Below are 57,671 nucleotides of genomic sequence, written 5' to 3'. Positions count from 1 at the left end.
ACGGCAACACGCTCGACCTGAACCTGACCAGGAAGTAAGCACCGCGGAAACCCGTCCGGCCGCGTTACGGGGCCGGACGGGTTTCCGTGCTTTCCACTCCTTTCCCACCCCTGCGACCGAGCGGCGGCGAAATTCCATGACTGTTGACCAGGCCCACCAGCAAGGCGGCGACGTGCGGGCCGCCGTCGCCGCGTTGTTCGACCGTTCTTCGGAAAACTACGACGCGGTCGGCGTCGACTTCTTCCCGGTGTTCGCCAAGCAGCTCCTCGCCGACGTCGGGATCGAAAGCGGTGACCGCGTGCTCGACGCGGGATGCGGCCGCGGCGCGGCCCTGTTCGCCGCGGCGGAGCGGGTCGGCGACGAGGGCTCGGTGACCGGGATCGACCTCTCACCCCGCATGATCGAGCTGACCGAACAGGAAATCGACCGGCGCGGTCTCACGAACGCCGTAGCGGCGGTGATGGACGCGCAGGAACCCGCGCTGCCCGCCGCTTCGTACGACGTGGTGCTGGCCGCCGCCGTCGTGTTCTTCCTGCCGGACCCCGCGGCCGGACTGCGCGCGTGGCACGCGCTGCTCGCACCGGGCGGGCGGCTCGGCGTGACCTGCTTCGGTGCCAACGATCCGAGGTGGGGACGCGTCGAAGAGATCTTCCGGCCGTTCGTGCCGCCGTCGATGATCTGGGCGATGCTCAACCCGTCGAGCCCGTTCGCCTCCACCGAAAACTTCGCCCGCGCCGCGGTGGAAGCCGGCTTCGATGAGGTCTCCTCGACGACGCGGACGCACGACGTGACCTTCCGCGACCCCGAGCAGTGGGTGCGGTGGTCGTGGTCGCACGGCCAGCGGGTGTTCTGGGAGCTCGTGCCCGGCGAGCACCGCGACGAGGTGCGCCGTCGCGTGCTCGCCGAGCTCGACCGGCTCCGCGAGCCGGGCGGGACGATCGTGATGCGCCAGCAGGTCCGCTACGCGGTCGCGCGGCGGGCGGCGAGCTGATCACCGGGTGCCTCGGCGAACTGCTGCGCGCGCAGCGTGACTTCGAGCGCGAAGCGCTGCGCCGGATCGTCGAGGCTCTTCCCGAACAGCTCTTCGAGCTGACGGATCCGGTAGCGCGCGGTCTGCGGGTGCACACCGAGCTGGGCGGCGACGTCGGGTGCGCCGCCCCTCGCCTTGAGCCAGGCGAGCAGGGTCGCGCTCATCCTCGAACGCTGCTTCGGCGTCAGCCCGTCGAGCGGCGCCAGGTTGCGCGCCGCCATCGCGGAGAGCAGGAACTGGTCCGAATGCAGCCACATCGTCGCGAGGTGGTCGTCCCAGCGCTGCACCGCGGTCCCGGGCAGGACGCCGCGGCCCATCAGGTCGAGCGTGCGCCTGGCCCACCGCAGGGAGGTCGCGGCGTCGGCGAGCGGCACCTTCGGCCCCACCGCGGCACGAGTTTCGGGCAGCGCCGGGTCCGGCACCGGGACGTCACCGGGCAGCAGCAGGTACGGCTGCGGGCCGTCGAGGTCCATCAGGATGTCGGCGTCGGCCGAAACCAGACACAATGGACCGTCTACTTCGGACAGCGCGACCATGGTCACCTCGGACGGCAGCGGCCAGCCGGCCGACTGGGCCAGTTCGGCCATCGCGCGCGGCGACCGGGCGGCACCGGACAGGATCCGCTCCAGCAGCACGCGCCGGTGCCTGCTCCTGCTGCCCTCCGCTTCGGCCTGCGCGGCCGCGTATCCGGCGCCGGAGAGGGTGCAGATCTCGTCGACGTAGGCGAAGACCGCCTCGGCGCAGACGCAGATCACCTCGCTGGAGACGCCGTGGCGCTGGGCGAAGGCGGACAGGTGCCGCCACGCGACGCGCCCGCCGACGCGGTAGGCGGTCTGCAGGCAGTCGAGGTTGCCGCGCTCGGCGAACTCGACCCTGCCGAGGTGGTGGAACATCCGGATCCAGTCGCCGCGGCTGCCCTGCCGGGGAATGCCGCTGAAATCGCTGAAGGCGCACAGGACGGCCTGGCGCACGCCCTGCCTGATGTCCTCGCCGACCGGGCCGTCGAGCGGCCGCGCGTACTCCGGCACCGCGCGCCGGATCTCGTGCACCATCGCCGAGGCCATGGCCGTCGCGTGCGGCCGGAAGCGCTCGACGAGGTCGGGTGGGATCAGCGACCACAGCCGCCGCGATCCGGCGAAATCGCCCGCTCCGTGGGCAAGGACAGGGCTGACAGTGCTGACAGTGTCGTCGATGACGGTCATGGTCCTCCTCCGTACCCACGGAACCCACGTTGGCTGCCGTGACGGCTCTTCAGAGTGCCCATTCCGTCGCGGGGGGTCATCGGGAAGAGTACGTATCCGGCATACGTACGCGACGACTCCGCCGAGCGACGGAACGGGTGATGCGCCACTATGATCTTCCCGAGCGCAACTGGTGGTGAGGAGACGGTGCCTACCGTGGCCGAGGGACGTCAGCCGAGGAGTTCTCCGCACGTCGAGGTAACCACCTACGTCGGCAGGCAACTGGAGACCGTGGAGGCGAAACACCTGCTCGGGGCGGCTTCGCTGGTCACGCTGACCGGGCCGGGCGGGGTCGGCAAGACACGGCTGGCGTCCAGGGTGGCCGAGGCGGTGAAGCCCGCTTTCGGCGGTGCCGCCGTGTTCGTCGCGCTCGGCGATCTGCGCGATCCCGAACTGCTGGTCAGCACGGTCGCGAGCAGCCTCGGCCTCGGCGACCGGTCGGCGCGGTCCGCGGTGGACGTCGTGGTCGACAACCTGCGCGCCCGCAAGCTCCTGCTGGTGCTCGACAACTGCGAACACCTCGTCGACGCGTGCGCCTGGTTCGCCGACGCGCTGATCAAGGCGTGCCCGGACCTGGTCATCCTGGCGACCAGCCGCCAGTCACTCGGTGTGGTCGGCGAGCGGGTCATGCCGGTGCCGCCACTGGCGGTTCCCGGTGACGAGGACACCGCGCTGCCCGCCGACCAGCTCGCCAGGCTCGACGCGGTGCGGCTCTTCGCCGACCGTGCGACCGCGGTGGTGCCGTCGTTCGCGCTGACCGACGACAACATCGCCGACGTGGCAAGGCTGTGCCGTGCGCTCGACGGGCTCCCGCTGGCCATCGAACTCGCCGCGGTGCGGCTGCGCTCGCTGTCCGTCCGCCAGCTCGCCGACCGGCTCGACAGACGGTTCACCCTGCTCACGCGCGGCTATCGGCAGGGGCCGTCACGCCACGAGACGCTGCGCGCGCTGACCGACTGGAGCCACGAGCTGTGCACGCTGCCGGAACGGCTGCTGTGGGCGCGCGCCTCGGTGTTCCCCGGCAGCTTCGACCTGGACGCCGCGGAAGCCGTCTGCGCGGGAGAAGGGCTTCCCGCCTCCGCCGTGCTCGACCTGCTCGACGGGCTGATCGACAAGTCCATCCTGGTCCGCGAGGAAGAGGACCAGGGCACCGCGCGGTACCGCATGCTCGAAACGATCCGGCAGTACGGCGAGGAGAAGCTGCGCGCCGACGGGACGCTGACCGAGCTGAAGCGGCGGCACCGCGACTGGTACTACGAGCTGGCGAGGAGCTTCGAAGCGGACTGGTTCGGCCCCGACCAGGTGAGCTGGATCGGCAGGCTGATCCGCGAGCACGCCAACCTGCGCGGCGCGCTGGACTTCTGCGCGAGCAGCCCGGAAGAAGCCGTGGTCGGGCTCGAAATGGTCCGCGTGGTCAAGGAGTACTGGCTCATCAGGGGGTTCAACACCGAGGGCCGGATCTGGCTCGGCAGGCTGATGGACGTCGCGCCGCCGGAGGCGCCCGGCCGGGCGGCCGCCCTGTGGATGTACGGCTTCCTCGCCCTCGTGCAGGGTGACGAACACGGTTACGACACGGCGTTGACGATCGCCGACGAGATCGCCGAGCGGACCGGTGACGACGTCACGCGCGCGTACGTCCGGCACGTGCGGGGATACGCCGCGCTGATGGGAAACGACGGTGAGCGGTCGGCCGAGCTGTTCCGCACCGCGGCGGAAAGCCTGAAGCGCCACCACGATCTGGCCGGCGAGCTGTGGTCGACCTTCAACTACGGGCTCGCGCTGAGCCTCGCAGGCGAGCTGGATCGCGGGCGGCAGGTGCTGCGCGACTGCGTCGACCGCTACGTCGCGCAGGGCGACGTGTTCTGGCGCTCGTGGGCGCTGTGGTCGAGCAGCGCCGCCGAATACCTCTTCGGCGATCTCGAAGCAGCCGTGCGGGCCGGACACGATCTGCTGCACCTGCAGCACGGCATCGGCGACCGCGCGGTCACCGCGTTTTCCCTGACCGTGGAAGCGGGCTGCGCCGCACATCTCGGCGAACCGGTGCGCGCGGCGACGCTGCTCGGCGCCGCGACCACCGTGTGGCAGACCCTCGGCGCCTCGCCCGCCAACTACACCGCGTTCATCAAGCCGATGGAACGCGACATCGAGCTGGTGACCGGGGCGCTCGGCACGGAAAAGGCCGCCGAGGAGTTCCTCACCGGCACCGCGTTGTCGTTCGAGGACGCGGTCCGGTACGCGCTCCGCGAGGACACGCGGCCCGCCACCGACCAGGTGGTGCCGGTGAATCCGCTGACCAGGCGGGAGAACGAGATCGCCGAACTGGTCGCGACCGGGATGACGAACCGCGAGATCGCGGATCGGCTGGTGATCGCCAGGCGCACCGCGGAAACGCACGTCGACCACATTCTGGGAAAGCTCGGGTTCACCAACCGCACGCAGATCGCCGCGTGGGTGCAGCGGGCACGGCAGAACTGAGCCCGAATTCCACAACGCCCTTTCCGAACGGATGCCGCCGCGCGGGACACGCCGGCCGTCCGCCGATGGAAACATTTTCCTTACACCGCCCCCGTTCACGGTGCGGTAGGTTGGCCCCGTCCCGTTCAGCCAGCGGCGAATCCGAATATATTTCGGATTCGCTGGGAAAACCTGATTCCGGAGGTACGCCACCGTGACCGGGCGAAGAAGCGGTGACCTGCTGGCCTCGCTTCCGCGCGAGCTGGCCCGTGTGCTGCACCCGCACGCGGAGACCATTTCGCGGGCCATCGTGGACGAGGTGCGGCGGACCGTACCCGCCTACGCCCGCTCCGCGAACAGCGTGACGACGGGCAACGTGGTCGAGACGGTCGGGCTGGCGGTGCGCCACTGCATCGACCGCATCGGCGATCCCCGCCACGCCGACCGGGACTGGTTCGCCCTGTTCCGCCAGCGCGGCAGGCTCGAATTCGGCGAAGGCCGCACCCTCGACGCGTTGCAGACGGCGGCCATGATCGGCGGCAGGGTCGCCTGGCGGTACATTTCGGCGGCGCTCAACCGAGGCGGTTTCGGGCTCGCCGATGCCGCGACCACCGCGGAGGCGATTTTCGCCTACGTGGACGAACTCTCGGCCTCCGCGCTGGAGGGGTACCACGAGGCGCGCACCCAGGGCGTGGACGTCGCGGCGCAACGCCGCCACCAGCTCCTCGAACTCATCGTGTCCGCGCCGGACACGTCGAAGCTGACGATCGCGGGCCTCGCGGAGGCGGCGGCGTGGCCGGTGCCCGAGCAGTTCGCCGTGATCGCGTTGCGGCGCAGTGCGGACGCCCGCCTCCCCGCCGACCGGCTACCGCCGTCCGCACTGGCCACTGTGGACAGTGCGGAACCGTGCCTGCTCAGCACCGATCCGGTCGCGGACCTGAGCGCCTTCGACGGGCAGTGGGAAAACTGGCGCGCCGCGGTGTCCCCGCCGGTCGCGCTCGACGAGGCGCCTGCCGCGCTGCGGACCGCGCGCCGCGCGCTGGCGTTGCTCGGCGACGGGCCGGTGATCTGGTGCCAGGACCACCTGGCCACCCTGTGGCTGCTCTCCGAAGGGTTCCTCGCCGACGAACTGGCCAAGCGCAGCCTCGACCCGTTCGACACGCTGACCGGGAAACAACGCGAGCGCCTCAGCGAAACGCTGCTCGCCTGGCTGGAAACCCGTGGCGGCGCACCGGAAGTCGCGAAACGGCTCGACGTGCACCCGCAGACCGTCCGCGCGCGGCTGCACCAGCTCGAAGGGCTGTTCGGCGATCGCCTGCGCAACCCGGATTCGCGGCTCGACATGCAGCTCGCCCTGCGCGCGAAACAACTCTCGGACCAGCTCACCCATCCGAACTGACGCGGGCCGCAAACCGACCACGCCAACCACCGAGTTGACGGACCCGGTGGCGCGGGTCGGGGCACCGCGCCACCGGGGCCTGGCTCAGGTGGTGACCGGAACGGTCGCGAGCGAGGGGTCCTGACCGGCGTCGAAACCGCAGGCCAGGTCGAAGGTGCCGGGACCGTTGAGGGTGACGCCGAGTTCGATGTCGTTGACCTTCACGTCGACGTCGGTCGCCGCGCTGCCTTCGACGGTGGCGGCGGCGACCAGCGCGAGCACACGGGCGGAACGTCTACCGGAAGACATGATCGCTCTCCTCGAAAATCGATCGGCACTGACCGAAATCGAATAACCGAACCGATCCCGGAACCGTGCGGCGGCATTTGGTCCAGCGCACTCCACCACGTATTTTTCCGGGTAAGGGCGCAAGGTTTTCGGGTGACCGCCGGATCGGTACATTACTGGGCAGGCACCGAGCGCGGCAAGCGGTCCAGCGGACAAAGCACGAGGTCAGGCCGCCATTCCAGGATTGTTGTCATCCGGCTACGAACCGGCTCGCCTTTTCCGCGAACCCGGATCAGCGATTTCCGGCTGGCGCGCACATCCGCACCTCGATGCGCTAACGTCAGCCGGGCGACAACGGAAGGGGAAAGCATTGAGTCTCGTCACCCGTGACGTGATCCTGCACGGTCACGCGGTCCGATTCTGGGAGTACCTCCCCGAGACGCCGCCCGATCCCGAAGACGACGTGCTCGTACTGGTGCACGGCATCGCGGGCAGCGGGAAGACCTGGCGGCCGCTGCTCGACGAGCTCGCCGCGCGGCAGTTCCCCTTCCGGATCATCGTCCCCGACCTGCTTGGCCACGGGGAAACCGCGAAGCCGCGCGGCGACTACGGGCTCGGCGCCTTCGCCAGCGGACTGCGGGACCTCCTGCTCGCCGAGGGGCACGATCACGTGACCGTGGCCGGGCACTCGCTCGGCGGCGGCGTCGCGCTCCAGTTCGCCTACCAGTTCCCGCAGCTGTGCGGACGGCTCGTGCTGGTCGACAGCGGCGGGCTCGGCCAGGAGGTGAGCGTGGTGCTGCGCGCGACCGCGCTGCCCGGCACCAGGATCGCGCTCGCCGCGGCGGCGAACCCGATCACCTCGGCGATCGGACGCGCGCTCTCGGCGGCCGGGCGCGCACTCGGCGGCCGCCTTCCCGCGGAGGCGCGGGAACTGGCGGCGCACTGGTGGTCGCTGGCCGACCGCGAACGCAGGATCGCGTTCGTCACCACCGCGCGCGGCGTGATCGACCTGCGTGGCCAGCGCGCCAGCGCCACCGATCGCCTGTACCTGTCCAGCGAAATGCCGTCCCTCATCATCTGGGGCGGCAAGGACCCGATCATCCCGGCAAAGCACGGAATGGAGGCCCAGAAAGCAATGCCGGGAAGCTGGTTCGAACTGTTCGAAAACGCGAAACATTTTCCGCACGCCGCCGATCCGGCACGTTTCGCGGACGTCCTCGAAAGCTTCCTGGCGAAAACCACGCCGGCCAGGCTGTCGACGGAAGACATCCGGTCGCTGATCGTCACCAAACTGGCCGAATTCAGCTACCGGCAGTAGCTACCAGATTTTGTCACCGGGTTGAGCGCGCACCACGGGGAAACAGTCACCTCTTTGCTTGCCCGTCACTCCAAAGAGTGTATTGCTTCGGCACGGAGCGCTCTGCCATCCGGGTGCAGGTTGACAGTCATCCGGGTGAAAATTATGTTACGGGAGCGACAAAATCTGGTCGGGTTTCGCCGGATGGCGGGACCGTTTTTGTTCCCTAGTCGAGGTACCCAACATGCCTGGTTCGAGTGATTTGGCCCTGCACGGAAAGTCACCAGGGGAACAGGTGTCCGACGCCGCCCCGCGTCAGCCCCGCGATCGCACGCCAGCACCGCCCCACCCCCGCATGCCGACCTCGGAAAGCGGCCGCGTCACCGGACGCGCCCGCCAGCTATGGGGCCGCCTGCCCGGCGGGCTCGCCGAGGAGTTCCGCCCGCACGCGGACCGGCTGGCGAGGGACATCATCGCGGCGATCCAGGAGGCCGTGCCGGTGTACGCCCAGCCCTTGCGCGGCGCCTTCGGCGAGGTGTTCACCCAGGGCATCGAGCAGAGCATCCTGCAGTGCCTCGACAACCTCGGCCGCGGCGACGCGCCGATGGGCCACTGGATCTCGCTCTACCGGCACCTGGGGAAGGTCGAGTTCACCGAAGGCCGCAGCCTCGACAGCCTGCAGACCGCGTACCGCGTCGGCGGCAGGGTCGCCTGGCGCCACGTCGCCGCGCTCGGCCAGGACCTCGGGCTGGACAGCGACATCTTCTGCACCGCGGCCGAGGCCATCTTCGCCTACGTCGACGAGATCTCCGCGCTGTCGATCGAGGGCTACACGATCGCGCAGGCACGTGCCGCCGGCGCGGTGGCACGACGGCGGAGGAGGCTGCTCGAACTGCTGCTCGCCGACCCGCCCGCGTCACCGCAGACGATCGCGAAGCTCGCCGGCGAGGCGAACTGGAAGCTCCCGGACACGGTCACCCCGGTCGCGCTGGCACCGCGCGCGGACCAGCACCGCGCCAAGGTCCCCGAACTCGACGCGGACGTGCTGGTCGACCTCGAAGGCGGCGAACCGTGCCTGCTCTTCCCCGGCACGCTCCCGGACGACGTCGATCTCGAAGCGCTCCTTCCCGGCTGGCGCGTGGTCGTCGGCCTGCCCATCCCGCTGAGCGAAGCCGCGACGTCGTTGCGGTGGGCCAGGCGCGCGCTGCGGCTCGTCGAGGACGGTGTGCTGCCGGAGCAGCCGGTGACGCAGTGCGGCGACCACCTTTCGACGCTGTGGCTGCTGACCGACGAGTTCCTGATGCGCAGGCTCAGCGAGCGCTGCCTCGCCCCGCTGGACGGGCTGACCGTGAAACAGCGCGCACGGCTCGGCGAAACACTGCTCGCCTGGTTGCAGTCGCGCGGTGGCGCACCGGAGATCGCCGAAATGCTCAAGGTGCACCCCCAGACGGTGCGCTACCGGTTGCACCAGCTCGACTCGCTGTTCGGCGCCCGTCTGCACAATGTGGACGATCGGCTGCACCTGGAAATCGCGCTGCGCGCGCAGAAACTGGCCGCGCGCGCCTGACCGCCGAACCAGAGCTCCCCGCCCGGTACGGGCGGGGAGCTTTTCGCCGGGCACCGCCGTTCGTCATGGCGGTGCACACCGGAACGGCCGCGAATATCACCCTGACGACAAGTTCCCGCCTTTTCCGAATTCACTCTCAAAATGCTTCCGGCGAGCTTGTATCGTGAATCGCGAGCCGCCGGGCAAAAGATCGTTCTCGACGGTGGCGCAATCCGAATACCCGTGCCCGCGCGGAATTCCGCGTGCGGCGGACAGGAAGGACGCCTCGCGTGAGCCCTGCGCCCGACCACCGGGAGGAGTCGGCGCCGACACCGGACGCCACCTTCGACCCGATGCTGGCGCCGCCGAGGGCGCCCGGCGACAGCACCCGCGTCGTGCAGCTGTGGGCACTGCTGCCGAACGAGCTGTCGGCCGTGTTCCGGCCGAGGGTCAGCGACGTGGCAGGCGAGATCCTCACCGAGATCCAGCAGGCGGTGCCGGAGTACGCGCGCCCGGTGGAGGGCGCGTTCGGCAAGCTCATCACGGCCGGGGTGCAGGAAGCCATCCTGACCTTTCTCGACCGGCTCGGCGACCCCTCCGCCGTGCCGCCGAGCCGCGGCAGGGTCTTCCAACTCCTCGGCAGGCACGAACTGAACCAGGGGCGCAATCTCGACGTGCTGCAGACCGCCTACCGCGTCGGCGCGCGCGTCGCCTGGCGGCGGATGGCCGAGGTCGGTGCCGGCGCCGGCGTGCCGATCCCGACGCTGTGCCTGCTCGCCGAAGCGATCTTCGCCTACCTCGACGAGATGTCGGCGTTGTCGATCGAAGGCCACGCGGCCGCTCAGGCCCGCGAAGCGGGCGCGCTGCACCGCCGCCGCCGTCGCCTGATGGACATGCTCATGGCCGAGCCGCCGGTTTCCGCGCAGGCGCTCACCGATCTCGCCGGCGCCGCCGAGTGGGAACTGCCCGAGCAGGTGATCGTGGTGGCCCTCGAACCGACCGGCGAACCCGCGTCCGCGCTGCCCGACGACGTGCTGGTGGACCTCGAATCCGACACGCCGAGCCTCGTGGTCCCCTCCCCCACCGAGGTCCACGACCTCGAGACGATCCTCCCCGGCTGCCGGATGGCGATCGGGCCGCGCGTGCGGCTTTCCGAGGCCGCGAAGTCGTACCGCTGGGCGCGCCGTGCGCTGGACCTCGTCACCGCGGGCTCGCTGCCGGACGCGAAGGTCACCTGGTGCGACGACCACCTTTCCGATCTGTGGCTGCTGAACGAGTCGTTCCTGATCGACCAGCTCGCGAACCAGGTGCTCGCCCCGCTGGCGGAGCTGAAGGGCGCGCACCGCGACCGGTTGTCGCACACCCTGCTGACCTGGCTGGAGACCCGCGGCAACGTCAAGGAGATCGCGAGCACCCTGTCCATCCATCCGCAGACCGTCCGCGCGCGCCTGCACGAACTGGAGTCGCTGTTCGGCAGCGTGCTTCGCGACCCGCAGTACCGCTTCGAGCTGATGCTGGCACTGCGCTCCTCGATGCGGCTCGGCGCCCAGCCCTGACCCCGTGGCTGCCGCTCCGGGTCGCGTGCCACGAATGGGGGTGGGGCAGGCTGCCATCGGGAAGGCGTGGCCAGCACCGCCGCACTGTCGCTTTCGGACGGATAGCGTCGGGGAATGGGAAAGAAGCAGACCTCGATGCGAGTCCTCGCGGCGATTTCGGCCGTGGCAGTGCTGGTGGGATGCGCGGCCTCGGCGTCCGCGCGGACGGGCGGCCTTCAGCGCGACCTCGATGCGGTGCGAGACTTCGGTGTCACCGGCGTTCAAGCGGAAATCGTGCGCGGTGAGCACCGCGAGACCGCCCGCAGCGGTGTCGCGGACATCGCGACCGCACAACCGGTTCCGCTGGACGGGTACTTCCGCGCCGGGAGCGTGACGAAGACGTTCATCGCGACCGTCGTGCTGCAGCTCGTGTCCGAGGGCAGGATCGGGCTCGACGACACCGTCGGACGGTGGCTCCCCGATTTGGTGGCGGGCAAGGGAAACGACGGTCACCGCGTGACGGTGCGAGACCTGCTGCAGCACACCAGCGGCCTGCACTCCTACACCGACGACCTGGTGATGGACACCCCCGACGGGTATCCGGCCAGCCGGTTCCGCCACTACACGGCGCCGGAACTGGTCGGGATGGCGATGCGGAAGGCACCCGAGTTCCGTCCCGCGGACCGCAGGTGGTCCTATTCGAACACCAACTACGTCCTGGCCGGCATGCTGATCCAGCGCGTGACCGGGCGCGACTGGACCGCCGAGGTCGGCGACCGGATCCTGCGGCCGCTGGGGCTGAACCACACCTTCGCACCAGGGGACGTGCCGTTCCTGCCGGACCCGCACGCGAAGGGGTACAGCCGGTTCCCGAACACGACCGAGCTGGTCGACACGACCGTCGACAACATGTCGTGGGCGAGCTCGGCGGGCGAGCTGGTCTCGACCACCCGTGATCTCGGCACCTTCTTCCGCGCGCTGCAGCAGGGAAAGCTCCTTCGTGGCGCGGAGTTCGCCGAAATGCACCGGACGGTTCCCGCCGACGCCTGGCAGGAGATCGACCCCGGCTCGCGATACGGACTCGGGCTCGGCTGGTACCCGCTGCCGTGCGGGGGCGGATTCTGGGCGCACGGCGGCGACACGCTCGGCTACATGACCCGCGCCGCGGTCACCGACGACGGCACCCGCAGCGTGGTCCTCTCCCTCTCGAGCGAGCTAGAAGGAGAACCCCAGAAGACGCAGAACACCTTGGCGCGCACGGTGGTCGAGCACGCCCTGTGCTGACCTTTCGCGCGCGGATGCCGCATGACGGGGCCGGTGGGGGCCCTTCGGGGAAGGAGCGCGTCAGCGTTCTACGGTTTCGGAGGTTACGAAGCGGTGGCCGGAGCGCCAGACCACTTCGTCGTCTTCGAAGGCCGCGCGCAGTTCGGCGGCCAGTACGCCCATGCCGGACTCCTGGTCGACGTCGACGAGGCTGAGCCTGGTGTGCGGGTGTTCGGCGGCCAGCGCCCGCACGAGGCCCCGCAGCGCCGCGCCGTTGCCGGCTTCGTCCGTGGTCGCGTCCCCGCGGACGGCGAGGTAGAGCCGGAGCCAGCCGAGGCGACGGAGCACAGTGGCGGCCATGGTGTGCACGCGGTCGTGGCGGTCGGGGTTCGCGAGGAGCAGCACGACGCCCGCGAATCGGGTCGCGCTGCCGACCAGGGAGGGGAACTCATCGATCTGTTCGATCGGCAGGGCGAGCGCTTCGTCGCCGGAGGCGGTCAGCTTCGCGGCGAGGCGCACCGAACGCGCGAGGCTCGCGGGTTCGTCGTCGGTGACCAGGACCCAGCTCCGCATGCCCACGCCGTCGATCTCGGGCAGCGGCCGTTCCTCCCAGCGCTGTTCCTCCGCAAGCGCCGGAACGGCGGGGTGCGGCGAAGAACGGGGCGCCAGTGCGGCGGGCGGGCGGAGCAGGTCGAGCGCGGGTGAGCCGGGGTAGCGGTGGCCGAGCACCGACGGGTGCCCCGCCGCGTGCAGCGCGGCCACGCTGTGCAGGAAATCGTCGTGACCGCCGCGCGAGAGTGTCGGCAGCGCGTGCACGCCGGGGTGCCCGGTGGTGCCCGCGATCCTGGTGATGACGTCGCCCGTGATGGGATGCGGCGCGATCTCCACGAACGTGCGGTGCCCGTCGGCGAGCGCGGCGGCCACCGCCTGGGGGAACCGCACCGGGCGGCGGAGGTTCGCGACCCAGTAGTCCTCGTCGAACACCTTCCCGCCGCGCGGATCGTCGAGCACGCTCGAATAGAAGGTCGTCAGCGGCAGGCCGGGCGTCAGCGCGCCGAGGCCGTAGCGGAGTTCGCGGAGCACCGCGTCGACCTCGGGCAGGCTCCCCGGTTCGACGCGCCCCAGCATGCGCGCCAGCCGCCCCATCCCGTCGAGATAGGTGACGAGCGCGGTCACCGCGGCGATGTCGCCGCTGACGGTGCACTGCTCGGACGAGCTGAACACGGCGACCGAGACCTCGGGGAACCGGCTCTCCAGCTCCCGGAGCTCCACTTCGGACAGATCGACGACGGCCATCGCGCCGGATCCGCCGTCCCGCATCGCCGCGAGCAGGCGCGCGCGGGTGAGCACGAGCCACAGCCCGTCCTCGACCGCCATCGCACCGGTGACCACGGCCGCGGCGATCTCCCCCGTGCCGTGCCCCAGCACCGCGGCGGGCTCCACGCCGTGCGCGCGCCACAGTCCGGCCAGCGCCAGCTGCATGCCGAACAGCGCCGGGTGCGCGGTCACCGCGTCCATGCCACCGTGGTCGCCCCGCAGCAGCGCGCGCAGCGAAAACCCGGCCTGCGCGAGGAAAACCGACTCCATGCTCTCGACGGCGGCGCGGAACCCCGGCTCGCTCGCCAGCAGGCGCCCGCCCATCGCACGCCACTGCGAACCGTACCCGGGGAACACGAACGCCGGTGCCTTCGTGCCCGTCACCTCGGTGTGCACGAGGCCGTCCGCGACCGCGCGCAGGCTGTCGAGCATCCCCTGGCGTTCGGATGCGACGAAGGTGGCGCGGTGGTCGTCGTGTTCGCGGCACGCGAGCGTCGCCGCCAGGTCCGCCGGCGGGACCGCCCTGCCCTTCGGCGACTCCAGCCAATCGACCAGCTCGTCCGCGCGGTGGCGCAGCACCGACGGCGTCGGGCCGGACAGCGCGAACACGTGCGCGCGGGCGCGATGCCCCGCCGGAAGCCATTCCTGCACGACCACATGGGCGTCCGCGGCGCCGACACCGGCGACCGCACGGGGCCCGGCGTAGCGCGGCCACTCGCCGACGTCCGGCAACGGGACCCGGCCGGCGTAGAGCGCGAGCGCGGTGGTGATGAGCGCGGCGATCCCGGCGTCCTCACCGCGGGAAGCGCCGATCAGCAAGGGCTGCTCGGGGACGTGGCAGGTGCCGAAGTCCTCGACCGGCCCGTGCGCGCAGGCGATGTAATCCACTGTGGACGGATCGGTACCGCCGACGGCGTGCGCCTCCTCGAGCGCCGCCTCGGCGCCTGATCGCACCGCGGTGCCCCTGATCACCGCGTAGACCCGATCGCCTTCGGCGTCGGCGAGCCGCTTGAGCAGCACCACCCCGCAGCCGGCACCGGAACCGGCGACGAGCGCCAGTTCCGTTTCCCCGCACCGAAGATCGCGGACCGCGCGGTGCAGCGCCACGAGCGAAGCCGCACCGCCGGTGTCCACTGTGACCGTCGGCCCGCGTAGTTCGAGCCACCCGGAAAGCTGTTCCGCGGCGGGTCCGCTTCCCGACCGTCCGAGGTAGACACCGGTGCGACTGTCCCGGAGGGATCCCGCCGCGAGGCCGGCGCACGAAAGCGCGGCCCTGGTGGCGTCGAGCAGCGCGCGGTGCCGCCCGGAGCCGAGTGCCGCCGCACCATCGGCACCGTTCCGCGCCGTCTCGGCGAACGCGCGGCCCACTCCGGTGACCGCGACCGGTTCGGTGCCGGCAAAGGACTCGACGAGCGTGGCCACGGTCGGCTGCCGCCACAGCAGCCCGACGGGCAGGTCCCTGCCGATCAGCTCGCCGAGCTCGGTGATCAGTTCGACGGTGTCCCGCGAGGACACTCCCAGTTCGTGCATCGGCCGTTCGCTGTCCTCCGGCGCGGGCCGGATCCCGGTGAGCAGTGCGATCCGGTCGAGAAGCCAGCGTCGTACTTCCTCCTCCCCCCGAGGCCGTTCCTTCACCGTGCCCCCACTGGCGAGAAGGTGCCCGCGAGGTACCGCGCCCGGCAGCCGGCGCGCGTCACCTTGCCGCTCGTCGTCCTCGGCAACCCGTCGGGCGGCAGCACCACCACCTCGTACGGCGCCACCCCGTGCTCGCGGGCGACGGCGACCCGGACGTTTCCGGTCAGCTCCCCCGGGTCGAGCCATTCGTCGTCGACCCAGCGCGCGTGCTCGACCGCCACCACCATCCGTTCCCCGTCGGGGCCGGGCACCCCGAACGCGGCCAGCGCGTGCGGCCGGATCGCCGGGTGCGCCCGCTCGGCGGTCGCCTCGACGTCCTGCGGGTAGTGGTTGCGGCCGTCGACGATGACCAGGTCCTTGATGCGGCCGGTCAGGTACAGCTCGCCGTCGAACCGCACGCCGAGGTCGCCGGTGCGCAGCCAGCGCAGCGACTTGGGCCCGCCGCCGAGCAGCGCGCCGAAGGTGTGGCACGACCGCACCGGCTGCCGCCAGTAGCACTGGCCGACGTTGGGACCGCTCACCCACAGCTCGCCGACCTTGCCCGGCGGCACCTCGGTGCGCCGCACCGGGTCCACGACGACGACCTCCTGCCCCGCCGGCCGGCCGATCGACACCAGCATCGACGCGCGCGGATCGTCGGCGTCCGCGAGCACCGCTTCGCCCGCGCCGAGCCGCGCGCGGTCGAATCGCACGCGCCGCGGTGGCGCGCCGGGAGCGGTGACCGACACCAGCACGGTCGCTTCCGCGAGCCCGTAGGAAGACCGGTGCGTCTCGGGCTTCAGCCCGCATTCGGCGAACACGTCGTGGAACCGGTCCATCACCTCGGCGCGCACGGGTTCGCTGCCGTTGATCAGTGCGCGGACGCCGCCGAGATCGAGGCTCGCCTTGTCGGCGGGGCTGATCCTCGACGCGGTGTACCCGTAGGCGAAGCTGGGCGCGGCGCTGATCGCGCCGGGGCTGGCGGCCAGGGCGTGCAACCAGCGCACCGGTTTCTCCAGGAACGCCATCGGATCCATCAGCACCGCGGCCATCCCGGCGTACACCGGCGCCGCCACCGCCAGCACGAGCCCCATGTCGTGGAAGAGCGGAAGCCAGCTCACCGCCATCGCCCTGTCCGGCTCCGCGCCGTACGCGCGCGCCGCCTGCGCCGCGCTCGCCATCACGTTGCCGTGGGTCAGCACCACCCCGCTCGGCGACTGCGTCGACCCGGACGTGTACTGCAGATACGCGGGATCGTCACGGCCGGGCAGCACCGGGACGCCGTGGCGCACCGGCGCGCCCGCGAGCCCGTCGACCGCGATCACCTGCCGGGGCCCGCGCCCGTCGCGGTCGAGGAAGGTGCGCACCGCGCGGAACCGGTCGCGGGTGGTCAGCACCAGGCTCGGCCGCGCGTCCGCGAGCACCGAGCCCAGCCTGGCGGCCATCGTCGGCTCGAACAGCGGCACCGCGACGAGACCAGCGCGCAGGCAGGCCAGGAACGCGACGACGTACTCGATCCCCTGTGCCATCAGGATCGCCGCGCGGTCCCCCGGCGAGCTCATGCCGTACAGCACGGAGGCGACCGTGGTCACCCGCTCGTCCAGCTCGCGCCAGGTCAGGGTGGCCGCCGCGCCGAGCGGGGTCACGCGGTGGTCGAGGTAGGTGAGCGCGGTGCGGTCGCCGCGCCGCCGCGCCCAGCAGGCCAGTGCCTCCGGCAGGGTGTCCGCCGGGGACGGGGTGGGATCGGAACTCGTCAACATCGTTTTCCTCGCGGGGCGCACGGGATCGGCCGGTGAAGGGTCCGCACGGGGACGGCGCATCCCCGTGCGGACCGGTCCCGGCGGGCGCGGGGGGCTACCACCAGCCGGGAGAACGGAAGGGCTATCCGACTTCTCGATTCATTTCGCTCCCCTCGACGGTGCACAGCGGTGCCCGGGAATCGCAAATATTAAATGCAGAGACACCGTTTCCCGTTAATCTTTCGGGACAGTTCTCTTTACTTGCCCGCAATGAGCGTAGCCGCGTGATGTCCGGCCAGACAATACGAATCGAAGAACTTCCACCAGAAGAAGACAACCGGGGGTTAAAACTGTCACCCAGATTATCGCCTGCCGCCGAGACCTGTCGTGCGCGTGCGAAAAATCACTGCGACTTCAGGTCGGTGACGATCCAGCGCCCGTGCTGCCGTTCGGCCGTCACGGTGAGCTGGGCGGCGCTCGTGCCGTCCGTGCCCGCGTCGCCCCTGGTCGCGCTCTGGTCGAGGAACACCAGCACCGTGGCGTGGTCGCCGTCGAGCACCTTGACCCCGGACACCACCGCCTGGCTGCGCACCACCAGCTTCTGCGCCGGCGCCTGCGCGCGGACCTGCGCGAAAAGCTGCTGGTACTGCGTCTTCGCGGCACCTCCGAGCACCTGCGCCGCGGCCTCGTCGGTCGGCCCCGGGTTGTCGTAGGCGTAGGAGAAGACCTTCACCAGCGCGTCGCCGACCTGGCCGAGCACCTCGCTGGTCGTGGTGGTGTCGGCGTACGCGGCGTTGGCCGCGGCGCCGCCGCGAACCTGGTTGGTCTCGACCGCGAACCAGCAGGCGAGGCCGCCGAACACGACGACGAGCCCGGCAACCAGCATCGCGCGCCAGCTCTTCTTGGCTCCGGCCGGTTCCGCGTCTTCGATCCCTTCCCGCTTTTCACCGTCATCGGTCTTTTCGACCGGCTCGGCCGCGTCGCGCTCTTCCGCTTCCACCACGGTGTGCTGTTCAGCCATCGTTCGCTTTCCTTCCTCACGCGCCGCCGACCGGGACCTGGCCGAGACCGTCCAGCTTCCACCCGTCACCGGTCCGGACCAGCGCGGCCTGGAACCGGTTCCGCTTCGTCGCCGGGCTGCCGCCCTCAGGGGTCACCACGATCTCCACCGCGGCGATCACCTTCGCGGTACCCGCGGTGTCGTCGAGATCGGTCACGGCCGCATCGAGGATCTTCGCCTCGGACACGGTCTTCCCGTCGCTGATGCGCTTCTTGCTCGCGTCGGCGTCCTTGACCAGTTCGTCGTGCAGTTCGCCGGTGGACAGCCCGACCCAGCGGTCGTAACCCGCCGCGGCCTGCCGGAAGTCGAGGGTGTTGAACCCCGCGATGCCCTGCTGGCCGGCCCGCAGCGCCTGGTCTCTCGCCACCGCGCGGTGGACGCCGCCGTCGTGCGCCGCGTCCCACCACGTGTAGCCGAACCAGCCCGCGGCGCCCACCGCCACCACGATCGCGGCGGAGGTCAGCGCGGTACGCGTGTTGACCATCATCGGCTCCTTTCTCTCAGCGCCCGCTCGGCGAAGGCGCGTGCTGCGAACCGCGCACGCCGGTCGGGTTGCCGTAGGGCAGGGTGCAGCGCGCGCCGGTGTTGAGCGGCTGCCCCGGCGACGTGTCGAGCCCGCCGCGCGCCTGCGTGCCGCCGTAGCCCGCGGTGCACGGCGGCGGGTCGAAGAAGGTGAGCGCGAGCCCGAGGCGCGCGCCCTCCGGCCCGATCACCGACGCCCCGGCCGCGACCGCCTGCGGCGCGGTGACCAGCAGCTGCTTCATCCCCTTCTGCCGCACCTCCAGCACGTCGAACGTGGTGAGCAGGTTCGCCATGGTGAGCCCGAGCCCCGCCCCCGACTCGTGCAGCAGCTCGCTGACCTGGTTCATCGCCGCGGGCACCGCGGGCAGCAGGCCGCGGAGGTCGCCGTCGGACTTCTTGAGCGTCTCGGCGAGCAGCTTCGCGTTGCCGCCGAAGGACTTGATCTCGTCGGACAGGCGCAGCTGGGTGTCCAGCACGGTCTGCGAGCTGGTGACGAGGCTGGTGGACTGCGGGATGTGGTCGGTGGCGGTCTTGATGAACTCGATCCCCTTGTCCACCAGGGTCTGCAGGTTCGGGCCCGCACCGGAGGTGGCGTCGTACAGCTCGTCCACGACGGTGCGCAGCGCCTCCTTCGGTACCGAGTCGGCGAGCGAGGACAGGCTGGAGAGCACCACGTCCACCGGTAGCGGGATCGACGTGTCGTGCTGCGTGATCACCGAGCCCTCCTGGAGGGACGGGCCGCGGTCGGTGCGCGGCCGCAGGTCGACGTACTGCTCGCCGACCACGGACCGGTCGGCCACCACTGCCTCGGTGTCCGCGGGCACCTCGGGGGTGCCCGAGTCGATGTACAGATCGGCCTCCATGCCGGTGGCGGTCAGCCGCAGGTCGCCGACCCTGCCGATGGCCACCCCGCGGTAGGTGACCTCGCTGTTGGTGAACACCCCGCCGCCGCTGGAGAACTTGGCGACCACGGTGTATCCACTGTGGAACACCAGCCGGTCGAGCCCGGCGTACCGCGCGCCGACGTAGGCGACGCCGAGCACGGCGACCACCACGAACACCACGATCTGGCCGCGGACCAGTTTCGTCAGCATCAGTGGCCTCCCGCCAGCGCCTCGGCGAGCGCCTTCCTGGTCTTCGCGTCGTAGTTCAGGAACGTGTTGAGGTAGTCGCCCTTGATCGTGTTGAGGGCGGAGTCCGGGAACGGGAAGGTCAGCAGCATCTCCATCGCCTTCGGCAGTGCCGCGCCCGAGTTCGCGAGCTGGCGCAGCGTCGGCTCCAGCGCGCGGAGGTCGGCGACGAGGTCGTCCTTGCTCTTGTGCACGGTGTCGACCGCGACGTTCGTCAGCGACGCCAGCGACTTCAGCATTCCCACCAGCGCCTCGCGCTGATCGGCGAGCACCTTGATCCCCGGGGTGAGATCGCTCAGCGTCGTGGAGATCTCGTCCTTGTGCTGCCCCAAAGTTGCGGACAGCCGGTTCACGCTGTCCAGCGCGCGCGTGATCTCCGACCTGTGCTCGTCGAGCCCGCCGGCGAAGGTGTTCAGGTTGCCGATCAGCGAGCGCGCCGCGCTTTCCTTACCGCCCAGGGCATCGTTGAGCTGGCGGGTGATGTTCTGGATCTGGGCGACGCCACCGCCGTTGAGCAGCAGCGAAAGCGCGCCGAAGACCTCTTCGATCTCCGGTGCCATGGTGGAGTCCGCGAGCGGGATCACCGCGCCGTCGCGCAGCGCGCCGATCGGCGAAGCCGACTCCGGCGGGGCCAGCTCGACGAACTTCTCCCCGAGGATGCTCGACTGCCGCAGCCGCGCGATCGCGTTGCCCGGCAGCTTCACGTCGCCGTTGACCCGCAGCGTCACCTCCGCGCTGCGCCCGTCCGCGGCGAGTTCGACGTGCTCGACCCTGCCGACCGCGACGTCGTTGACCTTGACGCCGGACTGCGGCACCAGGTCGAGGACGTTCGGGAAGCTCGCCTTGACCGTGAAGGGGTGCTCGCCGAGCGCGGCACCACCGGGTAGCGGCAGGTCGTAGACGCTGTCCGCGCCGCTGCCGCCGCAGCCCGCGGTCAGCGCGCCGAGGAGCACCACCGCGACGACCCTGGTCTTCGTGCGGTCGCCCATCACCGGCCTCCTGCCTTCTCCGGGGTCGCGAACACGTCGCCGAACGGCGGCAGCGGCAGCGCGGGCAGGTCCCCGCGCCTCGCGTTCGCGACGACGAGCCCGTCCGAGCGCGCGCCGGGAGCGCAGCCGCCCGCGCAGAAGGACTGCGCCGACGCCCCGCCAGCCTGTGTGCCGATACCGCGGAACTCGTTGAGGTTGGCCCTCCCGTCGAGCGTCTTCGTCGCCGGGTTGTAGGCCTCCAGCAGGTTCGTCAGCGTGTTCGGCGCGGCGTCGAGCGCCTCGGCCAGTGACGCCTTCTGCGCCGACAACGTCTTCGTGATCTCGGCCAGTTTGTCCACATTGGACTTGACCTTGCCGCGGTTGTCGTTGATGAACCCCTTGACCGTGCTCAGCGCCTGCGTCAGCTCGGTCAGCGCACCGGAGAACTCGTCGCGCTGGTCCGCGAGCACCTTGGTGATCGAGGTGAGCTGCCGCCCCGCCTTGTCGACCTGGTCGTCGTCGGCGGCGAGCATCGCGGTGAACTTCGACAGGTTGTCCACTGTGGAGAAGAGCTTGTCCTTGGAGCCGCTGAGCGTGCGGGCGAAGTCGCCGAGCTGGCGGACCGCCTCGCCGGCGGCCTTCCCGTTGCCGTCCAGCGTTTTCGCACCCTGGTTCAGCAACTCGCTGACCGCGCCGTCCGCGTTCGCCCCCTTCGGCCCGAGCGCGGTGGTCAGCTCGTTGAGGCTCTTCATGAGCTGATCGATCTCCACCGGGGTCGCGGTGCGCTGCGCCGGGATCTCGGCGTCGTCACCGAACTCGGCACCGCCGGTGTAGACCGGGGAAAGCTGGACGTACCGGTCCGCCACCAGGCTCGGCGTCACCACCACCGCCGACACGTTCGAAGGCAGCTTGACGTCGCCGCGCAGGCTCAGGGTCACCTTCACCTGCTTCCCGCTCGGCTCGACCGAATCGACCGAGCCGACCGCGACCCCGAGCACGCGCACATCGGAGGCCGGGTAGATCCCCACCGCCGCGGAGAAGTACGCGGTGACCCGCTTGTCAGGGGTCATCGCGACGAACGCCCACACCGCGCACGCCAGCAGTGCGGCCAGTACGCCGGCCGCGATCCAGCGCAGCAGCTGGCGCCGTCCCTTGTGGACACCCATGTCTTCGAGCACCATCGTCGCCATCAGCTGCCTCCCTTCGGCGCGCAGTCGCCGCCGGTCTGCACCAGCCCGCAGATGTAGGCGTCGATCCACCTGCCGTTGCCGACCGCGTTGCCGAGCAGGCGGTAGTACGGCCCGGCGAGCCGCAGGCTTTCGGTGAGCTTGTCCTGGTTGCGCTGCAGCACGGTGGTCACCCGGTCGAGCTGGTCGAGCGCGGGCCCGAGGGTCTTCTGGTTGTCCGCCACCAGTCCGCGAAGCTGCTCGCCGAGCGCCTTCGTCCCGCCGAACAGCTTCGCGATGGCGTCCTTGCGCGCGTTGAGCTCGGTCAGCAGCACGTTCCCGTTCTTGATCAGCGATTCCACCTGACCGGTCCGGTCGCCGAGCGTCTTGCTCAGCTGGCTGGTGCCGTCGAACAGCTTGGTCAGCTCGTTGTCACGCGAGGCGAGCGTCTTCGACAGCGCCGACATGCCGTCCAGCGCGGCGCGAACGTCCTGCGGTGCCGACGCGCCGAGGGTTTCCGAAAGCGTGCGGAAGCTCTGCGCCAGCTTCACGGTGTCGATCGAGCCCGCGGTGTTCGCCAGGTCGTTGAACACGTCGGTGACGTCGTAGGGCGAGGTCGTCCGGTCCTTCGGAATCGGGGTGCCGGGATCCAGCTCGTTCCCGCCGCGCGGGTCGAGCAGCAGGTTCTTCTGGCCGAGCAAGGTCTTGATCTTGATCGCGGCGCTGGTGCGGTCGCCGAGCCAGGCGTTCTTCACCTTGAACCGCACCTCGACGTGGTCACCTTCGAGGTTGACCGCCGACACCTCGCCCACCTTCACCCCGGCGACCCTGACCTCGTCGTTGGTCTTGAGCCCCGCGGCTTCGCCGAACTCGGCGGCGTACTCGGTGCCGCCGCCGATGATCGGCAGGTCGTCGGCGAAGAACGTGACGGAGCCGAGCAGCACCATGATCAGCGCGGTCACCGCGCCGACCAGGATCGGGTCCCGCTCCTTGAACGGCTTGAAGTCTCGCAACGGGTTCTTCATCGGCACCTCGGCTGGGTCAGCGGCACGCCGACCGGCGGCCCGCCCGGTGCGGGCGGGGCGTCGGACTTGACGGCGCACAGGTAGAAGTTGAGCCACGAGCCGTACGAGCCGAGCTTGCCGATGGCGTTCATCTTGGGCGGCAGGCTCTTCAGGAACTGCTCGAAGACCGGCGTGTTGTCGGCGAGGTTCTTCGAGAGGTCGCCGAGCGCGTTGATGCCGTCCTTGAGCGGCTGGCGGCCGTCCTTGAGCAGGTCCGCGGTGGTGCTGCTGAGCTCACCGAGGCCGCCGATCGCCTCGCCGATCGGCTTCGCGTCCGAGGCGAGCCCCTTCACGAGCTGTTCGGTGGTGTCGACGAGCTGCGCGAGCTGGTCGCCCTTGGCGTTGACCGTGTCGAGCACCGTGTTGAGGTTCCCGATCACCTGCCCGATCACCTGGTCCTTGTCCGCCAGCGTCGAGGTGAGCGAGGCGGTGTGCTTCAGGAACCCGTTGACCGTGGTGCCCTCCCCTTGCAGCACCTGCACCACCTCGAACGAAAGCTGGTTCACGTCGTTCGGCGAAAGCGCCTGGAACAACGGCTTGAACCCGTTGAACAGCGCCGTGAGGTCCAGCGCGGGCTTCGTGCGCTCGATCGGCACGACCGTCCCCGGTGCCATGGTCTCCGCGGTCGGCTCGGCACCCTGGTCGATCGAAAGGTAGCGCTGCCCGACGAGGTTGCGGTAGCGAATGGCCACAATGGACTCGGCGGAGAGCTTTCGCTTGGTGTCGACCGAAAAGCGCACCTCGGCAAAGCGGCGGTCGACGACGTCGACCTCGTCGACCTGGCCGATGCGGACACCGGCCATCCGGACCTCGTCGCCGGGGTTGAGCGAGGTTGCGTCCTCGAACCGCGCCGCGTACGACTCGGTGTCGCTCACCCCCACGTTGGCGATCGTGATGCCGAGCGCGAGTGTCGCCAGCCCGGTCACCACCAGGAAGACGACGCCCTTGACGAGCGGGCCGATCAGTCCCCTCATTTCAGGCTCACCTCCGCGCCACGCAGCATCGGTCCGACGAGGACGCTGCTCCAGTCCGGGATCTCCGCCGGGCTCGTGCCCTGCGCCGCCCCCATCAGCTCGGCGACCGTCCGCCGCTCCGCGGGCGAGTTCGCCACCCCGAGGTCGTCCGCGCCGACCGCGGTCCGCGCCGACATCGCCGAGGCCTTCGCCGCCACCGGGCGGCCCTGACCGGGACCGGCGCCGGGCGCGTAGCACTGCGGGCCCGCGTTCGCGGTGTACCTCGGGTCGTCGCGGCCGGGGACGTACTTGCCGCGCGCGGGCATCACGCTCAGCGTGACGTGCAGGCCGGGTTCACCGGTACCCACGCCGAGTGCCTTCTCCACCAACGGTTTAAGCCGGTTCACCGAGTCGAACAGGCACGGGAACTCCGGCGAATAGCGTGCCAGCAGCTCCAGCGTCGGCCTGCTCGACTCCGACAACCCGATGAGGTCGCGCGAGTTCTTCCGCAGGAACGCGTTCAGGTCGTTCGAGGCGGTCGTGGTGCTGGCGAACAACGCCTGCAGGTCCGCCTTCTGGTCCACCAGCGTGCGCCCGGTCGTGGTCAGGTCGGTCAGCGCGCGCAGGATGTCCGGCGCCGCGCTGTTGTAGGTGTCCGAGACGTCGGCCAGCTTGCTGATGTCCGCCTTGAACTGCGGCATCAGCGGGTTGAACTGGTTCAGCAGGTCGTTGAACCGGACGATGCTCTCCCCCAGCGGCTTCCCCTTGCCGTCGAGTGCCTGGGAAATCGCGCCGAGAGAGCTGTTGAGCTTCTGCGGCTGCACCGCGCGCAGCAGGGGGAGCAGGTCGCCGAGCACCTTCTCCAGCTCGATCGCGTTCGACGAGCGGTCCTGCGAGATCACCTTGCCCGAGGCGAGCGTGCCGTGCGGCGCGTCCGGCAGCACCAGGTTGACGTAGCGCTGGCCGAACGCGGTCTTCGGCAACAGCCGCGCCGAGACGTTGTCCGGTAGCTGCCCGATCCTGGCCGGGTCCATCGCCAGTTCGATCTCGGCGCCGGAGGAGGTGGGCCGGATCGCCCGCACCTCGCCGAACGGGACGCCGCGGACCTTCACCTCCGAGCCCTGTTCGAGCTGGTTGCCGACCCGGTCGGTCTCCAGCTTCACGGTGGCGACGCTGACGAACGTCTTGTCGTAGAGAGCGACCGACAACCCCAGCAGCATCGCGAGCAGCAATAGGAAGACCACACCCGCGATCTGCGTCGGCACGCGCTTCGGAATCCGCTCGCTCATGCGATCGCCTCGCTCCGCGAGACAGCGTTCAATTCCCTTTGGCGCATGATGTCCTTGATTCGCTCGCAAGCGTCGCTCATCCGGACACCTGCACCGTCGTCGTCGCGCCCCAGATCGCGAGGCTGAGGAACAGGTCGAGCACGCTGATCAGCACGATCGACGTCCGCACCGCGCGGCCGACGGCGATGCCGACACCCGCGGGCCCGCCGCTGGCGCGGTAGCCGTAGAAGCAGTGCGTGAGGATCACCCCGACGGCGAACACCAGCACCTTCCCGAACGACCACAGCACGTCGCCCGGCGGCAGGAACAACGTGAAGTAGTGGTCGTAGGTGCCACCGGACTGGCCGAAGAACATCACCGTCGTGACGCGGGAGCCGACGTAGGAGATCAGCAGGCCGATCGTGTACAGCGGGATGATCGCGACGAACCCGGCGACGATCCGGGAGGTGACCAGGAACGGCATGCTGCGGACCGCCATCACCTCGAGCGCGTCGATCTCCTCGGAGATCCGCATCGCGCCGAGCTGCGCGGTGAACCCGGACCCGACCGTCGCCGACAGCGCGAGCCCTGCCACCAGCGGCGCGATCTCCCGCGTGTTGAAGTACGCGGTGAGGAAGCCGGTCATCGCCGAGATGTTGATCTGGTTCAGCGAGCTGAACCCCTGCAACCCCACCGTGACACCGGTGAAGATGCACATCCCGACCATCACGCCGATGGTGCCGCCGATGACCGCGAGCGCGCCGCTGCCGAAGGTGACCTCGGCGAGCAGGCGCACGACCTCGCGGAAGTAGCGCCGGACCGTCAACGGGACGGCGGCGAGCGCCCGCACGTAGAACAGGAGCTGGTCGCCGAGGCTGAACAGGGTGTTGCCGGGCCGTTTCAGGCCCGCCCTCGCGCGTTCGGAAATGGACGTCACGACTCAGGTTCCCTTCGCCGGGACGAGCTGCAGGTACAGCGCGGTGAGCACGGTGTTGACGAAGAACAGCAACAGGAAGGTGATCACGACCGACTGGTTCACGACGTCGCCGACGCCCTTCGGCCCGCCCTTCGGGTTGAGGCCGCGGTACGAGGCGACGACACCGGCGAGGAAGCCGAAGATCAGCGCCTTGATCGAGCTGATCACGAGATCGGGGAGCTGGGCCAGCGCGTTGAAACTGGCGAGGTAGGCACCGGGCGTGCCGCCCTGCACCACCACGTTGAAGAAGTACCCGCCCACCACGCCGACGACGCTGACCATGCCGTTGAGCGCGACCGAGGTGAGGATCGCGGCGAGCACCCTCGGCACCACGAGGCGCTGGATCGGCGAAACGCCCAGCACCTCCATCGCGTCGATCTCCTCGCGGATGGTGCGCGCGCCGAGATCGGCGCAGATCGCCGAACCGCCGGCGCCCGCGATGATCAGCGTGGTCACGATCGGGCTCGCCTGCTGGACCACGGCAAGCACGCTCGCCGCGCCGTTGAACTGCTGGGCGCCGATCTGGCTGGTCAGCCCGCCGAGCTGGAGCGAGATGACCGCGCCGAACGGGATCGACACCATGATCGCGGGCATGATCGACACGCTCGCGATGAACCAGAACTGCTGCACGAACTCGCGGAACTGGAACGGGCGGCGGAAGATCTGCACCAGCACGTCGAGCGCCATCGCGCACATGCGGCCGAATTCGCGCATCCCGTTCGCCGCCGCGGCCGGCACGCGTTCGAGCATCGTGGTCACGGTGTGCCCCCGTGCTGGCGATGTGTCGCGAGTGGACGGATGCCGTAGGCGGCCCGCTCCTCGCGGCTGAGGCTGGCGAGGATGCCGTGCTGTGCCAGCGGCGGCAGCGTGTGCAGGATCCGCAGCACCCGCTCCTTGCGGCGGCGCACGGCGTCGCGGAACGGCAGCCCCGGCGTCGGCTCGATCTGCGGCACCACCCCGCGCATGTCCTCTGTGGACCCGTCGTGGTGCCCGGCGTCGACGAGCGCCTGCTCCTCGGCCATCGTCGCCGAGTCCTTCTCCTCCGACATGCCGATCGGACCGATCCTGCTGCCGCTGAGGAACTGCTTCACCACCGGCTCGTCACTGGTCAGCAGGACCTCCCGCGGCCCGAACATCACCAGGTCCTTGCGGAAGAGCATCCCGATGTTGTCCGGTACCGTCCGCGCCACGTTGATGTTGTGCGACACGATCAGGATCGTCGCGTCCATCTGCGCGTTCAGGTCGATCAGCAGCTGCGAGATGTAAGCCGTGCGGACCGGGTCGAGACCGGAGTCGGGCTCGTCGACCAGGATGATCTCGGGGTCCAGCACCAATGCGCGCGACAGCCCGGCGCGCTTGCGCATCCCGCCCGAGATCTCACCGGGCAGCTTCATCTCCGCACCGGCCAGTCCGGTCATTTCGAGCTTCTCCAGCACGATCCTGCGGATCTCGGTCTCGGACTTCTTCGTGTGCTCCCGCAAGGGAAACGCCACGTTGTCGAAGAGGTTCATCGACCCGAACAGCGCGCCGTCCTGGAACAGCACCCCGAACAGCTTCCTGATCTCGTACAGCTCGCGTTCCGGGCAGGAGCAGAGGTCGACGCCGTTGATCACGATCCGTCCCCGCTCGGGCCGGAGCAGCCCGATCAGGGACTTCAGGAACACCGACTTGCCGGTGCCCGACGGGCCGAGCAGCACGCTGACCTCGCCCTTCGGCAACGTCAGCGTCACGTCCCGCCAGATCAGCTGGCGACCGAAGGACTTCGTCAGCCCGTCGACCGTCACCTCGACGCCCATCACACCTCCTGTTTTCGCGGTACGGAACGGACTTCGTCGTCCATCAGTTCTTGGGCGGCGGCGGGCAGTCCGCCGGGGTGCACCGGACGTTGAGCGTCATCGTCAGCGGGTTGTCCGGGCCGGAGATCAGGCCGGTGAGCAGTTTGCTGACGTCCTCGGTGCCCTGGCAGCCCGCGAACGGCGGGATGTCGTACGCGGTCGAAACCGGGGTCGGCTTACCGCCGCTCTTCGGCGGGCGCAGATCGATTTCCTGCTTGAGGTGAATGGTCACCGGTGTCGCGGTGCGGCAGTTCGGCCCGACATCGAGCGGCACACCGTCGACCTTCGCGTTGCGGACGACGACATCGGCCTTGATCGTGATATCCACCGGGGAGGTCGGGAACTTCACCTGGATGGCCCCTGCGGCCTCCTCCGCCTGGACGACCTCGACATCCGCGGTGGCCGGGGTGATCCGGAACGGCACGAAGTAGCTCGAAGTCGGCGGCAGACGGAAGTTACCCCGTACCTTGGAAGTGGCGATCTGGACCACCGAGTCGAACTGTCCGCGCCCGAACTTCACCTGCGAACCGAGCTTCTTGATCGTGGTGGTGCTGTCGTCGATCCAAAGGGCGTAGCGGAGCCAGCCGGTCGGCTCGGTCGGCGGGAAGTTGTACGGCGGGTCGTCGGCGAGCGCCACCCGTGCCGACGGCTGGCGCGGTGTGCCGGGTTCGACCCTGCCGGGTGCCCTGTCCTCCGCGAGCATGCCGACCGTGGCCAGTTTGCGCGGCGGGCCAGGCTCGGACGTGCAGGAAACGTCCTTTTCGACGAGGGCGTTGTCCTTGACCGCGTGGAGTTTCAGCGTCGGCGCGAGCTTGGCGACCTCGAAGGTCACGTCGCCGCCACCGGTCGCCTTGGCCTCGGGCACCGCAGCGCCGAGCGGCAGCCAGAGCTCGCCGGCGGCGGGCAGCTTGGTGAGCGGGATCTTGACCGCCGGGAGTGCGATCTCCTCGGCGGCGCTGCCCTGCCGGACGATCAGCGAACCGTCGACGGCGCCCTCGAAGGTGGTGACGCCCCACGCTTTCAGCGCGGCCACGGTCTGCTCGGGGAAGACCAGTTCGGCACCGGCGCCGCCGACCTCGATCGCGCGGCCGGGGCCGGTCGTCTCCGGGAAGGTCGCGGTCAGCCCGGTCGTGACGGCCGACGGCCCGCCGGGAAGCGGGCACGTCGCGGGCAGGACCGCGCTGGCCGCTCCCGCCACCGCGGGGTTCGCCACGAACGAAACGCCCGCGACGGCCACGGCCGAAGCGAGCGCGAGCAGACGGGTGCGCCGTCGAGTCACCGTTGACAAGGCAGACTTCCTCGAGCAGACAATAGTTACTTCGGGGCACGAAATCTCGCGAAAGGGCACGGGTTCGCCGCGAAATCCATTTCGCTTACCGGCCAGTACGGTACTGAGGTGGTGCGGGCCACACAAGAACCTCCATTAAATCGGGCCGTACCGCGCCGAAAATCAATTCTTCTTGTCATCGGGGTGAGTGCGGCACCCGAAACGCCCATCGTGCGGAGCACAAAGATCCGCCACCCCGTCCCACCAGCAGTCCGTGAAAGTCCTCTGTGGACGAGAACGCGCAGAACTGTCACCCCCGCCAGGTACCGCCACCGCGAAACTGTCACCGCGCTGAGCGGAACCGCGGCCGTTCTTGCGCGGCTCGCCGCGAAATGGCCAGGTTCGCCGCGGGGCCGCTCGGCCCGAGACCGCACCGGGAAAGCGCGCGGGAGGTTCCATGCCGTTCCTCGGCACCAGGACGCCGCGACGGTCTGCGGGTACGACGTGGCCCGCGCGTCGACGGAGCTGCGGCGGCGGATCGGGAGCACCCGCCAGCTCACCGCGCTCGACGACGCGCTGTCCGGCAGGGCCAACCTGGTGCTGGTGGCGCGCCCGCTCGGCGCGGGGAAGGGCGCCGCGAAACGGCGAGCGGACGAACTGCTCGACTCCACCGGGCTCGACCCGGTGAGCCGCGGCGAACTGTGGCGCTGCTCGCCGGGTGCTGCCGCTCGGCGTCTCCCCGGCGGCGGACTGCTCGGCACGGTCACCGCGGTACTGCTGACCCTCATCGTCGACTGGGGCCTGAGCTGGGTCTTCCTCGCCGTCGCCACGATGGCGCGCAAGCCGGAGACGCTGCAGACCGTGTCGTTCATCGCGGTGCTCACGCTGATGTTCTCCGCCGGACGCCCTGCCCGTGTTGGTGCGCGCGCTGTCCACGGTCAACCCGGTCACCTACGCGATCGACGCGGCCACCGTCGCCGGCGCGGCGCTCGCGGCGAGGAACTCCGCCGCAGTTCATTCTGATGGGCTGACAACAACCCGCGCCGGTTTTCGCGTAATCGTGACAAGTTCTGGGCAATACCAGGGAAATTCCCTTACCGCAGCCAAAGTTTGCTATAACCGTCACGGAACTACCGGCCGGTAACTCGATTACCGGGGCACCGCGAAACTCCGCGAAGCAAAGGAGCTTTGACTATGCGAAGCCGAATTTCCGCAGCGGCCCGCAATGCCACCAGGCTCACCGGGCTGCCGCACCGGACGGCACTGGCGGTGGTCGGCGGCGCGCTCGCGGTACTCCCGGTGGCCTCGGCGGCGTCGACCACGATGGCCGTGATCGAGCCGTCCGCATCCGGCGCCACGCCGCTCGTGCCGCCGTCGCACCCGCTCTCACCCGTGCCGTCCGGCCCGATCTCGGTGGACGGCAGCCTGCCGGAGCCGGTCTCGCCGGTGCCGCTCGGCGCGCCGGGCTCCGCGCTGGCCCCGGTCGCCTACTCGCTGCCGAGCGGGCCGCTCGGGATCCCCGGCACCGCGCTCAAGGCGTACCGGAAGGCCGCCGATCTGATGGCGGCCGAACGGCCGGGATGCCACCTCGACTGGGCGCTGCTCGCCAGCATCGGGCGCATCGAGTCCAACCACGCGCGCGGCGGTTACGTCGACGCGAACGGCACCACGATCCGGCCGATCCTCGGGCCGGTGCTCAACGGCTTCGGCCCGGTGGCCGCGATCGCCGACTCCGACGGCGGCCGCTACGACGGCGACACGGTCTGGGACCGCGCCGTCGGCCCGTCGCAGTTCATCCCCGGCACGTGGCGCACCTACGGCGCGGACGGCAACGGTGACGGGAAGAACGACCCGAACAACATCTACGACGCCGCGCTGGCGACCGCGCGCTACCTGTGCTCGGGCGGCCTCGACCTGAGCCAGCCCGGTTCGCTGCGGGCGGCGGTGCTGCGCTACAACAACTCCGCCTCCTACGCCGACACGGTGATCCGCTGGGCCGAGGCGTACCGCAAGGGCGTCGCCCCGTTGCCGGACAGCACCGTCCCGGTCGGCGCGCCGGACGTGCCCGCCGCCCCGGTCACCGAGCCCGGCCCCACGCCCGTGCCCCCGCCGGTGACGCCGCCGCCCGGCACCACGCCTCCTGGCACCACGCCCCCGGGTACGACGCCTCCTGGCAGCACGCCTCCGTCGACGCCGGGGACGCCACCCACCACCCCGACCAAGCCTCCGTCGACACCGCCGACGACACCGCCCACGAGCCCGCCGACGACGCCCACCACGCCGCCGACGACGACCCCGCCCCCGTCGACCGGCCCCACCACGCCGCCGCAGACCACCTCGGCACCGGCGAAGCCGCCCGCGGACAGCACGCCGCCCACCAGCACCGGGGGCGCCAGCACGTCCGGCTGAACCCACGTCCGAGGCACCGGGCCGAAGGGAGTCGTTTCGTGGCACAGCTACTCCGGACGTTCGGCGAACTGATCACCCTCGCCACGCTGGGCATCCCGCCCGCCGTGTTGTTCTGCGGCCTGCTCGCGCTGCGCCGCGAGCGATCCGGCCGCCGCGACCCCGGCGCCACCGCGATCTGCGACGTGGTGCTGGTGTTCGCCGCGTGCTGCGTGCTGTACCTGGTCGGCAAACCCATCCCCGGCCAGGCCAGCACCGCCGATCTCACACCGGGCACCGAAATCGCCGACGCGGTCGGCGAACTGCCGTCGTGGGACCCGCTGTGGCAGGCGGCCGCGAACCTCCTGCTGCTCCTGCCGATCGGGGCGCTGGTACCGCTGCGGTCGGCGCGCCTGCGCTCGGTGAGCAGGGTCGCCGGGGGCGCGGTGGTGCTGTCGTCCACGATCGAGACGACGCAGTACCTCTTCCTCACCGGCAGGGTCGCCGCCACCGACGACGTCGTGCTGAACACGCTCGGCGCGACACTGGGCGCGCTGCTGACCCGCCGCTGGTGGGCACGGCGGCGACGCGAACTGGTCTTCTGCGACATCCCGGCGCCGACCCGGTTCCGCACCCTGGTACCGGTCACCACCGCGCCGGTCCCCGCGACGCGCTCCGGACCGGCATGGGACTGGCACCGGCTGCGCCGGGTCGCCAGACCGGCGGGCCCCGTACTCGCCCACTCCGCGTTCCGCACCGGCAAGGTACTGGCCGGAACCAGCCGCGCGAGATGACCGGACGCCGTTTCCCCGATCGATCGAGACACCATTGTTTCCGATGACACTGGTACGAACCTGAATCAGGTGAATCCATTGTAGAGCATTTCGAGTTCGCAACATCCCTCGCCGAGTGGCCATCCACATCGGACGGTATACCCCTTGTCATGTACGATCTTACTCAACGAGGCTGCCACGACCAGATCGCCGCACGCATACCATGGCGAGACGGAATAATAAAAGTATGGCGCCGAACTTGGTGCATACGAGTGAAATCTTGCCCATTTTCACTTTGTGCAACGTATGCCCCACCTGAGCGTGATCGGCCCGCTACAGTATTGGGTACAGCGGAATGGGCACGACCCACCTGTGCCTTTCCACCAGGTGTCGCCGAGGGGAACGGCGTACGCGCAGGCGCGCGTCGGGGGAGGGCACGGCCGATGAACGACCCTGCGAACGTCCAGTCGCCGGGGACGATGGGCGCGTTCCGCTGGATGGGTGACGCGGACATCCGGATCGCCGATGCGGCGATCGCCGACGCCGACGCGACCGCATCTTCTGCAGGCCGATCCGGCTTCACCCTCGACCTCGATCAGGCGCACCAACTGCTCGCTGATGCGACGAGGATCCGCCAAGAGTTGACGCTCCTGCAGGACAACGCCTCCGTACTGGAACGACTCGAGCCTCCCGCACAGGACCCGGCAAGCAAGGGGTACAACGGTTTGCTCACTCGGCAGGGTGAGCAGCCTGGTGCGTTCGCCTACGGTGCGGGGCACTTGCGCGTCGAGGTCGAGTACCTGACGGAACTCATCGGCAGGCTCCAAAAAGCATTGGTCCTCAAAGAAGGCACGGAGCACGACCACGGCAGGAAGCTCAAGAAGACCGACGATGGTCAAGGGTACGCCGGATGAGCCCCCGCCGGATCACGATCATCGCCGGGATCTGCGTGATCGCCGCCGCAGCAGGAGGTTGCTCACGCGGGCTGCCTTCCGACTCACCGTCCACAGCACCACAGGATTCCGGGAACACCAACAGCAGCCCACTGCCGTCGGCGACGAAATCGGTGCCGTTCGCGGGAGCTCCGAAGGTGCCTTCCCCGCTCCCCGACTCGGCCTTGGCAGGCGATCCGTGCGCGGCCTTGACACCGCAGCAAGTAAAAGATGCCCTGGGAAACAGGGTAAACCAGAAGCGACATGATATTTCGGGGATCGGCGCCAGCTGCTACTGGTCAGCTGACAGCGGCGCGGCGGTAGCCGTAACCTTGGACACCCAATCACGGCACGGGTTGAGCGGCTTGTACGCGAACGTGCAGCCCAAGGCCGAGGTGTGGAAGGTACTACCGGCGATTCAAGGTTTCCCCGCCGTCGCCAGCGTGACGCCATCGGGGGGCGCACCCGACCGGTACTGCAGCATCAGTGTCGGCCTGCTCGACACCGCGACGGTGGATGTGGGGCTTTTCTTGGGGGACAGCAAGATCGGAAAAGTCGATCCGTGCACCGTCGGCTCACGTGCGGCCGATGCCGCGGTGTCGACGTTGCGCGAGAAGGCTGGTGCTTGATCATGGTTCCGTTCGACCAGCTCGGCGAAGCGGTCAACACGATCGCGACGGGTGCGGAAGACGCCTTCGACGCGATTGGAGACTTCCTCTCCGAACCGCTGTTCCCCGGCGCGCCGGAACTCGCGCAAGCGATGGGTTTGCCGCAGATCGTCGAGGACATCAAGAACGGCCACTCGGACGACTGGCACCGGGGCACGGGCGGCGCGCGCGATCTGGCCACCGCCCACCAGCAGGCCAGCGACGACATCGGCAAGATGCTGACCTCGTTGCGGGCGTCGTGGACGGGCCAGAGCGCGGACAGCGCGGATGCCCGCATCGACAAGTTCCGGGCAGTCACCAATGCCGCGGCGGAGCGGTTCACGGCCAACGCCGACAACCTCGGCGCGACCGCGGACGGGTTCGACTATGTCCAGCGCCATCTGGAGCCGATGCCGCCGAAACCGCCGGAGAAGGACTTCTGGGACGCGATCACGCCGTGGGACACCGACGTCGAGGACGCCATCGGGAGCTACAACGCGACCGCGAGCCGGAATCTGGAGCTCTACAACCACTACGCGGCCGATACCACCGCCAGCGCGAGCGGGCTCAACGGCGACTACGGGGTGCTCGGCGGCTACGACGGGAAAGACTTCACCATGCGGCACGAGCCATCGGGCCCGCACGGGCCCGATGGACACGGAGGACATGGAGGACACAGAGGGCCCGCGGGGCCGGAGCCGGTGGTGAAACACCCCGGCTCCGGCGGTCCAGGTCCTGCCACTCCGGGTCCTGCTGGCCCACCGGTGTCCCCCGGCGGCGACGGCCCTGGCTCGGGTCATGTGCCGCCGACGGCACCGCCTCAGTCCGGTGGCGCCGATGACGTCCCGGTCAGCGGAAGTCACCACGGCGAGGAAGGCACGACCGCGGCGGGCTCTGCGCCCCCGGAGATGTCCGAAGGCAAATCGACCTCGGTGCCGACCGGCTCGGCACCTTCCGGTTCCGCCGTCCCGATCGGCACCGGAACCAGCACTGGAATCGGATCGCCGGGGATGATGGCCGTTCCCGGTGGCTCCGCACGCGGTGGGGCGAACGGCAAGTCCCCCGGCACGGGGTACGCACGGGGCGCCCGCTCCGGTGGCGTCCCCACCGAAACCAAGTCCGGCGGAGGCCGGGGTGCCACCGGGGGCCGCGGCGCGCCGGGCACTGCCGACGGCGGGTTCGTGCCCGGTGGCGGTCGCGGGAAGAACGACGACCGCGAGCACCACCGCAAGTTCGGTGTGCCCGAAACCGACGACAGCGTCGCCGAAGCGGACGAGAAGATCACCGATCCGGTGACCGGGCTGCCGGTGATGCCGCCCACCATCGGCGCCTGATCCGCTCCTGCCCTTTTCGTGTTGCTGCCCTGATCGCGGGGGTATCGTGATTGACCAGCCGGTGGTGCTGCCGAAGATGATGTTCGTGACGGCGTGCGACATGGTCGGGTCGAGCGGCTCCCTTCCCGCGGTCATCGGCACCAACTGGCATTACTGGATGACCGGGGACGCCCGCGCGACCCTCGTGGCGGACACCATGGATGTGTTGCGGCGTCAGGGTTTGGCCCGCCGGGATCAGCTGCACCCGGTGTGGAAGAACACCATCGCGGTGCTCACGGCCCCGGATCGGGAGTTCTACGCGTGGAACTCCTTCGCGGACGGCACCACGGCCGCGATACTGGTCGCCGCCCGCGGCCGTGACGCGGCGCGGATCGTCGTGGGTGACGACGTGGTGCTGATCGACCCCGTCGAACCCGGGTTCCTCGCCACCCACCTGCTGGAAGCACTGCCCGAGGCGCCCGGCGCGACGGTGCGGACGGTCGCGGTACCGCGCGCGGTGCTGGATGCCTCGGAAGCGGCACCCGCCGAACCGGCCGACCCCACGGACGTCGAGTACCTCGCCGCGTTGATGTGCGCGCCCCGCGACGCGGTTCACCAGCTCTACACGGCGGTCCGGACCGACGGCGGTGAGCGCGAACGCAGCCTGCCGATCAGCGCGATCGACCTCACCGGCCGGGGCCGCGTCCTGACCTATCGCACCGGCGACGACCACATCGCCCTCACCCCTGGCACTCCCCACGACGTCGTCCGCACCCTCAACAACACCCACCAGCAGCTCACCTGACGCCGACCGTGCGCAAGGCCCGGTCGGACGCGGTGATGCAGGTCAGCAGCGCCGCGACACCGGCGAGCACAATGGCGAGCTGGGTGAGTCCGCCGTCGGTGGCCTCGGCTCCGAACGCCCACGCGAGCACGCTCGTCGACGCCAGCGCGCCGACGTACTGGGCGGTGCGGAACAGCCCGGACAGGGTGCCGATGCGATCCGCGGGAGCCTGGACGTACAGCGCCGTCTGGTTCGCCACCGTGCTCATGCCCTGCCCGATGCCGAACAGGAACCCGATCGCCACCACTATCCACAATGGAGTCACGCCCGACAGCGGCAGCAAGGCCAGCGAACCGATGAGCAGCGTGCCGGTGGTGAGCAGCAGCCTCGCCCGCACGCCGAGCCCGAGCCGGGTGCCGAACGCGGACAACGTGACAGTGGTGATCGACATCGGCAGCAGCACCAGCCCCGCCATCGCCTCCGGCAGCGCATACCCCTGCGCGAGCCATTGCGGGTAGCCGTAGAGGAACGCGTAGATCACCAGGTACCCGAGCCCCTGGCGGAGGTAGGTCGCGATCAGCGGGCGGTTGCCCGCCAGCGCGCGGAGGTCGAGGAAGGGCCGCCGCGTCCGCAGTTCCCACCAGATCAGCGCACCGCCCGCGGCCAGCCCGGCGATCAGGTACGGCCACCGCGCGGCCTCCGGGCGCATCACGAACATCAGCAACGCGGTGAGCGTGACCGCGAACAGCCCGACGCCGCCGATGTCCAGCGGCGCGCGCGAGGACTTCGCACCGGCGGCCGTGTCCTTCGGCAGCCACCACAACGCCAGTGCCAGGCCGATCCCGGCGAGCGGCACGTTCACCGCGAACGTCCAGCGCCAGTCCCCCAGCCCGACCAGCAAACCGCCCAACGTGGGGCCGACGGCCATGCTCGCCTGCGTGGAGGTGGCCAGCACGGTCAGCACCCGGTCGGGCACCGCCACGTCCACCGCGGTCGCGCGCGCCTTCACCAGTGCCATCGCCGCGGGGAACCCGGTCGCGGTGCCGAGGCCGAGCAGGATCCTCGACGCGAGCAGCACCCCGAACGACGGTGCCAGCGCGCCGAGCAGACCGGCCACGAGCACCGACACCAGACCGGCGGTGAGCACGCGCCGCCCGCCGAAGGTGTCCACCAGCCTGCCCATCACCGGCTGCGCCACCGCGGTCACCAGGTACAGCACCGTCACCAGCCACACGGTCCGCTGCGGCCCGACGCCGAGATCGCGCCCGATCGGCACCAGGGTGACCGCGATCATCGACGAGTTGACCGCGTTGAGCAGGGTGCCGAGCACGAGCGGGGTCAGGAACCGGCCGCCGAACCCGGTCGTCGCCCGTGCGCTCGTCACGGTCACGGCAGGGCCACCGGCACGCGCTCCGCCCTCGGCACGAAGATGTCGGCGCGGGCGATCACGCGCGCCGACCGGTTCAGCCGGACCCCGGTCAGCCGTTCGCCGTCGAGCACCAGGCGGGCCGAGACGACGCCGGCGGGGGTGCCGAGGCGGATCTCGCCGTCGCGGGCCTTGGCGTGGGCGTGCACTGTGCTGCCCTGCACCGTGGCCGCGGCCGCCACCGCGACGGTGGAGGTGAGCCCGATCGCCGGGTGGGGCGCGTGCATCGACGCCATCCTGACCGAGATGTCGTAGTCGGCGGCGGCGATCCGCGTGCCGTCGGTCGCGGTGTAGTCCCGCGGCGCGCCGACGACACCGAACTTGGGCACCGCGTGGCTGACCGGCCCACCGGGGGCGGCCAGTCCCATGTGGACACCGGCGCGGTGCCGGAGCCCGAGCAGGGACGGCAGCGCCGCGCCGAACTCGGCGACGGTCTCCGCGCCGGTCAGGCCCAGCGCTTCGGCGTCGAACAACGCGGCGGGCGCGCCGGCGTCGACGAGCGTCGCGTGCGCGGCCCCCTCGGACAGGGTGAAGTCGTCGACCGCCGCACCGCTGGGCAGCAGTGCGTCGGTGGTGCTGCCGACCGGGTCGAGGAACTCGAGGCCGACCGCGACACCTGGCGAGGCCACGCCGGGGATAGTCGCGTTGCCGGACGGGGTGAAGCGGCCGCCGGGGGTGTCGACCACCGCGTCGATCCTCGACCCGGTGTTGGTGTTGCGCATCCGCACCGTCGTCTGCTCGCCGCGCGGCCTGACCAGCCCGGACTGCACCGCGTACAGCCCGACCGCGGTACCGCAGTTACCGCAGTTGCTGCCCCATTCGACCTCGTTCACCCCGACGCCGACCTGCGCGAAGGTGTAGTCGATGTCCACTCCGGACTCGTAGGAGTGCGAGATGATCGCGGCCTTGGACGTGGTCGAGGTCGCGCCGCCGACGCCGTCGATCTGGCTGTGGTCCTGCGAGCCGAACGCGGCGAGGAGCACGTCCTCGAGCGAAGCCCCGCGACCGTGCACGTCCGTGATGTCGAACAACCAGCACTTGCTCGTGCCGCCGCGGACCAGGGTGCCCGAAACACCGATCACTTGTCTTTCCCGCCGTGACATGACAGATACACCGCCCACATTCCTGCTCGGATCGGGCCCTGCTGAATCGAGGATTGCCCGAACCAGGATTACCCGAATACGTTTCCGATGACTGCGGCACCGAAGTCAACCCAAGGGCCGTGACCGCCTCGGATATCACCGATGGTCACGCATCAGCCTCGTCATTAAACGTACAGTAAAGGAAAAGTCATGTCAAAGCAGAAACCGCTGGTCCCGCGCCCGCCTGCGCCCATTACCGGCAGTAAGTCACCCATCCTTCGAAAGGGTGAAACCGGCAGCAGCGGGAACTTTTCCCCGTTATGCCTGGCAGGGCGCGCCTTCTCACGTAGAAGGCATGAGCCCGCTTGAACGGCGGGCGAACGGATGGCGAACCAGGAAATAATGCGAGACGCTCGCGCGCAAAATACCAGAACCCGCCTCGAGGCGGCGAAAGGAAGCGACTTGTGTAAATAAAGAACACGCAAGAGTTTTTCACATCGGGCGAAGTGTGAAACCCCCGTCATGCGCTGAAGGTGTTCTTCGGGGACGGCGGGTGTCAGGGGATCCGGGCGGACGCCGGGACGAAGCGCGCGAGGTGGTCGGCGGCGGCGGACGCGCCCCCCGCCCGGTCGAACGACTCGCGCAGCCGCCCGGCGTGGTCCGCGTAGGACGGGGTCCGGCACACTTCGAGCACGGCGTCGCGGATGTCCCCGGCGGTCGCGCGGTCGAACCGAAGCCGCAGCCCGGCGCCGGAGTCGACGACCTGCTGCGCCAGCAGCGGCTGGTCGTCCCTGATCGGCGCGACCACGAGCGGGACGCCGTGGCTGAGGCTTTCGCACACCGTGTTGTGGCCACCGTGGCAGACGACGGCGGTCGCGCGCCGGATCAGCGCGAGCTGGGGGATCCAGCGGACGGCCAGCACGTTCGGGGTCCCCGCGGCGGGCACCACCCCGTCGGGGTCGGCGATCACCACCTGGAACTCGGGCGGCAGGTCCGCGAAGGCGCGCAATGCCGTGGTGAGGAAGCGGGCGCCGGGTTCGCCGTTGGCGGTGCCGAACGTGACGACCACCAGTTTCGCCTGTCCCCGCACGCGTTCCCACGGGAAGTCCTCGTAGGCGTTCCGGTCGGCGAGCGCGGCCCCGACGTACCGGAGTTCACCCGCCGGGCGCACGATCGCCTCGCCTGCCAGCGCTTCCGTGGTGAACGCCAGCACCAGGCCGGGCGAGAACCGGAGATCGCCCGTTCCGGCCGGCACGCCGTGCCGGTCGCACAGGCCCTGCTGCAGGCCGTCGATCCAGGCGGCCACCTTCGGCATCGCGGACACCGGATCGGACAGCTCCGACGGGGTGCTCGCGGCGGTCGCCCACGGCAGCCCCGCGCGCGCAGCGACGACCGCGCCCGCGAGCGCCTGCTGGTCGACCACCAGCAGATCGGGCTCGTAGGCGTCGACGGCGGCGGCCACCCCGCCGGCCATCGCGTCCGCGAGCGGCACGAGATAGGACTCCCACAGGAACTTCAGCGCCGCGAAGCCGCGCAGCGCACCGGGGCGCCGCGCGACCTCGAACTCGGCCGAGTCCCCCGCCGGGTACACGGTCTCCCCCGGGCCGAGCAGCCTCGGGACCTCCGGCACCGGTCCGGCCCACGCCACCTGATCGCCTCGCGCGCGCAGTTCCGCGGCGACGCCCCGCAACGGGGAGACGTGCCCGGTCAGCGGCGGCACGACGAACAGGTACCTAGCCATCGGCGTGCCTCGCGACCCAGTCCAGCACCAGTTCCCGCACCCGCCGGTGCTGTTCGACGAGCACCGAGTGGCCCTGTCCTTCGAACACGATCCGCTCGCCGCGCGGCAGCAGCGACGTGAGCGCGTCGAGATCGTCGGACTGGTAGCCGTCCTGGCCGAGCAGCGACAGCACCGGGCACGCGATGGACCAGACGTCCTCCAGCGTCATCAACGGCCCGAGCGGCACTTCCCTGGTGATGCTGGTGGCCATGATGCGCTTGGCCGCCATCTTCGCCAGCCGCCGGTGGTGCGCGCTGTAGGTGGCTTCGATCCAGTCGTAGTTCTCGTCCGCGGCCAGGAATTCGCCCGTGTAGTCGAGGATCTGGGTCATCTTGTCCGCCCACACCTCGGTCGGCGGCTCGGCTTCGATGCACACGATGCTCCGCACGCGCTCGGGGCTCATCGACGCGTAGCTGTACGCGATCGTGCCGCCGAAGCTGTTCCCGACGAGGTGCACCGGGGCGTCCGGGCGGACCTGGCGCAGGAGGTCGTCCAGATCGGCCACGAAGTCCTTGAGCGTGTACCCGCTGTCCGGCATCTCGGTCTTGCCGTGGCCCCGCAGGTCGTAGGTGATCACGTCGATCCCGGCGGCGGAGACCGGCGACGCGAGCGTCAGGTAGAAGCTCGCGAGGCTGTCGGTGCCCATCCCGTGGATGAACACCACCGCCTCCCCCTTCGGCTCCTTCGCGGGAAGCAGGCCGACATTGGTCCGAAGGCCGTTGACGCGCATGATCTCCACCGCTCAGCGGACCTTCGACTCGACGTAGCCTGCGATGTCGCCGACACGGAGGCCGATCACCTCGTCGAGTTCCTTCTCCGCGAGGAACTCGGCCAGGTTGACCTCGGCGCCGAAGTGGTCGGCGAGGATACCCGCGAAGGTCACCAGGTCGATGCTCTCCAGCCCGAGGTCCTCGTGGAACGTGGTGCTGCTGCTGATCTCGATGCCGAGCAGGTCGGCGCCGCCGACCATCTCGCCGAGCAGTTCGGTGACCTTCGAGAAGACCGCGGTATCGGTGTTCATAGTCGTGCTCCACGTTCGTAGTCCGTCTTACTGGCGCCTGTCCGATCCCCAGCCCTCGCCCGCACGGTGTCCCCGTCGCGGTCGAGGTCGACCGTCACTTCGGGCACCGCCGCCCCGTGCCACCCGCGTGCCACGGCGACGCCATCGGTCACCGTCACGACGACCTCCGCCGGGTAGATCCCCGCAGTGCCGCGCTCGGCGAGAAACGCGCGTACGGCGTCCTTCACCGCGATCCGGTCGGTCAGCCACCGCTGCCGCTGGGGCGGCGGGCAGCGGTCGTAGTCCGCGCGCTCGCCGGATCCGAGGTATATCCCGGCGTAGAGGTCTCGGGCCGCCGCCGTGCGCCACGCCGCCCGCAGCACCATCCAGCCGTGCCGGTCCGGTGTGGACAGCAGGTTGCGGTCGGGGAAGGCGTACACCCGGTGCGCGCGGTGGTCACAGGTGAACCGGACGTCGCGCCACGCCTCGACCGAGGCCCATATCCGTCCTCTGTGGACGAGCTGGGCGGACATCGCGAGCCGGTCCTCGGTGACCTCGGTGACCTCGACGAGGCAGTCGAGCCGTTCGCCGACGGCGGGGTGCGGCCCGTGGAACCTGACTTCCTTGGCACTGCGGGGAAACGCGAGCAGACCGTCCGATTCGGACGCCATCAGCCAGCAGCCGAGCAGCTGGCCGAGGCTGTCCAGCAGCCCACCCGGCGCGGGCGGCACCATCAGCTCGCCGCGGATGTGCCGGGCGCCGAGCGCGTGCAGTGCCGACAGGCCCTGGTAACCGGGTCCGTGGAACATGTGCCGCCGCTCGTAGGTTTCCACCGCGTTCGTCGGCGGCGTCCGCTCCGGAGCGTCGACGGTGCGCGGCTCCGGCGGGACCGGGTACGAACGGCCGAGTTCAACCGTCATGGACGCGTATTCGCCGATTTCGACCCGTACCCGGTCGCCTTCGCGCCGCATCCGCAACGGCACGCGCTGGGCGGGCGCGGCCACGAGCCAGCGCGTGAAGACGGCGTGGTGCACCGCGACCGCGACCTCGTCCGGCCACCGGCGCACCACCTCGCCGACGGCGAGGTCGATCAGCGCGGTCGCGGGGACCACCGGGCGGTGGTCCTCTTCGTCCGGCCAGTCCGCGCGCTGCCGGAAGAACCGGTGGTCGCGCAGGTACGGCATGGTGTCGAGGGAGACATCGAGCAGCACTTCCGCCGCGGCCCCGTTCGCCGCCGCCACGACGGACGCGGCGGCGCGGCGGGTTTCGGCCAGCAGCGCGGTGAACTCGGTGACCACCTCCGCCGCGGTGCCGGGCGGCAGCGCGGGCAGCTCCGGGTCGTGGGGGTGGTCGAGCAGGCCCCGAGCGGCCGCGGTGACCGACATCGGCACGGCGAACGTGTCGATCGTGGTGGTGGCACCGCTCCTGGTCGTTTCGAGCGCTTCGAACCGGGGCGTGCCGCCGTCGGTCCACAGTGCCGCGGCCACGCGGCGCAGCTGCGCCATGCCGTCACGGCCGGGGACGTCCGCGCTGACCATCAGGTGCGCACGCCCGTCGAGGGTGTCCGCGACGAACGATCCGAGCTGGCCGGGGCCTGCCTGGAGGAAGACCCGGAACCCGTCGGCGTACATCGATTCGACCAGCTCGCGGAACCGCACCGGCGCGACTAGGTGTTCGAGGTAGAGCGCGCGGACCCGGTCGAGGTCGTCTGGGTAGCGATCGGCGGTGGTCGCCGACCAGATCGGCACCGACGGCGGCTTCAGCGCGAGCCCGGTGATCAGCTCCTCGAACGAGGAGAGCAGGGGCCGCAGCAACGGCGTGTGGAACCCGGACCGGAACGGCAGGATCCGCGCGACCACGCCGTCGGCGCGGCACCGCTCGGCGAGCCGTGCGACGGCGTCCGGCGGGCCGCACGCGATCGACTGCCTCGGCGCGTTGTCGTGGGACACCACCAGGCCCGGCTCGTCCGCGACCCGGCGTTCCGCTTCGGCGGCGGGGCAGCCGAGCACGACGAAATCGGCTTCCGGTGGTTCGAACCCACCGGGGAGGTACCGCGAGTACAGGGCCTTCGCCTCGTCGATCCGGTACATGCCCGCCGCCGTCATCGCGGTCCATTCGCCGACGCTGTGCCCGGCGAACCCGTCCGGGACGATCCCGAGCCGCCGCAGCGCGAAGTCCAGCGTCCCGCCAACGGCGTACAGACCATCCACATGCGACAGCAGGGACCCTGGCCGTACCGCGGGCGGTGGCGTCAGCCCGAAATGGGCGGCGACGTCGGCACACCGGGACACGAACTCGGCTTCGATACCCGGAAACACGAACGCGGTCTTCGCCGACGGCTCGGCGAGCAACAGCGGGTCGGGGGCGAACCACACGTCGTTGCGCCCCCGCCACGGCTCGCCCTTCGCCACGATCCGGCGCGCCAGTTCGAGCTTGCGGTCCGTCGGGTCCACAACGGACAGACGGCAGGCGCCAACGGCTGCGGGCGCCTCGGCGCGCAACGCGCCGCCGGGACGGTCGAGCAGCGTGCCGAGTTCGCCCGGTGTCGCGGCGCCGAGCCTGACCGTGCGCTCCGGCTCTCGAACGGCGGCGGGCGCGCGCGACGGCCGCGAGTGCTCCTCCAGGATCGTGTGCGCGTTGATACCGCCGAACCCGAACGCGTTGACCGCGGCGCGGCGCGGAGTTCCGTCCGGCGGCGCATCCCACTCCCGTGCGGTGCCGATCGCGGTGAACGCGGTTTCCGCCAGCAGCGGGTTCGGCTCCTCGCAGTGCAGCGTCGGCGGCAGCGTCGTGTGGTGCAGCGCGAGCGCGGCCTTCACCAGCCCGGCGACCCCGGCGGCGGGCATGGTGTGCCCGATCATCGACTTCACGGAGCCGACCACCGCGGCGTCCGCACCGGAGCGCGGGCCGAACACCCTGCCGATGGTGTCGAGCTCGGCCGCGTCACCGGCCGGCGTCGCGGTGCCGTGCGCTTCGAGCAGGCCGAGCGCGTGCGGGGCGAGCGGATCGAGCCCGGCCTCCGCCCAAGCCCGGCGCAGCGCCAGCTCCTGGCCCCGGGTGTCCGGGTTGAACAGGCTGGCCGCGCGCCCGTCGCTCGATGTGCCGGTGCCGCGCACCACCGCGTAGATCCGGTCGCCGTCGCGCTGGGCGTCGGCGAGGCGCTTCAGCACGACGACGCCGGTGCCCTCTCCGATCAGGAGCCCGTCGGCGTGCTGGGACAACGGGCTGATGCGCTCGCTCGGCGACAACGCGCGAAGCTGCGTGAACAACGACCACAGCGTTTCGTCGTGGCAGTGGTGGACCCCGCCCGCGAGCACGGCGTCGCACCTGCCGCCCGCCAGCTCCGTCATCGCGTGGTCGACCGCGATCAACGACGACGCGCACGCCGCGTCCACTGTGTACGCGGGCCCGCCGAGGTCGAGCCGGTTGGCGACCCTGGACGCGGCGAGGTTCGGCACGAGCCCGATCGACGCCTCGGGATCGGCGGCCCCGAGCGGTTCCAGCAGCGCCGCGCGCAGGCGGTCCAGCTCGGAGCCGGTGACCGAGGGCAGCACCTCGCCGATCGTGCGCAGGATCTGCCCGACACCGCGGACGCGCTGCTCGAACCGCATCAGCGCCGGCGTGAGGTACGCGCCCCTGCCGAGGATCACCGCCGTCTTCGCGGTGTCACCGAGCGCCGTGCGCCCGCCCGCGTCCTCGACCGCGTCCGCGGCGACCTTGAGCGCGACGAGCTGGTCCGGCTCCATCCCCGGCACCGAGCTGGGCATGACCCCGAACGCGGTCGAGTCCACGGTCAGCGGGCGGTCGAGGAACCCGCCGCGGTGGCAGTACGTCCGCGCGGGGTCGGCGCGCTCCGACGCGGCGTGGCCGGAGTCGTGGAAACCCGACAGCTTCAACGATTCCGGCACGTCGGCGATGGCGTCCACCCCGGAGAACAGGTTGCGCCGGTAGCTGTCCAGGTCGGGCGCGCCGGGCAGCCACACGGCCATGCCGACGATCGCGACCGGCTCCCGCGCGCTCACCACGGCGACGCCGTGTACACCACCGACGTGCTCGACGGCCCGCCGTAGGCGAGTTCGGCGAGCAGGCAGGCGGCGCCTTCGTCGGGGTCGATCAGCTTGACGTCCCGTCGGGCGTACTCGCGGGCCAGCTCCTCGGACACCATGCCGCCTGCCGACGGGGCCCACGGTCCCCAGTGGACGGTGAGCGCCCTGTTCCCGGTCCGCTCCGCCCACTGCGAGCCGAACACGTCCAGTGCGTCGTTCGCCGCGGCGTAGTCGGTCTGTCCCCTGTTGCCGAGCACCGCGGCGATGCTGCCGAAGAACGTGACGAACTTCGGCGGTTCCGGCAGCCTCGTCACCGCGTCGAGCAGTGCGACCGCGCCGTCCACCTTGGTGCCGAACACGGTGCGGAACGACTGTCCGTCCTTTTCGGACATCAGCTTGTCGTCGATGACGCCCGCGGCGTGCACGATCCCGTCGAGCCTGCCGTGCCTGGCGTGCACCTCCTCGACGAGGTGGCGCACCGCGGCACCGTCGCGGACGTCGATCCGGTGGTACCGCGGTTCGCCACCGGCGCGCCGGATCCCGTCCATGGTGTTCGCGATCTCGCGGCCCGCCAGCACCGCGCGCACCTGGCGTTCCACTTCGGACAGCGGCTCGCCGCCATCGGCGAGCGCGCGGCGCAGCGCGGGCGCGTCGGCGAGACCGCGCAGCGCGGGGTCCTCCGGCTCACCGGTGAACGCGGTGCGCCCGGCCAGCTCGATCCGGCAGCCCGCCGCGAGCGCGAGCGTCCCGGCGAACCGCGCGGTGATGCCCCTGGCGCCGCCGATCAGCAGCACCACCGAATCGCGGTCGAGCCCGATCGCCGCGGCTTCCGCGGCGCCGGGGCCGGCCGGGCCCGCACCGGCCCTCGCGACCGACGGCAGGTCCTCCGCGAGGAGTTCGAACGCGGCCCTGCCCTCACCGGTGTGTCTCGCCACCGGCACCGGCGTCCGGTCGAGCAGCTCGGCGACCAGCGTGCTCGCGGCCGACGGTGCCTCGTGGTCCAGTTCGACCAGCCGCACCGGGCGTTCCGGGTGCTCTCGCGCGACCGACCTGAGCAGGCCGCGCAGTCCTGCCGTCCGCGGCCCGCGGTCGAGCGGCGCGGCCACGACCAGCCCGTCCATCCCGGCGCCGATCAGGTCGCGCAGCACCAGGAACAGCCTCGGCGCGGCGGGCTCTTCGGTGCCGGTCAGCGTGCTCAGGCAGATCAGCGCGTCCGCCTCCGCTCTCGGGTCGACCACCGCGTGCGCGCCGCGCGCCGCCAGTTCGGCGCTGACCCGGACCGCGAGCGCCGACTGCTCCGGCTCGTGCAGCACGAGCACGCGCCGCCCGGCCAGCTCACCCGACGGCGCCGAGGGGGACGGGGCCGCGCGGAGCACGAACCGGCCCGGCGCGATCCCGGTCGCGGCGGGTTCCGCCTCGTCCGGCTCGGCGGCCACATTCGCGGCGTCGGCACCGACGTGCTCGGAAAGCCAGTCCGCGAGCGCGCCCGCGGTGCGCTTGCGGCTCAGCTCGTCCTGCTCGGCGTCGTCGATCCGTTCGCGAAGCCCCAGTTTCGCCAGCAGCATCCCGGCGATCTCGGTGCGCTTGATGGAGTCGATGGACAGATCGGCTTCGAGGTCGAGATCGCCGTCGATCATTTCACCGGGATATCCGGTGCGCTCGGCGATCACCCCGACCACCGTGCCGAGCAGATCACTTACGTCCACTGTGGACTGTATCGGCGCGGTCACCTCCACGGGCGCTTCGACCACCACGGTGGCGGGAACCACCACGGGCGGCACGGCGACCGGCGTCACCGGTTCGGCTTGGCGCGCCCCGCCGAAGTAGGCCAGCAGGACGTCCCGCTGCGCGGCCACGACCTCGCGGTTGCCGCGCAGGAATTCGAGTACCGCGCTGTCGGGTTCACCGGGGCGCGTGCTCTCGGCCATCGCCGACCTCCTGATCCGTTCGGCGGGCCGCAGCCCGCCAGGCGGCGTGGTCCTCCCCCGCCGCACCAACTGGCCATTCACCGTCCATTCCGGACGCCGCGCGACCGGGGCCCGGTTCGCCACCCTGCCCCTGAAGAGCCACTCGGTGTCGACCTCGACACCGGCGACGGCGAGTTTCGCCAGCGCGGTCAGGAAACCGCGGAGACCGGGCGCGGCACCGGGATCGGTCGCGATCGCGGTGTGCGGGCGGTCGCCGAGGATCGAGGACACCAGCCCGGTCAGCACCCTGCCCGGCCCGACTTCGAGGAACGTGCGCGCACCCTCGGCGTACATGTCCTCGATCTGCTCGGCGAACCGGACCGGCGAGCCGAGCTGCCCGGTCAGCTCGGCACGCACCGCGCCCCGCTCGTACCGGCGCGCCGTGCGGTTCGCCCACACCGGGAGCCTCGGGTCGCGCACGCGCTCGCCCGCGAGCACCGCGTCGAACTCGTCCGCCGCGCCCGCGACGAGCGGGCTGTGGAACGCGCAGGCGACCGGGATGCGCTTCGCCCCGATCCCGTGCGCCTTCAACGACTTCACCGCGAGTTCGATCGCGTCGGTCCCGCCGGAGAGCACCACCTGGTCCGGTGCGTTGTGGTTCGCGACGACGACGTCCATCGGCTCGCCGAGCACCTCGGCGAGCGCCGCCGGGGTCGTCCGCACCGCCGCCATCGCGCCGGGGTCGCCGTGCACCGCGTTCATCACGGCCGCCGCGCGGCGTTCGCTCAGCCGCAGCAGGGTCGGCGCGTCGAAGGCACCGGCCACCGACAGCGCGGCCAGCTCGCCGTAGCTGTGCCCGCCGAGCATGCCGGGCCGGACGCCGAGCCGGTCGAGAACGCGCGCCATCGCGATCCCCGCCATCCCCAGTGCGGGCTGCGCGACGCGGGTGTCGCGCAGCGCGTCGTCCTGCGCGGTGGTCGCGGCGGCGTCGAACGCCCGCGGCGGGAAGATGCGCGACGCCGTTTCCTGGTCGAGGTCGAGGAGGCCGCGGAGCTCGCCGAAGGAGGTGAACAACTCGGCGAGCATGCCGGTGCGCTGGCTGCCCTGGCCGGGGAACAGGAACGCCACCTCGCCGGGGTCGCGCTCATCGGCGGCGAACCAGTGCTTGCCCGAGGCGGCACCGGACGAGATCTCGGCGAGGGCGTCGAGCAGTTCGGCGCGGTCGCTCGCGACGATCGCGTACCGCACGGGCCCTGTCCCGGTCACCGTCGAGGCCACTGTGGACAGCGGCAGCTCCGCGGGGGCGGATCCGGCGAGTTCCACCAGCCGGTCTGCCGCGTCGTCACCGCGCAGCACGAACAGCTCGGCGTCCCAGTCGCGCAGCCGGTGGCGGCTGTCCGATGTGGACGGACCGGCGGCGAGCACGGCGTGGAAGTTGGTGCCCCCGAAGCCGAAGGCGCTCACACCCGCCACCCTGTCCTGCCGCGGGCGCAGCCACGGCCTGGCGCGGGTGGTGAACGAGAACGGGCTGCGTCCCTCCTCCCACACGGTGTGCGGGTCGCGCAGCTGCGCGGTCGGGGGCACCACGCCGGTCCACAGCGACAGCGCCGCCTTGATCAGCCCGGCGAGGCCCGCGGCGCACTTCGTGTGCCCGATCTGGCCCTTCACCGATCCGATCGCGCAACCGCCTGGCGCGGCACCGGCCTCGGCGAAGAACTCGGTCAGCGTGCTCAGCTCGGTGCCGTCGCCGACGACCGTGCCGGTGCCGTGCGCCTCGACGAGTCCCACCTTCGACGGCGAGATCCCGGCGTTGCGGTAGGCCCGTTCCAGCGCGCGCCGCTGGCCCTCCGGCCGCGGCGCGGTCAGCCCGAACGCCTTGCCGTCGCTGCCCGCGCCGACGCCCTTGACGACCGCGTAGATCCGGTCGCCGTCGCGTTCGGCGTCGGCGAGCCGCTTGAGCACGACGCACGCGACCCCTTCGCCGAGCGCGATCCCGTCGGCGGCACGGTCGAACGGGCGGCAGCGGCCGGTCGGCGACAACGCGCCCGCCGAGGCGAACATCAGGTAGTCGTGCACGCCGTTGTGCAGGTCGACCGCGCCGCACAGCATGAGATCGCTGCCGCCGCCCGCGAGTTCCTTGCACGCCAGGTCGAGCGCCGCGAGCGACGAGCCGCACGCCGCGTCGACGGTGTAGTTCGGGCCGCCGAGGTCGAGCCGGTTCGCCACCCGGCCCGAGATCACGTTCGCGAGCGTGCCGGGGAAGGTGTCCTCGGTGAACGTCGGCAGCAGTTCGGCCAGTTCCGCGGGAAGGTCTTCGAGATAGCCGGGCAGCAACGCGCGCAACACGCCCGCGTTGTGCAGGTCCCCTCCCGCTTCGGCGCCGAACACCACGCCGGTGCGCTCCCGGTCGGCCACCGCGCCCGCGTCGGCGAGCGCGCGCCTGGCGATTTCCAGCGACAGCAGCTGCGCCGGGTCGATGCTGCCCATCGACGTCGGCGGGATCCCGAACGACACCGGGTCGAACGGGATGTCCGGCAGGAAGCCGCCCCACTTGGACGGCGTGCTCCCCGGCGCGCCGTCCTCGCGGTAGTAGGTGGCGGCGTCCCAGCGCTCCGGGGGCACCTCGGTCACCGAGTCGACGCCGCGCAGCACGTTCGACCAGAACGCGGACAGGTCAGGCGCGCCGGGGAATACCCCCGCCATCCCGATCACGGCGACGTCGACCGTCGCGGCCGCGGGCTCGGCGCGCGCGGGTTCTCCCGCGCTCAGCAGGCGGGCGGCGTCCTCGACGACCGCGCGGTGCAACGTCGCGATGTCCGTGGTGGCCCCGCGCAGCACGGCGACCTGCCCCGCCATGTACATCCCGTCGGTGAGCTGGCCGTCCGCGTCGACGGCCACCAGCTCGTCGCCGTCGCGCCGCACGCCCTTGCTGGCGATCCGCAGCCTGCCGGTGTTCAACCGTTCGAGCCGCTCCCAGCGTTCCTGCTTCGGCACGCCTTCCTCGCGGAGGTTCCTTTCCACCTCGGCGAATTCCGCCACGAACGGGCTGTGCAGGCACCGGGTGAGGTGACCTGGCGCGGTCTCCACCGTCGCCGTCCGGTCGGCCTCGACGGCCTGCCGCTGGAACAGCTCGGTGATCGCGCCGTGGCGGACGGCCTCGTCGGTGAACAGGTACGCGGTGCCCATCAGGACGCCGATCCCGGCGCCGCGCTCGGCGAGCGGCGCGGCCATCGCGGCCACCATCGCTGCGGACCGCGCGTCGTGCACGCCGCCCGCGAAGAAGATCTCGACGCCGTCGGCGGAGTTCCCCTCTTCGACGAACTTCGCCAGCACGTCGAGCTGGGACTCCCACAGGGAAAAACTGGTGCGCGGCCCGATGTGCCCGCCGCATTCGGCGCCCTCGAACACGAACCGCCTGACTCCGGCGTCGAGGAACTGGCGCAGCAGGATGGGCGATGGCACGTGCAGGTAGGTGGCGATCCCCTCGGCCTCGAGCGCTTTCGCCTGCGCCGGCCTGCCGCCCGCGATGAGCACCGCGCGCGGCCGGGTCCGGTGGATGGCGCGCAGCTGCGCCTCGCGGAGTTCGTCGGGCACGAACCCGAGGATCCCGGCGCCCCACGGGCGGTCGCCGAGCAGTTCCGCGGTGTCGGTGAGGAGTTTCGCGGCGCGCTCCTCGTCGGCGAGCGCCACCGCGACGAACGGCAGCCCGCCGTGCGAGGCGACGGCCTCGGCGAACTCGGGCTGGTCGCTGACCCGCGTCATCGGCCCCTGCGCGACCGGGAGCGGGGCGCCGGTCGACCGGCACAGCGGCGCGCCCTGGTCCGCGGGCGGCGGCACGGCTCGCCTGCTCGTGACCGTGCGGACGATCGCGCGCACCGCGTCCTCGGCCGTTTCGGAGCGCTCCGCGAACAAGGCCGCGAGCGGCGCGTCCTGGCCCCACGGGATCCCGTGGTCGTCGCGGAGCACGCGGCGCCCGTCGACGAGGACCGATTCGGACCCGTCGGCGCGGGCGAGCCGGTCGCGAAGCCGCCGCGGCACGTCGGCGTCGGGGAACAGGCCGAGCTGAACGTCGAGCACGACCCCCGCCGCCCCGCCCGCGACCGCGGCCGCGGCGGTGCGGGGACCGATCCCGCCGCACACCCACACGGGCACCTCGCCCACGTCCGCCAAGCCGTCGAGCAGGCGCTGCACCAGCACGAACGAGCTGAGCTCGCTGACCACGCCGCCCGACTCGGAGCCGCGGGCGATCACGCCGTACGCGCCGTGGACCACGGCTTCGCGCGCCTCGTCGAGGTCGGTGACCTCGACGAGCACGGGAACCTCGAGCTCGCCGATGTCCCAGGTCGCCCCGGCGGCGAGCACCACGAGGGCGAGTCCCTCGACCCCGTCGAGCTCCGCAGGGCCGAACGGGCAGTCCGCGCCCACGCGCGCGCCGAACGGGACACCGGCGCCCGCCACGCGGCGCAGCGCCTCGAGCGCGTCCTCACCGGTGAGGCCGACGATCCCGAAGCCGCCTCCCCTGGACACCGCGGCGGCCAGGAGCGGGTCCACCGTCCCGAAAGGACCGACCCCGAGCACGGCGGCCCGCTGGCCGGGGTTGCCTCGCTCCATCGCATTCCTCCTGTTCTCGTCCGGGCATGACACCGAAACCCCTCACGAGGTTCCCGCTCGTTTCCGTGTGGGCCGACATTCTGGTTTCGATAGCCCGGGAAAGAAGGACTTCCTGGCCCGGCAAAGCGTAATGAAAGCACATCCACACTCTCGTGACAAACTCAAGGCAAAGGTCCCGCACCGGCTCCAGCCCTGCTACCGTCGATGAAGAAACCCGTTACCACCAGGGCTTTGACTACTTCGGAAGGAACATTTAGCACCACGATCAGCACACCGGAACCCGCGACACTCATCGAACTGACAAACTCGGATCGCATATTTTCGACCACGTCCTCCCATGTACTCCTAAACTCTGTGGAGCCATTTATGAAACTGACGGACCGCGTGGTGGTGCTGACCGGCGCCGCCCACGGAATAGGGGCCGCGATGGCACGTCGGATGGCGGGCGAGGGTGTCAGAGGGATCATCGCGTCCGATCTGGACGCGGACGCGGCCGAAGCGCTCGCGGCCTCGCTCGACTGCCCGGCCGTGGCGGCGCACGCCGACGCCACGATGCGGCCGGAGGTGCGCGACCTGGTCCGGCTCGCGCACGACAAGTTCGGCAGGGTGGACCTGTTCTGCTCCAACGCGGGCGCCGCCTTCGGCACCACGATCCACGCCGCCGAGGACCAGTGGGCGCGGTCCTGGTCGATCAACGTGATGCACCACGTCTACGCGGCGCAGGCGGCGCTGCCGGGGATGCTGGCGCGCAAGGAGGGCTACCTGATGCTCACGGTGTCCGCGGCGGGGCTGCTCAGCGCGCCCGGCGACGCGCCGTACACCGTCTCCAAGCACGCCGCCATCGGCCTCGCGGAATGGCTCGCGGTGACCTATCGGCCACGTGGAGTGAAGGTGAGCGCGTTGTGCCCACTCGGCGTGCGCACCGAGCTGCTGACCCCCGGGATCGAAGCGCGGCACCCGGCCGCGGTCGCCATCGCGGCCGCCGCACCGCTGCTGACGCCGGAGGAGGTGGCCGAATCGGCGGTGACCGGGATCGACCGCGAGGAGTTCCTCGTCCTGCCGCACGAGTCGGTGCGATCGCGCTACGCCGCCAAGGCGGCCGACCCCGACGGCTGGATCGACCGCACGATCGCCGAAACCGCCGCCGCGACCGGATCGGGGCGGTGACACGTGGAGTACCGCAGGATCGGCCAAAGTGGACTCACGGTCAGCGAGATCTCCTACGGCAACTGGCTGACGCACGGCGCGCCGCCCGACGACGAGACCTCCACGGCCTGCGTCCACGCCGCGCTCGACGCCGGGGTGAACCTGTTCGCCACCGCCGCTGCCTGGGGAAACGGTGATGCCGAGCGTGCGCTGGCGAAGGCGTTGCGCGGTCAGCGGCGCGACGGGCTCGTGCTGTGCGGCGGCGTGTTCTGGCCGGACGGGCCCGCCCGCAACGACACCGGGCTGAGCCGCAAGCACCTCGTCACGTCGCTGCACGCCTCGCTCGACCGGCTGGAGACCGACTACCTGGACATCTACCAGCTCCAGCGGTTCGACTACCGGACTTCGCTCGAAGAGACCTTCCTGGCGCTGTCCGATCTGGTGCGCCAGGGCAAGATCCTGTACGCGGGCACCGCCGAGTGGACCGCGGAGCAGATCATGCGGGCCGGCGCGCTCGCCGCCGAGTACCGGGTGCCGCTGATCGCGAACCAGCCGCACTATTCGATGCTGTGGCGGGTCGCGGAGGCGCAGGTCATCCCGGCCAGCGAGCGGCTCGGCATGGGGCAGCTCGTGTCGTTGCCGCTGGCGCAGGGGATCCTGACCGGCAAGTACAGCGACGGCGCGCTCCCGGCGGGTTCGCGGGCGTGCGGCTCCGAGGCGGCGCGGCAGGCGATCCGCCCGCTGCTCGACCCAGGGCTGGTCGACCGGGTCGGGCTCCTGCGCGGCGTCGCCGACCACGCCGGACTCACCATGGCCCAGCTCGCCATCGCCTGGACGCTGCAGCACCAGGAAGTCGCCTCCGCGACCACCGGTGCCTCCGCGCCGTGGCAGGTCACCGAAAACGCCAAGGCAGCCGGGGTCACCCTCACCATGGAAACCCGCACCCAGATCGACGAACTGCTCGGCCAGTACGTCCAGACCGATCCCCGGCTGACCTTCGCCCCGCTGCCCTGATCGGCGGTTTCGGGCCGCCGGAACGCGCTGAACCGGGGTACATTCCTCGCATGGCGTCGGCAACGGGCAAGTCACCCTCGGTGGAGCTGGAAGTCGGGGACCACACGGTTCGACTGTCCAATCCGGACCGGGTCTACTTCCCTGCCAGGGGCGAGACCAAGCTGGACCTCGCCCGCTACTACCTCGGTGTCGGCGACGGTATCGTCCACGCGCTGCGCGAGCGGCCCTGCATGATGCACCGCTTCCCGACCGGGATCAGCGGTGAGAAGGTGCACCAGAAACGCGTCCCGCACGGCGCGCCGCCGTGGCTGGAAACCGTGCGCGTGCACTTCCCGCGCTACGGCAGGCACGCCGACGAACTGTGCGTCACGAAGCTGGCCGACGTGCTGTGGTCGGTCCAGATGTCCACAGTGGAGTTCCACCCGTGGAACTCGCGCCGCGCCGACACCGAGGTGCCCGACGAATGGCGGATCGACCTCGACCCGATGCCGGACTGCGGGTTCGACCGGGTGCGGCGCGTCGCGCACGTCGCCCGCGAGGTGCTCGACGAGCTGGGCGCGGTCGGCTGGCCGAAGACCTCCGGCGGGCGCGGGCTGCACATCTACGTCCGGATCGTGCCCGAGCACGGTTTCACCGACGTGCGCAGGGCGGCGCTCGCGTTCGCGCGCGAGGTCGAACGGCGCGCCCCGGACGACGTGACCACCACCTGGTGGCGCAAGGACAGGGACCCGGCCATGCTGTTCGTCGACTACAACCAGAACGCCCGCGACCACACGATCGCGAGCGCGTACTCGGTGCGCGGCAATCCGGAGGGGACCGTCTCCACCCCGGTCGCCTGGGACGAGATCGACGACGTGCAGCCGCGCGACTTCACCATCGCGACCGTGCCGAAGCGGTTCGCCGAGCTGGGCGATCTGCACGCCGGGATCGACGACGCGCCGTTCTCACTGGCGCCGCTGCTCGACTGGGCGGACCGCGACGACCGCGCGGGCGTACCCGATCCCGGTGTCGACGAAGCCGTCGAACTGGACTGATCCGCTCGGCATACTGGGCGGATGCTGCCCGAACTCGCCGTCGGCGACGCGTACGGAGCGGGGCTCGGATCCGCCGAGCCCGCTTTCGTCGCCGCCGACAACACGTTTCGCCCGGACAGCAACAGAGCGGCCGATCGCGACCTCGACGCGCGACTGCTCACCACCGGTCGAAGTGCAGCACGTCGTCGACCGGCTTCCGCTCCGCCGGTTTGAACCCGGTGCCGGTGTAGTAGGCCGTCGGGACGAGCGCGCCCTGGTGCACCGTGTCCGGCAGCCCCAGTACCTCGGCCGCCTCCTTCTCGTGGCGGAGGTGCAGTGTCGTCCACACCGTGCCGAGCCCGAGGTTCCTCGCGGCCAGCATGTAGTTCCAGACCGCGGGCAGCAGCGACGCCCACAGCCCGGCCTGGTTGCCCGCGGGCAGCTCCGCCGACCCGGTGTCCAGGCAGGGCACGAGCAGCACCGGCACGTCCTGCATGTGCTCCGCGAGGTACTCGCTGCTGCTCCGGATGCGCTGGTAGGTGGCCGAATCGTCGGCACGCTGCCCCGGCTGCAGCTCCAGGTACTCGCGCCAGCCCCTCCGGTACACCTCGCTCAGCGCCGCCCGCTGCTCCGCATCGGTGACGACCAGCCACTGCCACTGCTGCCGGTTCGACCCGCTCGGCGCCTGCAACCCGATCGTCAACGCCCGTTTGACCAGTTCGAGCGGCACTTCGCGGGTCAGGTCGAGGCGCTTGCGCACCGCACGCGTGGTGGTCAGCAGCTCTTCGGGGGTCATGTGTTCCTTTCCCAGTGCTCCGGGGACGGGCCGACGGCGTGCACAACCGGCGGCGCGCCCCAGCCTATTCCCGTTCCACTGTGGACAACCGCGCGCCGAACCACGCGGTCAGGATGTCGTCCACCGCCTTGGCCACCGGGAGCTGCGGCGCTGGTTCGATCCCCGGCTGGTCAGCGAGCGGATGCGCCAGGCCCGCGACGGTTTCGAGCCTGCCGTCGACGGCCTCGACCAGGGCACTGGCCTCTTCCCGCAGTCTGGGATAGTCCTCGTCACCGCTGACCACCAGGATCGGCCGCGCCAGTTCTTCCGCCCGTGCCAGGAAGTCCAGCGCGTCGGCGGCCCGGTCGGCTTCCTCCGTCCAGTGGTACGGCCCGATGTCCGGCTCGCTCAGGCCCACGACCGTTCTCGCCCGGACCGCCGGGTTCACCAACGCCGTCGCCGCCACGGGCACCTCGTGCCTCGCGAGCACCTCCAGCGCCACGAGACCACCGGCCGACCCGCCCAGCAACCCGATCGGCGCGTCCGCGATCGGGAACTCGTCCTTCAGCCTCGCGAACACCACCGAGAACTCGTCCGCGGCCTGGTGGATCAGCGGCCCCAGGAAACTCAGCACGGCGTCGTCCTTCCCCCGCTCCATGAGGTCCGCCATACCGTTCGGCCCCATCCGCGCACCACACCCGGGGAGGCCGAGGTGGATCCGCCACGCGTTCAACCCGTTCATCGGCAGCGCCGCCGCGAAGGCTTCGTTGCTACGGGGCGCGTCGAGCATGTGCCAGGTGACCACCGCGGGGGCTGGGTTGGTGCGTGGGGGTAGCACGGTCACGGGGACTTCGTGGGTGTCGGTCATTCTCGGGATCCTATTTCCACTGAGGTCGGTTGTCGTCGCGTTCTGCTCACAGCAGATCGCCTCCGGTGGCTGGGTCGCCGCGTTGGGGTTGCTGGTTCGCCGTGTTGGGTTGCGGTTTAAAGATGGCTTCGGACTGAAGGAGGTGGACCGCTTGCTTGGCCTGGCCGCCGGTTGCGTTGTTTCTTGTCTCGCTACAGTTTCCAAGTGGTCCACTTTGGACTCTTCGGAAGATTGGCCTGGACGGTAACTATTCAGGTCGGCGTGAGGTCGCCGAGTTGAAGCGTCGTCTTGGTGCGAATTCGGGTAATTCGTCGATGCCGCCGTCGTCGGACCGGTTCAGCAAGCCGAAGTCGTTGCGCGGCAGGACTGATCGCAAGCGACGGGAGCGCCAGGGCGAGCCTGTCGCTGGCGGATATGATGGGCCTGCCGATCTCGACCAGCCGGTCACCGGAGTCCTGCACATCCACGCTGACAGCGTACTCCGCCCACCCGGTGCGCGGCAGCGAAGCGGGTGGGCGAGTTCGGGATCCTGCCGACCTTTCGCGGTGCCGCGGTCCACGAAAGGTCGGCACCCTGACGACTACTACGGCCTCACCCGCACCCGCTGCAACGCCCACCATCTGCGCGAACTGGTCGCCGCGAGCGAAACCCATCCCGAACACAGCTGGCCACAGTTCGCGATCACTGCCCTGGAGAAGCTCAACAAGGCCGCTCACAAGGCCCGCGATGCCGGTCGCAGCGCTATCCCCGCGAAGATTCCGAAGCCACTGATCACCCAGTTCATCCGCGCCGTCAACGTCGGCCTGCCGCTGCACCCACCCGAACGGGAACGCAAGCAGGGCACCACTCACCGACTACTCAAGCACTTACACGACTTCCAGCGCGACACACTGCGCTTCGCCTACGACCTGACGGTCCCGTTCACCAACAACCAAGCCGAACGCGATCCGTGCATGATCAAAGCCCAGCTGAAATCTCCGGCGGCTGGCGCACCCCGACACGGCGCACACACCTGGCTCCGCGTCCGCGCCTACATCTCCACTCTGCGCATGAACAACATCCACATCCTCACCGCACTCCGCACCGCCATAACCGGGAACCCTTGACTACGAACAAAACTCGCAACAACCTGAATAGTTACCCCGGATGGGGCATCGAACATTTGGGCGAATTCGGGGTAGAATGGTGGGGTGTCCGAGACTTCTTCCCTTGTACCGCAGCGGGAGCTGTGGCAACTCACCGCGCGTGAGAAAGCCGC

General features: G+C 70.6%; 44 protein-coding genes (1 of these 44 running past the window's edge). 19 read left to right on the top strand and 25 right to left on the bottom strand.

The genetic code is table 11. The features are described from left to right. On the top strand, positions 1-38 hold the final stretch of the coding sequence (locus tag ABD256_RS34540; protein WP_344428852.1) for a DUF6801 domain-containing protein. It extends 1,201 nt beyond the left edge of the window; only the last 38 of its 1,239 coding nucleotides appear in the window; its start codon lies beyond the left edge, outside the window; the stop codon is at positions 36-38. A gap of 98 nt (positions 39-136) precedes the next feature. After that, complete coding sequence (locus ABD256_RS34535) at positions 137-991, top strand: class I SAM-dependent methyltransferase (protein WP_344428850.1); 855 nt, start codon at positions 137-139, stop codon at positions 989-991. Here ABD256_RS34535 and ABD256_RS34530 read toward each other — a convergent pair. Then, a complete protein-coding gene (locus ABD256_RS34530) occupies positions 961-2,232 on the bottom strand; it encodes a PucR family transcriptional regulator (RefSeq protein WP_344428848.1) in 1,272 nt (423 codons plus the stop codon). The two genes, ABD256_RS34535 and ABD256_RS34530, sit on opposite strands and share 31 nt — an antisense overlap. A 195-nt stretch (positions 2,233-2,427) precedes the next feature. Here ABD256_RS34530 and ABD256_RS34525 point away from each other — a divergent pair, with 195 nt between their 5' ends. Continuing rightward, positions 2,428-4,746, top strand: coding sequence for an ATP-binding protein (locus ABD256_RS34525; RefSeq protein WP_344428846.1), 2,319 nt, complete (start codon positions 2,428-2,430; stop codon positions 4,744-4,746). A gap of 193 nt (positions 4,747-4,939) precedes the next feature. Further along, on the top strand, positions 4,940-6,124 hold the full coding sequence (locus tag ABD256_RS34520) for a PucR family transcriptional regulator (RefSeq protein ID WP_344428845.1): 1,185 nt from the start codon (positions 4,940-4,942) through the stop codon (positions 6,122-6,124). An 84-nt stretch (positions 6,125-6,208) separates the two neighbouring features. On the opposite strand, the gene ABD256_RS34515 is transcribed toward ABD256_RS34520, so the two are convergent. Then, positions 6,209-6,412, bottom strand: a complete 204-nt coding sequence (locus ABD256_RS34515) for a hypothetical protein (protein ID WP_344428843.1) — start codon at positions 6,410-6,412, stop codon at positions 6,209-6,211. 349 nt (positions 6,413-6,761) lie between these two features. Here ABD256_RS34515 and ABD256_RS34510 point away from each other — a divergent pair, with 349 nt between their 5' ends. From ABD256_RS34510 to ABD256_RS34495, 4 genes are all read left to right on the top strand, one after another. Next, the gene (locus ABD256_RS34510; protein ID WP_344428841.1) at positions 6,762-7,709 is read left to right on the top strand and encodes an alpha/beta fold hydrolase; all 948 of its coding nucleotides are present in this window, start codon (positions 6,762-6,764) and stop codon (positions 7,707-7,709) included. A 334-nt stretch (positions 7,710-8,043) separates the two neighbouring features. Beyond that, the gene (locus tag ABD256_RS34505; RefSeq protein WP_344428839.1) at positions 8,044-9,255 is read left to right on the top strand and encodes a PucR-like N-terminal domain-containing protein; all 1,212 of its coding nucleotides are present in this window, start codon (positions 8,044-8,046) and stop codon (positions 9,253-9,255) included. 269 nt (positions 9,256-9,524) lie between these two features. Next, on the top strand, positions 9,525-10,790 hold the full coding sequence (locus ABD256_RS34500) for a PucR-like N-terminal domain-containing protein (protein WP_344428837.1): 1,266 nt from the start codon (positions 9,525-9,527) through the stop codon (positions 10,788-10,790). A gap of 114 nt (positions 10,791-10,904) precedes the next feature. Next, positions 10,905-12,053 carry a serine hydrolase domain-containing protein gene (locus tag ABD256_RS34495; RefSeq protein WP_344428835.1) on the top strand — a complete coding sequence of 383 codons (1,149 nt, stop codon included), beginning with the start codon at positions 10,905-10,907 and terminating at the stop codon, positions 12,051-12,053. Positions 12,054-12,113: 60 nt separating this feature from the next. Here the strand turns inward: ABD256_RS34495 and ABD256_RS34490 are convergent, their stop codons facing one another. The 14 genes from ABD256_RS34490 to ABD256_RS34425 form a co-directional block, all read right to left on the bottom strand. Beyond that, positions 12,114-14,984, bottom strand: a complete 2,871-nt coding sequence (locus ABD256_RS34490; RefSeq protein ID WP_344428833.1) for an acyltransferase domain-containing protein — start codon at positions 14,982-14,984, stop codon at positions 12,114-12,116. Next, positions 14,981-16,723 (bottom strand): fatty acyl-AMP ligase, encoded by a 1,743-nt coding sequence (locus tag ABD256_RS34485; RefSeq protein ID WP_344428831.1) that lies wholly within the window; start codon positions 16,721-16,723, stop codon positions 14,981-14,983. Before ABD256_RS34485 ends, ABD256_RS34490 begins: the two co-directional genes overlap by 4 nt. Before the next feature lie 382 nt (positions 16,724-17,105). After that, complete coding sequence (locus ABD256_RS34480; protein WP_344428829.1) at positions 17,106-17,723, bottom strand: hypothetical protein; 618 nt, start codon at positions 17,721-17,723, stop codon at positions 17,106-17,108. A gap of 16 nt (positions 17,724-17,739) precedes the next feature. Further along, the gene (locus tag ABD256_RS34475; RefSeq protein WP_344428827.1) at positions 17,740-18,246 is read right to left on the bottom strand and encodes a hypothetical protein; all 507 of its coding nucleotides are present in this window, start codon (positions 18,244-18,246) and stop codon (positions 17,740-17,742) included. Positions 18,247-18,262: 16 nt separating this feature from the next. Continuing rightward, the gene (locus tag ABD256_RS34470) at positions 18,263-19,378 is read right to left on the bottom strand and encodes an MCE family protein (RefSeq protein WP_344428826.1); all 1,116 of its coding nucleotides are present in this window, start codon (positions 19,376-19,378) and stop codon (positions 18,263-18,265) included. Further along, entirely contained in the window at positions 19,378-20,403 is a 1,026-nt protein-coding gene (locus ABD256_RS34465) for an MCE family protein (protein ID WP_344428824.1), read from the bottom strand. Before ABD256_RS34465 ends, ABD256_RS34470 begins: the two co-directional genes overlap by 1 nt. Further along, the gene (locus ABD256_RS34460) at positions 20,403-21,572 is read right to left on the bottom strand and encodes an MCE family protein (protein WP_344428823.1); all 1,170 of its coding nucleotides are present in this window, start codon (positions 21,570-21,572) and stop codon (positions 20,403-20,405) included. Before ABD256_RS34460 ends, ABD256_RS34465 begins: the two co-directional genes overlap by 1 nt. Continuing rightward, complete coding sequence (locus ABD256_RS34455; protein WP_344428821.1) at positions 21,572-22,573, bottom strand: MCE family protein; 1,002 nt, start codon at positions 22,571-22,573, stop codon at positions 21,572-21,574. The genes ABD256_RS34460 and ABD256_RS34455 overlap by 1 nt, the downstream gene beginning before the upstream one ends. Beyond that, a complete protein-coding gene (locus ABD256_RS34450; RefSeq protein WP_344428819.1) occupies positions 22,570-23,586 on the bottom strand; it encodes an MCE family protein in 1,017 nt (338 codons plus the stop codon). The genes ABD256_RS34455 and ABD256_RS34450 overlap by 4 nt, the downstream gene beginning before the upstream one ends. Beyond that, a complete protein-coding gene (locus tag ABD256_RS34445) occupies positions 23,583-24,854 on the bottom strand; it encodes an MCE family protein (RefSeq protein ID WP_344428817.1) in 1,272 nt (423 codons plus the stop codon). Before ABD256_RS34445 ends, ABD256_RS34450 begins: the two co-directional genes overlap by 4 nt. Before the next feature lie 76 nt (positions 24,855-24,930). Then, a complete protein-coding gene (locus ABD256_RS34440) occupies positions 24,931-25,770 on the bottom strand; it encodes an MlaE family ABC transporter permease (RefSeq protein WP_344428815.1) in 840 nt (279 codons plus the stop codon). Positions 25,771-25,773: 3 nt separating this feature from the next. Continuing rightward, on the bottom strand, positions 25,774-26,559 hold the full coding sequence (locus tag ABD256_RS34435; RefSeq protein ID WP_344428813.1) for an MlaE family ABC transporter permease: 786 nt from the start codon (positions 26,557-26,559) through the stop codon (positions 25,774-25,776). Between the two features lie 5 nt (positions 26,560-26,564). After that, complete coding sequence (locus ABD256_RS34430; RefSeq protein ID WP_344428811.1) at positions 26,565-27,605, bottom strand: ABC transporter ATP-binding protein; 1,041 nt, start codon at positions 27,603-27,605, stop codon at positions 26,565-26,567. Between the two features lie 43 nt (positions 27,606-27,648). Next, positions 27,649-28,923, bottom strand: coding sequence for a DUF6801 domain-containing protein (locus ABD256_RS34425; protein ID WP_344428907.1), 1,275 nt, complete (start codon positions 28,921-28,923; stop codon positions 27,649-27,651). Positions 28,924-29,415: 492 nt separating this feature from the next. On the opposite strand from ABD256_RS34425, the gene ABD256_RS34420 reads away from it, so the two are divergent. The 7 genes from ABD256_RS34420 to ABD256_RS34390 all read left to right on the top strand — a co-directional run bounded on the left by ABD256_RS34420 (position 29,416) and on the right by ABD256_RS34390 (position 35,766). Next, positions 29,416-29,934 (top strand): P-loop NTPase family protein, encoded by a 519-nt coding sequence (locus tag ABD256_RS34420; protein ID WP_344428809.1) that lies wholly within the window; start codon positions 29,416-29,418, stop codon positions 29,932-29,934. 171 nt (positions 29,935-30,105) lie between these two features. After that, positions 30,106-31,320 (top strand): lytic transglycosylase domain-containing protein, encoded by a 1,215-nt coding sequence (locus ABD256_RS34415; RefSeq protein ID WP_344428807.1) that lies wholly within the window; start codon positions 30,106-30,108, stop codon positions 31,318-31,320. A 38-nt stretch (positions 31,321-31,358) separates the two neighbouring features. Continuing rightward, positions 31,359-32,090 carry a VanZ family protein gene (locus ABD256_RS34410; protein ID WP_344428805.1) on the top strand — a complete coding sequence of 244 codons (732 nt, stop codon included), beginning with the start codon at positions 31,359-31,361 and terminating at the stop codon, positions 32,088-32,090. Between the two features lie 422 nt (positions 32,091-32,512). Next, on the top strand, positions 32,513-32,983 hold the full coding sequence (locus ABD256_RS34405; RefSeq protein WP_344428803.1) for a hypothetical protein: 471 nt from the start codon (positions 32,513-32,515) through the stop codon (positions 32,981-32,983). Further along, a complete protein-coding gene (locus ABD256_RS34400; protein ID WP_344428801.1) occupies positions 32,980-33,630 on the top strand; it encodes a DUF3558 domain-containing protein in 651 nt (216 codons plus the stop codon). The genes ABD256_RS34405 and ABD256_RS34400 overlap by 4 nt, the downstream gene beginning before the upstream one ends. A 2-nt stretch (positions 33,631-33,632) precedes the next feature. Next, positions 33,633-34,982, top strand: a complete 1,350-nt coding sequence (locus ABD256_RS34395) for a WXG100 family type VII secretion target (RefSeq protein WP_344428800.1) — start codon at positions 33,633-33,635, stop codon at positions 34,980-34,982. Positions 34,983-35,028: 46 nt separating this feature from the next. Next, a complete protein-coding gene (locus ABD256_RS34390; RefSeq protein ID WP_344428799.1) occupies positions 35,029-35,766 on the top strand; it encodes an ESX secretion-associated protein EspG in 738 nt (245 codons plus the stop codon). Here the strand turns inward: ABD256_RS34390 and ABD256_RS34385 are convergent. From ABD256_RS34385 to ABD256_RS34355, 7 genes are all read right to left on the bottom strand, one after another. Then, positions 35,759-37,135 carry an MFS transporter gene (locus ABD256_RS34385; protein ID WP_344428797.1) on the bottom strand — a complete coding sequence of 459 codons (1,377 nt, stop codon included), beginning with the start codon at positions 37,133-37,135 and terminating at the stop codon, positions 35,759-35,761. The genes ABD256_RS34390 and ABD256_RS34385 overlap by 8 nt on opposite strands. Continuing rightward, entirely contained in the window at positions 37,132-38,253 is a 1,122-nt protein-coding gene (locus tag ABD256_RS34380) for a PrpF domain-containing protein (RefSeq protein WP_344428795.1), read from the bottom strand. The genes ABD256_RS34385 and ABD256_RS34380 overlap by 4 nt, the downstream gene beginning before the upstream one ends. 556 nt (positions 38,254-38,809) lie before the next feature. After that, the gene (locus tag ABD256_RS34375) at positions 38,810-39,994 is read right to left on the bottom strand and encodes a glycosyltransferase (protein WP_344428793.1); all 1,185 of its coding nucleotides are present in this window, start codon (positions 39,992-39,994) and stop codon (positions 38,810-38,812) included. After that, complete coding sequence (locus tag ABD256_RS34370; RefSeq protein ID WP_344428905.1) at positions 39,987-40,763, bottom strand: alpha/beta fold hydrolase; 777 nt, start codon at positions 40,761-40,763, stop codon at positions 39,987-39,989. The genes ABD256_RS34375 and ABD256_RS34370 overlap by 8 nt, the downstream gene beginning before the upstream one ends. Positions 40,764-40,775: 12 nt before the next feature. Further along, positions 40,776-41,054: a phosphopantetheine-binding protein gene (locus ABD256_RS34365; protein WP_344428791.1), complete on the bottom strand. Its 279-nt coding sequence runs from the start codon at positions 41,052-41,054 to the stop codon at positions 40,776-40,778. Continuing rightward, positions 41,051-45,058 (bottom strand): beta-ketoacyl synthase N-terminal-like domain-containing protein, encoded by a 4,008-nt coding sequence (locus tag ABD256_RS34360; protein WP_344428789.1) that lies wholly within the window; start codon positions 45,056-45,058, stop codon positions 41,051-41,053. Before ABD256_RS34360 ends, ABD256_RS34365 begins: the two co-directional genes overlap by 4 nt. Further along, positions 45,052-51,597: an SDR family oxidoreductase gene (locus ABD256_RS34355; RefSeq protein ID WP_344428787.1), complete on the bottom strand. Its 6,546-nt coding sequence runs from the start codon at positions 51,595-51,597 to the stop codon at positions 45,052-45,054. Before ABD256_RS34355 ends, ABD256_RS34360 begins: the two co-directional genes overlap by 7 nt. A gap of 366 nt (positions 51,598-51,963) precedes the next feature. On the opposite strand from ABD256_RS34355, the gene ABD256_RS34350 reads away from it, so the two are divergent. The 3 genes from ABD256_RS34350 to ligD are packed head-to-tail and all read left to right on the top strand — an operon-like array spanning position 51,964 to position 54,791. Then, positions 51,964-52,764: an SDR family oxidoreductase gene (locus ABD256_RS34350; RefSeq protein ID WP_344428785.1), complete on the top strand. Its 801-nt coding sequence runs from the start codon at positions 51,964-51,966 to the stop codon at positions 52,762-52,764. A gap of 3 nt (positions 52,765-52,767) precedes the next feature. Further along, positions 52,768-53,757, top strand: a complete 990-nt coding sequence (locus tag ABD256_RS34345) for an aldo/keto reductase (RefSeq protein WP_344428783.1) — start codon at positions 52,768-52,770, stop codon at positions 53,755-53,757. Between the two features lie 50 nt (positions 53,758-53,807). After that, positions 53,808-54,791 carry a non-homologous end-joining DNA ligase gene (gene ligD, locus ABD256_RS34340; RefSeq protein WP_344428781.1) on the top strand — a complete coding sequence of 328 codons (984 nt, stop codon included), beginning with the start codon at positions 53,808-53,810 and terminating at the stop codon, positions 54,789-54,791. Positions 54,792-54,948: 157 nt separating this feature from the next. Here the strand turns inward: ligD and ABD256_RS34335 are convergent, their stop codons facing one another. Both ABD256_RS34335 and ABD256_RS34330 read right to left on the bottom strand, forming a co-directional pair. After that, positions 54,949-55,566 carry a nitroreductase family protein gene (locus tag ABD256_RS34335; RefSeq protein WP_344428779.1) on the bottom strand — a complete coding sequence of 206 codons (618 nt, stop codon included), beginning with the start codon at positions 55,564-55,566 and terminating at the stop codon, positions 54,949-54,951. 64 nt (positions 55,567-55,630) lie between these two features. Beyond that, positions 55,631-56,413, bottom strand: coding sequence for an alpha/beta fold hydrolase (locus tag ABD256_RS34330; RefSeq protein WP_344428777.1), 783 nt, complete (start codon positions 56,411-56,413; stop codon positions 55,631-55,633). Positions 56,414-56,958: 545 nt separating this feature from the next. On the opposite strand from ABD256_RS34330, the gene ABD256_RS34320 reads away from it, so the two are divergent. Continuing rightward, positions 56,959-57,519: an IS66 family transposase gene (locus ABD256_RS34320; protein ID WP_344428904.1), complete on the top strand. Its 561-nt coding sequence runs from the start codon at positions 56,959-56,961 to the stop codon at positions 57,517-57,519. Positions 57,520-57,671: the final 152 nt, after the last annotated feature.

The sequence above is a fragment of the Amycolatopsis minnesotensis genome, from assembly GCF_039529815.1.
Taxonomy (GTDB): domain Bacteria; phylum Actinomycetota; class Actinomycetes; order Mycobacteriales; family Pseudonocardiaceae; genus Amycolatopsis; species Amycolatopsis minnesotensis.
This window is presented reverse-complemented; position numbering and strand designations above follow the sequence as displayed.

Bases quoted from the DNA above. Each gene is read 5' to 3' on its own strand.
- ABD256_RS34530 (WP_344428848.1), bottom strand. From the start codon at position 2,232: ATGACCGTCATCGACGACACTGTCAGCACTGTCAGCCCTGTCCTTGCC.
- ABD256_RS34455 (WP_344428821.1), bottom strand. From the start codon at position 22,573: ATGAAGAACCCGTTGCGAGACTTCAAGCCGTTCAAGGAGCGGGACCCG.
- ABD256_RS34335 (WP_344428779.1), bottom strand. From the start codon at position 55,566: ATGACCCCCGAAGAGCTGCTGACCACCACGCGTGCGGTGCGCAAGCGC.
- ABD256_RS34465 (WP_344428824.1), bottom strand. From the start codon at position 20,403: ATGGGCGACCGCACGAAGACCAGGGTCGTCGCGGTGGTGCTCCTCGGC.
- ABD256_RS34475 (WP_344428827.1), bottom strand. From the start codon at position 18,246: ATGGTCAACACGCGTACCGCGCTGACCTCCGCCGCGATCGTGGTGGCG.
- ABD256_RS34395 (WP_344428800.1), top strand. From the start codon at position 33,633: ATGGTTCCGTTCGACCAGCTCGGCGAAGCGGTCAACACGATCGCGACG.
- ligD (WP_344428781.1), top strand. From the start codon at position 53,808: ATGGCGTCGGCAACGGGCAAGTCACCCTCGGTGGAGCTGGAAGTCGGG.
- ABD256_RS34355 (WP_344428787.1), bottom strand. From the start codon at position 51,597: ATGGAGCGAGGCAACCCCGGCCAGCGGGCCGCCGTGCTCGGGGTCGGT.
- ABD256_RS34470 (WP_344428826.1), bottom strand. From the start codon at position 19,378: ATGCTGACGAAACTGGTCCGCGGCCAGATCGTGGTGTTCGTGGTGGTC.
- ABD256_RS34435 (WP_344428813.1), bottom strand. From the start codon at position 26,559: ATGCTCGAACGCGTGCCGGCCGCGGCGGCGAACGGGATGCGCGAATTC.
- ABD256_RS34485 (WP_344428831.1), bottom strand. From the start codon at position 16,723: ATGTTGACGAGTTCCGATCCCACCCCGTCCCCGGCGGACACCCTGCCG.
- ABD256_RS34460 (WP_344428823.1), bottom strand. From the start codon at position 21,572: ATGGCGACGATGGTGCTCGAAGACATGGGTGTCCACAAGGGACGGCGC.
- ABD256_RS34365 (WP_344428791.1), bottom strand. From the start codon at position 41,054: ATGAACACCGATACCGCGGTCTTCTCGAAGGTCACCGAACTGCTCGGC.
- ABD256_RS34375 (WP_344428793.1), bottom strand. From the start codon at position 39,994: ATGGCTAGGTACCTGTTCGTCGTGCCGCCGCTGACCGGGCACGTCTCC.
- ABD256_RS34450 (WP_344428819.1), bottom strand. From the start codon at position 23,586: ATGAGGGGACTGATCGGCCCGCTCGTCAAGGGCGTCGTCTTCCTGGTG.
- ABD256_RS34370 (WP_344428905.1), bottom strand. From the start codon at position 40,763: ATGCGCGTCAACGGCCTTCGGACCAATGTCGGCCTGCTTCCCGCGAAG.
- ABD256_RS34515 (WP_344428843.1), bottom strand. From the start codon at position 6,412: ATGTCTTCCGGTAGACGTTCCGCCCGTGTGCTCGCGCTGGTCGCCGCC.
- ABD256_RS34330 (WP_344428777.1), bottom strand. From the start codon at position 56,413: ATGACCGACACCCACGAAGTCCCCGTGACCGTGCTACCCCCACGCACC.
- ABD256_RS34430 (WP_344428811.1), bottom strand. From the start codon at position 27,605: ATGGGCGTCGAGGTGACGGTCGACGGGCTGACGAAGTCCTTCGGTCGC.
- ABD256_RS34405 (WP_344428803.1), top strand. From the start codon at position 32,513: ATGAACGACCCTGCGAACGTCCAGTCGCCGGGGACGATGGGCGCGTTC.
- ABD256_RS34505 (WP_344428839.1), top strand. From the start codon at position 8,044: ATGCCGACCTCGGAAAGCGGCCGCGTCACCGGACGCGCCCGCCAGCTA.
- ABD256_RS34400 (WP_344428801.1), top strand. From the start codon at position 32,980: ATGAGCCCCCGCCGGATCACGATCATCGCCGGGATCTGCGTGATCGCC.
- ABD256_RS34350 (WP_344428785.1), top strand. From the start codon at position 51,964: ATGAAACTGACGGACCGCGTGGTGGTGCTGACCGGCGCCGCCCACGGA.
- ABD256_RS34495 (WP_344428835.1), top strand. From the start codon at position 10,905: ATGGGAAAGAAGCAGACCTCGATGCGAGTCCTCGCGGCGATTTCGGCC.
- ABD256_RS34480 (WP_344428829.1), bottom strand. From the start codon at position 17,723: ATGGCTGAACAGCACACCGTGGTGGAAGCGGAAGAGCGCGACGCGGCC.
- ABD256_RS34415 (WP_344428807.1), top strand. From the start codon at position 30,106: ATGCGAAGCCGAATTTCCGCAGCGGCCCGCAATGCCACCAGGCTCACC.
- ABD256_RS34535 (WP_344428850.1), top strand. From the start codon at position 137: ATGACTGTTGACCAGGCCCACCAGCAAGGCGGCGACGTGCGGGCCGCC.
- ABD256_RS34445 (WP_344428817.1), bottom strand. From the start codon at position 24,854: ATGAGCGAGCGGATTCCGAAGCGCGTGCCGACGCAGATCGCGGGTGTG.